This is a genomic window from Lysinibacillus phoenicis (genome assembly GCF_047238325.1).
GTDB classification, from domain to species: Bacteria; Bacillota; Bacilli; order Bacillales_A; family Planococcaceae; genus Lysinibacillus; species Lysinibacillus irui.
Genome location: NZ_JBDFMP010000002.1, coordinates 2,715,172 through 2,772,842, shown reverse-complemented (window position 1 = coordinate 2,772,842; position 57,671 = coordinate 2,715,172). Strand labels below are relative to the sequence as shown.

Below are 57,671 nucleotides of genomic sequence, written 5' to 3'. Positions count from 1 at the left end.
TCTATATGCATTTTTTCATTCACAGACAGTTTCCTACCACAAGATCTGCCGGCTACTTTACCTAAATTCTGTCAGCGTTTTGGACGTCCTCAATAAAGATAAAGTTATCAGTTATTTTATCACGCCTATAACGTTCACTCTACTAAATATTCTAACTACATAAATTTATTCATAAGTTATGTTGCGAAATTTACATACTTTTAGTGAAATACAGTATTTCATATACCCCTATGCGTATATTCCCCTTACTTATTATCGTATGCAAATTCGCTGTACACTACTATTAACAGGACAGACATTTTTCACCACTTGCTTGCATACATTACACTTTCTTCATAACCTTTGCGATTCGTAGTACATGCTGCAAACTCTGTTTCACTTCATGAAAATCCATAGTGGCCGCCGGTTGTCTGGCGATAATAACATAATCCATATTCGGCTTTAAATCATTCTTTAATTCCTGAATACTTTGTCGAATATAGCGTTTTATTTGGTTGCGTGTTACCGCATTCCCAAGCTTTTTACTAACTGATAAACCTACACGAAATTCGGTTTGCCCCTCTTTTGCTAAAAAATAAACGACAAACTGACGATTAGCGAAAGATTTACCTTTTTTAAACACCTTTTGAAAGTCATCATTTTTTTTCACTCTTTGGCGTTTTTTCATTTCTTTCACCTGCTATTAGATAATATCTTTTGATCCTCATTTCTAGGTTTACCAAAAATAAAGAAAAAAAAGACCACTGATGTGGCTCAGTGGACTTATTTTATGCTGATAAAACTTTTCTTCCTTTACGACGACGAGCAGCAAGAACTTTGCGTCCGTTTTTCGTGCTCATACGTGCGCGGAAACCGTGAACTTTGCTGTGCTTACGTTTTTTTGGTTGGTAAGTACGTTTCATTTATATAGACACCTCCTGAATGAGTTGAATTTTTCAACATACAGACTCGAATATTATATAAAGTATCTAGTTATTTTGTCAATGTATTTCATAAATTTCTTTTAGTCATCCACTCTACTTATTTTTTTATTCATCTCAATTTCTATTTAGTTAACATTTGTATTCTCATAAATAACGATTAATTATTTCCCATGAACATAAAATATTTATCCACAGAGTACTTGTTTTTTTTACACAGAGTTGTGTATAGTATTTTTTGCATTATTTTTTATCCACAACAATTATCTACAGCTTTTTCACATAAGCAGTGCTTGTGGACAACTCTGAAGTGCATAACTACAAGCTATGTGGATAAGTTTCATAAACTATTGAAATAGCTTTGTTTTTCTGATACGATTACTGTGCTTCACTTTGTTGAAAACTGAAACGAACATTTTAATTATCCACAACTGTTAATATGCTGTGGATAATTTTTATCACAGCCTTTGGTTAACTTTTATCCACAACTTGTGATTATGTGGACGAGTTGTAAAATGAACGTATTTACCATTTCTATAAATGCGATTTTTTTATGTATTGAACACTGTAAAGGAGATTAGCAGCTTGGAACATTTAGAAGAACTATGGAATAATGTCCTGGCTCAAGTTGAACAAAAAATTTCTAAACCAAGCTTCGAAACGTGGCTTAAGTCTACAAAACTACTATCTTACAATGGTAGTGGCTCTACTGTAACGATTGCTGCGCCAAATTCGTTTGCTCGAGACTGGCTTGAGAATCATTATATTCATTTGATTACAGGTATATTAACGGAGCTTACAGGCGAAGACTTGCTTATTAAATTTGTTGTTCAAAAAAACCAGGATTCGGACGATTTCGATTTGCCGGCGCCGATTATCCAAGCAAAAAATAACGATCACCATGATATTTCACCAGGTATGTTAAACCCGAAATATACTTTTGATACGTTTGTTATTGGCTCTGGTAACCGCTTTGCACATGCTGCCTCGCTAGCAGTCGCTGAAGCCCCTGCGAAAGCTTATAATCCATTCTTTATTTATGGGGGAGTAGGGCTTGGTAAGACACACTTAATGCATGCAATTGGCCATTATGTTTTAGAGCATAATCCTAATGCGAAGGTAGTCTACCTATCATCTGAGAAATTTACAAATGAATTTATTAACTCAATTCGTGATAATAAAGCACTTGATTTTCGCAATAAATACCGCAACGTGGATGTACTGCTAATTGATGATATTCAATTCCTAGCTGGAAAAGAATCAACTCAAGAAGAATTTTTCCACACTTTTAATACTTTACATGAAGAATCAAAGCAAATTGTTATATCAAGTGATCGACCTCCGAAAGAGATTCCTACATTGGAAGATCGGCTACGTTCACGTTTTGAATGGGGGCTAATAACTGATATTGCGCCACCTGATTTGGAAACTCGTATTGCTATCTTGCGTAAAAAGGCAAAAGCAGATGGTCTAGAGGTTCCAAATGAAGTAATGCTTTATATTGCGAACCAGATTGACTCCAATATTAGGGAGCTTGAAGGTGCGCTTATTCGCGTCGTCGCCTATTCTTCACTGGTAAACAAAGATATTACGGCAACATTGGCAGCCGAGGCTCTAAAGGACATTATCCCTAACTCAAAGCCACGGACTGTGACAATATTAGACATTCAGAATGCTGTAGGAGAGCATTTTAATATACGTTTAGAAGATTTTGCTGCTAAAAAACGTACTAAATTAATTGCCTTTCCACGTCAAATTGCTATGTATTTATCACGCGAATTAACAGATTTTTCGCTGCCGAAAATTGGCGAAGAGTTTGGTGGCCGTGACCATACGACTGTCATCCATGCACACGAAAAAATATCTTCTATGTTGAAAAATGACGTTCAACTTCAACAAGATGTTAAACAAATTCGTAGCATGCTAGGGAAGTAATTGCTGTGGACAATCCAACTATTTAAACACAAACTTATACACAGTCTATCTACATGTGGATAGACTGATTTTATTCATAAAACTATACTTATCCACAAATCCACAGAGCCTATTACTATATCTTTTTTATTTTATATAAATAAATAATATAAATATGTGAGGGAAAACGAATGAAATTTGATATTTTACGTGACCGTTTATTAGAGGGTTTAAATGATGTCATGAAAGCCGTAAGTTCTAAAACAACTATTCCAATTTTAACTGGGATTAAAATTGATGTAACAGAAGAAGGCATCCGCTTAACAGGTAGTGATGCAGATATTACAATCCAAACTTTTATTCCAGTTGAAGAAGATGGACAACAAATTATTCACATTGCAGAAACCGGATCTATTGTTGTACAAGCACGTATGTTTAATGAAATTGTACGTAAATTACCAACAAATGATGTTGAAATTCAAGTAACACCAGGTTTTCAAACACATATTCGCTCAGGAAAATCTGAATTCCATTTAATTGGATCTGATGCTGCAGAATATCCTTTACTACCAGAATTAACGGAAGATCAAAAATTTACTATTCCTGCTGATCTATTAAAAACAATTATTCGTGAAACAGTGTTTGCTGTTGCCACTTCAGAAAGTAGACCAGTGTTGACAGGTGTAAACTGGCAGATTAAAAATGAAACTTTAATCTGTGTTGCAACAGATAGTCATCGTTTAGCAAGACGTAAAGTCCAACTGGAAAATTTACCGAAAGTTGAACATAGCGTAGTGATCCCAGGAAAAAGTTTGAATGAATTAAATAAAGTACTTGAAGATTCTACAAATTTAGTGCAAATCGTTATTACAAGTCAGCAAGTATTATTTAAAACTGGCGATGTATTATTCTTCTCTCGCTTACTGGAAGGGAATTATCCAGATACAACACGTTTAATTCCTGAAGAATATCAAACGAATGTAACAATTAATGGGAAATCCTTGTTGCAAGCTATTGACCGTGCTTCACTTGTGGCAAGAGGTGATCGTAACAATGTTGTTCGTTTTGAAATTTTAGATAATCAAGCAGTTGAAGTTTCTTCTAATTCACCTGAAATTGGTAAGGTGCAAGAAGAAATTCCCGTTGAAGCGTTAGAAGGGGAAAGTTTGAAAATTTCCTTCAGTGCGAAATACATGATGGAAGCATTAAAAGCAATTGATGGTCAAGATGTGGTCATTCAATTTACTGGGGCAATGAGACCATTTATTTTACGTTCTGTTCATGATGATGCTATTTTACAATTAATTTTACCTGTAAGAACTTACTAAGATTATAAGATCCGTTAAGATAGTCGCTAATTGTGACTATCTTTTTTTACTTATGGCGTAATTTTAGGTATGATAGAGAGATAGACAGTCTGTATTCGGAGGGGAACACACTATGCAGGACATTAAAATTGATGAGGAGTTCATCACGTTAGGGCAGCTATTAAAAATTACTGATGCCATTAGTTCAGGTGGAATGGCCAAGTGGTTTTTACAAGAAAACGCTGTATATGTTAATGGAGAAGTAGACGATCGTCGAGGTCGAAAATTACGTGACGGTGACGTGGTAAATATTCCTGGCTGTGGTCGTTTTCAAATCGTAGGACCAACTGGACAGTAAATTATGTATATTGAGCAAATAAAACTTACAAATTACCGTAATTATGATGCCTTAGCTTTAGACTTTTCTCCGAAAATTAATGTTTTCATTGGTGAAAATGCACAAGGAAAAACAAACGTTATGGAGTCCATCTATGTTTTAGCAATGGCTAAATCCCATCGAACTACGAACGATAAAGAATTAATACGTTGGGATTCAGACTATGGTAAAATAGAAGGGGCCGTAAAAAAAAGGCATGGTATTTTACCGATCGAACTTACGATTACAAAGAAAGGTAAAAAGGGCAAGATAAATCATATAGAGCAAAGTCGCCTCAGTCATTATATTGGTCAAATGAACGTCGTTATGTTTGCGCCAGAAGATTTAAACGTGGTAAAGGGGAGTCCGCAAATACGTCGACGTTTTATTGATATGGAGATTGGGCAAATTTCGCCTGTCTACTTACATGATTTATTAACCTTTCAAAAAGTTTTAAAACAACGAAACCATTTCTTAAAGATGAACCAGGGCAAGTCCTTATCAAATGATGTGATGTATGAGGTCTACAATGAACAATATATTCACGCAGCTACCCAAATTATTCGTAAAAGATTTCAATTTATGGATTTGTTGCAGGAGTGGGCGGAACCTATACACGCAGGTATATCGCAAGGTAAGGAAACATTGGTTATAAAATATCGTACGGTAGCTGGTATTGAAAAAGAACACTCTACTAGCGAAATTGAAAATACTTTACATCAAAAATTGATTGAAGCGAGAGAACGTGAATTTGACAGGGGTGTCACATTAGTTGGCCCACATCGTGATGATTTGCAGTTTTTAGTAAATGGCTATGATGTTCAAACTTATGGCTCACAAGGACAACAACGTACTACAGCGTTATCTTTAAAGCTTGCTGAAATTGAATTAATTAAACAAGAAACAAATGAAACACCCATACTACTTTTAGATGATGTTTTGTCGGAACTCGATGATTATCGTCAATCGCATTTATTAAATACCATTCAAGGTGAAGTCCAGACCTTTGTTACAACTACAAGTGTAGATGGAATTCATCATGAAACGATGGAACAAGCTCAACTGTTCCACGTGAAACAAGGAGCGATTGATAAAAGTTAGCCAGGGTAGTTTTTTAGATTACAAAAGAATGGTAATAGTCAGCTCGGTTGACTGTTCATTCATTTACACACAATGATGTTATGAAGGAGTAGATGAAAGCCGTGGCTATAGAGAACGAAGGTTTACAAAACCAAGCTTATGAGGCTGATCAGATCCAGGTATTAGAAGGTTTAGAGGCAGTACGTAAAAGACCAGGGATGTATATCGGTTCTACAAGCTCTAAAGGGCTTCACCATTTAGTATGGGAAATTGTTGATAATAGTATCGATGAAGCTCTTGCAGGATTTTGTACAGATATAAGTGTAACAATTGAAAAAGATAACTGGATTCGCGTAGAAGATAATGGACGTGGGATTCCAGTAAGTATTCAAGAAAAAATGGGTAAGCCAGCTGTCGAAGTTATTATGACAGTTTTACATGCTGGTGGTAAATTCGGCGGTGGAGGCTATAAAGTTTCTGGTGGTCTTCACGGAGTTGGGGCATCAGTGGTGAATGCACTCTCTGTGGAAACAATTGTTCAGGTTCACCGTGAAGGTCATATCCATGAAATTAAATTCGAACGAGGAAAGACAGTTCAAGAATTAACTATTATTGGTGATACAGATCACAATGGTACAACAACACGTTTTAAAGCTGATCCAGAAATCTTTAAAGAAACAACTGTTTATGAATTTGACATTTTAGCTCATCGTATTCGAGAGTTAGCTTATTTAAATCGTGGCATTAAGATTACCATTGCTGATGAACGTGAAGATCAAGAACGTTCAACTACATACCACTATGAAGGTGGTATTCGTTCCTATGTAGAACATTTAAACCAATCAAAAGAGCCTATTCACGATCCAATTGATGTTCTTGGCGAAAAGGATGGAATCACAGTAGAAATTGCTATGCAATATAATGCTGGATTCTCCTCTAATATCTTTTCATTTGCTAATAACATTAATACGTATGAAGGTGGTACCCACGAGTCTGGTTTTAAAACAGCACTTACACGTGTTATTAATGATTATGCACGCAAAAGCGGATTACTAAAAGAATCTGATGCAAATCTTACAGGTGAGGATGTACGTGAAGGATTAACAGCTATTGTCTCTGTAAAACATCCCGATCCTCAATTTGAAGGACAAACGAAAACAAAGTTAGGGAATTCAGAAGTAAGTCAAATTACCAATTCATTATTCTCAGATGGCTTTGAACGTTTTATGTTAGAAAATCCGACAGTAGCTCGTAAAATTGTCGAAAAAGGTTTAATGGCAGCACGTGCACGTGTAGCGGCTAAAAAAGCTCGTGAGTTTACTCGTCGTAAAAATGCACTGGAGGTTTCAAGCTTACCAGGTAAATTAGCTGACTGTTCTTCAACAAATCCAGCTGAATGTGAAATCTATATTGTTGAGGGTGATTCTGCCGGAGGATCTGCTAAATCAGGACGTGATCGTCACTTCCAAGCAATTTTGCCTCTACGTGGTAAAATTCTCAATGTTGAAAAAGCCCGACTAGATAAAATTCTATCGAATGCAGAAATCCGTGCAATGATCACAGCTTTTGGTACAGGTATTGGAGAAGAGTTCAATTTAGAAAAGGCGCGTTATCATAAAATCATTATCATGACTGACGCCGATGTTGACGGAGCACATATCCGTACATTACTTTTAACTTTCTTCTTCCGTTTCCTTCGACCTCTTGTGGAAGCAGGCTATATTTATATTGCGCAGCCACCACTTTATCAAGTTAAACAAGGTAAGCATGTTGAATACTGCTATGATGAGGAAACGTTAAAGGAAATTTTAGAGCGTCTACCTAAAATGCCAAAACCAAATGTACAACGATATAAAGGTCTTGGTGAAATGAATGCTGAACAACTTTGGGAAACAACAATGGATCCAGAGCACCGCACATTATTACAAGTAGAATTAGATGATGCAATTAAAGCAAACCAAGCATTTGAACGTTTAATGGGCGATGAAGTTGAACCTCGTCGTCAATTTATCGAGGAAAATGCCGTATACGCTAATTTAGATATTTAGTTTTTCTTGAAAGGAGGTCTACACTTTGTCAGAACAAGAACGCTCCGGTGTTAAAGGAATTAATATCACAGAAGAAATTGAAACATCCTTTCTTGATTATGCAATGAGTGTAATTGTGTCACGTGCATTACCTGATGTACGTGATGGATTAAAACCAGTTCATCGTCGTATTTTATATGGGATGCAGGAGTTAGGAAATACAGCAGATAAGCCTTACAAAAAATCAGCACGTATTGTTGGGGATGTTATGGGTAAGTATCATCCACATGGTGACTCTTCCATTTATGATGCAATGGTACGTATGGCGCAAGATTTTAGCTATCGTTATATGCTAGTAGATGGTCATGGAAACTTTGGATCTGTTGATGGTGATGGGGCAGCAGCCATGCGTTATACTGAATCACGTATGTCTAAAATAGCCATGGAAATGCTCCGTGATATCAATAAAGATACAATTGACTATACAGACAACTATGATGGATCAGAAAAGGAACCTATCGTTTTACCGAGTCGCTATCCAAACTTATTAGTGAACGGTGCTGCAGGAATTGCTGTTGGTATGGCAACAAATATCCCTCCACACCAATTGGGAGAAACAATAGATGCCGTTATAGCTCTTTCCGAAAATCCAGCTATTACAACAGAAGAATTAATGGAAATTATCCCAGGGCCAGATTTTCCTACTGGGGGATTAATCTTAGGACGTAGCGGTATCCGCAGAGCCTATGAAACGGGTCGTGGTTCCATTATTATTCGTGCAAAGGTTGAAATTGAGCAAAAGTCCAATGGTAAGGAAACTATTCTTATTCATGAATTACCTTATCAAGTAAATAAGGCGAAGCTTATTGAAAAAATTGCAGAGCTAGTACGTGATAAAAAAATAGATGGTATTACAAATTTACGTGATGAATCTGACCGTCGTGGTATGCGAGTAGTCATTGAAATTCGTAAAGATGCCAATGCTAATGTTGTCTTAAATAATTTGTATAAACAAACAGCTATGCAATCAAGCTTCGGTATTAATATGCTGTCATTAGTAAATGGACAGCCAAAAGTACTGGGCTTAAAAGAGATGCTATACCATTATTTAGAGCACCAAAAAGTAATTATTCGTCGTCGTACAGAATTCGACCTTCGTAAAGCAGAGGACCGTGCTCATATTTTAGAAGGTTTACGAATCGCTCTAGATCATATTGATGAAATTATTGCTATTATTCGTGGTTCACGTAGTGGTGAAGAAGCGAAACCACAATTAATGGAGCGTTTTAATTTATCAGAGCGACAGGCTCAAGCTATTTTGGATATGCGTTTAGTTCGCTTAAGTGGATTAGAGCGTGAAAAAATAGAAGCGGAGTATCAAGAGCTTCAGATTCTAATAGCAGAATTAAAGGCCATTCTAGCTGATGAAGCGAAAATTGTTGATATTATTCGCACTGAAATTTTAGAGTTGAAAGAACGTTTTAATGATACACGCCGTACTGAAATTACATCAGGTGGTTTAGAAATGATTGAGGATGAAGACCTAATCCCTGTAGAAAACTCAGTTGTTACTTTAACGCATAATGGCTATATTAAACGTTTAGCTGCGAACACATACCGTAGTCAAAAACGTGGTGGCCGTGGTGTACAAGGAATGGGAACAAATGAAGATGACTTTGTAGAGCATCTAATGAATACCTCTACTCATGACACTATTCTATTCTTTACATCAAAAGGTAAAGTATTTAGAGCTAAAGGTTATGAAATTCCTGAGTTCGGTCGTACGGCTAAAGGGTTACCAATCGTTAACTTACTTAATATAGAAAAAGGCGAAAAAGTAACAGCTATGATTCGTGTGGGATCGTTTGATGAAGATGCATACTTTATCTTTACAACAAAAACAGGGATTACGAAACGTACACCTGTCTCTCAATTTGCTAACATCCGAACAAATGGTTTAATAGCTATTAGCTTACGAGAAGATGATGATCTTATTTCTGTGCGTTTAACAGATGGACATAAACAAGTTATTATTGGTACACGTGATGGTATGCTTGTTCGTTTCCAAGAAGATGATATTCGTTCTATGGGTCGTACAGCTGGTGGGGTTCGAGGTATTAAACTGCGTGACGGTGATGAAGTCGTTGGCATGGAGATTGTTGAACCAGGACAGGAAATTCTCGTTGTTACCCAAAAGGGTTATGGTAAACGTACTTCAGAAGAGGACTACCGTTTACAAAGCCGTGGCGGTGTAGGTCTGAAAACAATCCAGATTACAGATAAAAACGGTCCAATGGTAGCTGTAAAAACAGTTGATGGTTCTGAGGATCTCATGCTTATTACAATTAACGGTATGCTTATCCGCATGGATGTAAATGATATTTCATTAATTGGGCGTAGTACACAGGGAGTTCGTTTAATTCGATTAGGAGATGACGAATTGGTTGCAACTGTGGCTAAAGTTGAAAAAGAAGAAGAGTCTCAAGAAGATGAAGAGGATATAGAGGAATAATTTTAAACCGATGAACGACATTCAATTTGTCGTCATCGGTTTTTTACGTAAATAATGAAAAATAAGTAATTATTTTGAATTCCATGATAAAATGATAGTACCTTATTTAAGCAAGAAACAGTGGAGAGGTGTTTTTTTATGGAAACTATACATGTTCCGATTTCAGAGTTAGGCGTTGGTAAAGTAATTTCTGAAGATATTTTTGCTAATACACAATATCCAATCATCTTTAAAGATACAAAGATTTCCTATGTACATTTGCAAGTTTTTCATGCTTTTAATATTTTCAATGTTCCCGTTTATAAAAATCAACAAGATGCTCAACTTGAAAAGAAAGAAAATGATGTCGAAGTTGTAATAGAAGATATTCCGACTTTTAGAAAAGTTTATAATAATTCCGTTGAACAATTTAAAAGAGAATTTAAAAATTGGGAAGCGGGAGCTAAAGTAGATATTGCTAAGGCAAGAACAATTATTTTACCTTTAGTAGAGATGGTATTAGATGATCGTACTATAATTTTTGATTTAAATGAGTATTCAAACCCTAAAGAATACTTGTATCATCATTGTGTTGCGACAGGTCTGATCTCTGCAGTTATTGCTCAAAAACTTGGATATGATAGAGGAACTACCATTCAAGTTGCAATTGGTGGATTATTAGCGGATTGCGGTATGGCCAAAGTACATCCTCGTATTAGAGATAAGAAGACACCTTTAACAGAACAAGAATATAATGAAATTTATAAACATCCGGTATATAGCTATAATATGGTGAAAGATTTAACCGTTCTAAAGGAGACAATGAAAGAAGCAATCTTCCAACATCATGAACGTTTAAATGGAAGTGGATATCCAAAAGGGGAAAGGATTGCTAACATCTCTATTTTTGCACAAATTATTGCTGTTGCAGATGTATTTCATGCAATGACTTGTGAACGAGTGTATAGATCAAAGCAATCTTCATTTAAAGTTATAGAAATGATAAATGAATCGGAGTTCGGTAAGTTTGATATTAAAGTAGTGCGCGCATTAATTGATATTGTTGCGGATCTTCCTATTGGAACAATTGTAGAGCTTTCTAATCTAGAACGTGGAGAAGTAATGTTTGTGAATAAATTTGCACCAACACGTCCACTTATTAAATTGATTCATTCAGGGGAAATTTTTGATTTAGGCAAAAACCGTAGTTTTTACATTTCACGAATTATAACAAACATATAAAAGTAATAGGCAAGCCATATACCAGACTATGGCTGCCTTTTTATTAAGGCTGATCAATGTATTTCCTACAAACAAAATCATGCTCTTTAGTTTGAACTATCATAGTTTTAAGAGCAAGTATACATATTTTAAAGATTAGCAGACAGAATTATTTAAATAGTAGTTTTTTCAATGGAATGATGTTTTGAAATACCTATATAACATTGTTTTGAAATATTTATGTAGAAAGTGTTGACTTTATTTTAGAATCTTGATATTATAAATGAGTCGCCAAGAGGTGACACTGAAATAAATAACATGAACCTTGAAAACTGAACAAGCAAAACGTAATCAATAAAGTTTTAAGTAACTAGTTTCGACTAGTGAACGAAACAAAATTTTGGACATCAAAATTGATGCCAGCAAAACAATTTGAGCTAATCAAATTTCTTTTATGGAGAGTTTGATCCTGGCTCAGGACGAACGCTGGCGGCGTGCCTAATACATGCAAGTCGAGCGAACAGAGAAGGAGCTTGCTCCTTTGACGTTAGCGGCGGACGGGTGAGTAACACGTGGGCAACCTACCTTATAGTTTGGGATAACTCCGGGAAACCGGGGCTAATACCGAATAATCTGTTCCACCTCATGGTGGAACACTGAAAGACGGTTTCGGCTGTCGCTATAAGATGGGCCCGCGGCGCATTAGCTAGTTGGTGAGGTAACGGCTCACCAAGGCGACGATGCGTAGCCGACCTGAGAGGGTGATCGGCCACACTGGGACTGAGACACGGCCCAGACTCCTACGGGAGGCAGCAGTAGGGAATCTTCCACAATGGGCGAAAGCCTGATGGAGCAACGCCGCGTGAGTGAAGAAGGTTTTCGGATCGTAAAACTCTGTTGTAAGGGAAGAACAAGTACAGTAGTAACTGGCTGTACCTTGACGGTACCTTATTAGAAAGCCACGGCTAACTACGTGCCAGCAGCCGCGGTAATACGTAGGTGGCAAGCGTTGTCCGGAATTATTGGGCGTAAAGCGCGCGCAGGCGGTCCTTTAAGTCTGATGTGAAAGCCCACGGCTCAACCGTGGAGGGTCATTGGAAACTGGGGGACTTGAGTGCAGAAGAGGAAAGTGGAATTCCAAGTGTAGCGGTGAAATGCGTAGAGATTTGGAGGAACACCAGTGGCGAAGGCGACTTTCTGGTCTGTAACTGACGCTGAGGCGCGAAAGCGTGGGGAGCAAACAGGATTAGATACCCTGGTAGTCCACGCCGTAAACGATGAGTGCTAAGTGTTAGGGGGTTTCCGCCCCTTAGTGCTGCAGCTAACGCATTAAGCACTCCGCCTGGGGAGTACGGTCGCAAGACTGAAACTCAAAGGAATTGACGGGGGCCCGCACAAGCGGTGGAGCATGTGGTTTAATTCGAAGCAACGCGAAGAACCTTACCAGGTCTTGACATCCCGTTGACCACTGTAGAGATATAGTTTCCCCTTCGGGGGCAACGGTGACAGGTGGTGCATGGTTGTCGTCAGCTCGTGTCGTGAGATGTTGGGTTAAGTCCCGCAACGAGCGCAACCCTTGATCTTAGTTGCCATCATTTAGTTGGGCACTCTAAGGTGACTGCCGGTGACAAACCGGAGGAAGGTGGGGATGACGTCAAATCATCATGCCCCTTATGACCTGGGCTACACACGTGCTACAATGGACGATACAAACGGTTGCCAACTCGCGAGAGGGAGCTAATCCGATAAAGTCGTTCTCAGTTCGGATTGTAGGCTGCAACTCGCCTACATGAAGCCGGAATCGCTAGTAATCGCGGATCAGCATGCCGCGGTGAATACGTTCCCGGGCCTTGTACACACCGCCCGTCACACCACGAGAGTTTGTAACACCCGAAGTCGGTGAGGTAACCTTTTGGAGCCAGCCGCCGAAGGTGGGATAGATGATTGGGGTGAAGTCGTAACAAGGTAGCCGTATCGGAAGGTGCGGCTGGATCACCTCCTTTCTAAGGATATTTTCGGAATACAAACCTAGGGTTTGTAAGATTACGTTTTGCGTTCAGTTTTGAAGGTTTATGAAATATTATAAAACTTCCAAGAGGGCCTATAGCTCAGCTGGTTAGAGCGCACGCCTGATAAGCGTGAGGTCGATGGTTCGAGTCCATTTAGGCCCACCATATATACCTCTTGGGGCCTTAGCTCAGCTGGGAGAGCGCCTGCCTTGCACGCAGGAGGTCAGCGGTTCGATCCCGCTAGGCTCCACCAATTTTGTTCTTTGAAAACTGGATAAAACGACATTGAAATTGTAACAAACACATTTATTTTTTAAGTTTTTTATAGGCTTAATAACTTGGTTAAGTTATTAAGGGCGCACGGCGAATGCCTTGGCACTAGGAGCCGAAGAAGGACGGCACTAACACCGATATGCTTCGGGGAGCTGTAAGTGAGCTTTGATCCGGAGATTTCCGAATGGGGGAACCCACTACGTTTAATCGCGTAGTATCTTGACGTGAATACATAGCGTCTTGAAGGCAGACCCAGGGAACTGAAACATCTAAGTACCTGGAGGAAGAGAAAGAAAAATCGATTCCCTGAGTAGCGGCGAGCGAAACGGGAAGAGCCCAAACCAAGAGGCTTGCCTCTTGGGGTTGTAGGACACTCTATACGGAGTTACAAAAGAGCGAGTTAGATGAAGCGACTTGGAAAGGTCCGCCAGAGCAGGTAAAAGCCCTGTAGTCGAAAGTTCGTTCTCTCCTGAGTGGATCCTGAGTACGGCGGAACACGTGAAATTCCGTCGGAATCCGGGAGGACCATCTCCCAAGGCTAAATACTACCTAGTGACCGATAGTGAACCAGTACCGTGAGGGAAAGGTGAAAAGCACCCCGGAAGGGGAGTGAAAGAGATCCTGAAACCGTGTGCCTACAAGTAGTTAGAGCCCGTTAATGGGTGATAGCGTGCCTTTTGTAGAATGAACCGGCGAGTTACGATTACGTGCGAGGTTAAGCTTTAGAAGGCGGAGCCGCAGCGAAAGCGAGTCTGAATAGGGCGAAATAGTACGTGGTCGTAGACCCGAAACCAGGTGATCTACCCATGTCCAGGGTGAAGGTAAGGTAACACTTACTGGAGGCCCGAACCCACGCACGTTGAAAAGTGCGGGGATGAGGTGTGGGTAGCGGAGAAATTCCAATCGAACTTGGAGATAGCTGGTTCTCTCCGAAATAGCTTTAGGGCTAGCCTCGTGATGAGAATACTGGAGGTAGAGCACTGTTTGGACTAGGGGGCCATCCCGGTTTACCGAATTCAGACAAACTCCGAATGCCAGATATTTATACACGGGAGTCAGACTGCGAGTGATAAGATCCGTAGTCAAAAGGGAAACAGCCCAGACCACCAGCTAAGGTCCCAAAGTAATCGTTAAGTGGAAAAGGATGTGGCGTTGCACAGACAACCAGGATGTTGGCTTAGAAGCAGCCATCATTTAAAGAGTGCGTAATAGCTCACTGGTCGAGTGACGCTGCGCCGAAAATGTATCGGGGCTAAACGATTCACCGAAGCTGTGGATTGACATCTACGATGTCAGTGGTAGGAGAGCGTTCTAAGTGCGTTGAAGTCAGACCGGAAGGACTGGTGGAGCGCTTAGAAGTGAGAATGCCGGTATGAGTAGCGAAAGACGGGTGAGAATCCCGTCCACCGTATGACTAAGGTTTCCTGAGGAAGGCTCGTCCGCTCAGGGTTAGTCGGGACCTAAGCCGAGGCCGACAGGCGTAGGCGATGGACAACAGGTTGATATTCCTGTACCACCTCCTCACCGTTTGAGAAATGGGGGGACGCAGTAGGATAGGGTAAGCGCGCTGTTGGTTATGCGCGTCCAAGCAGTAAGGCGTGTGTGTAGGCAAATCCGCACACTGTAACGTTGAGCTGTGATGGCGAGTCCGTATGGACGAAGTTCCTGATTTCACACTGCCAAGAAAAGCCTCTATCGAGGTGAGAGGTGCCCGTACCGCAAACCGACACAGGTAGTCGAGGAGAGAATCCTAAGGTGTGCGAGAGAACTCTCGTTAAGGAACTCGGCAAAATGACCCCGTAACTTCGGGAGAAGGGGTGCTCTTGAGCGTGCAAGCGCATGAGAGCCGCAGTGAATAGGCCCAGGCGACTGTTTAGCAAAAACACAGGTCTCTGCAAAACCGTAAGGTGACGTATAGGGGCTGACGCCTGCCCGGTGCTGGAAGGTTAAGAGGAGTGGTTAGCGCAAGCGAAGCTGCGAATTGAAGCCCCAGTAAACGGCGGCCGTAACTATAACGGTCCTAAGGTAGCGAAATTCCTTGTCGGGTAAGTTCCGACCCGCACGAAAGGCGTAACGATCTGGGCACTGTCTCAACGAGAGACTCGGTGAAATTATAGTACCTGTGAAGATGCAGGTTACCCGCGACAGGACGGAAAGACCCCGTGGAGCTTTACTGTAGCCTGATATTGAATTTTGGTACAACTTGTACAGGATAGGTAGGAGCCAGAGATCTCGGAGCGCCAGCTTCGAAGGAGGCGTCGGTGGGATACTACCCTGGTTGTATTGAAATTCTAACCCATGCCCCTTAGCGGGGCAGGAGACAGTGTCAGGCGGACAGTTTGACTGGGGCGGTCGCCTCCTAAAAGGTAACGGAGGCGCCCAAAGGTTCCCTCAGAATGGTTGGAAATCATTCGTAGAGTGTAAAGGCACAAGGGAGCTTGACTGCGAGACCTACAAGTCGAGCAGGGTCGAAAGACGGGCTTAGTGATCCGGTGGTTCCGCATGGAAGGGCCATCGCTCAACGGATAAAAGCTACCCCGGGGATAACAGGCTTATCTCCCCCAAGAGTCCACATCGACGGGGAGGTTTGGCACCTCGATGTCGGCTCATCGCATCCTGGGGCTGTAGTCGGTCCCAAGGGTTGGGCTGTTCGCCCATTAAAGCGGTACGCGAGCTGGGTTCAGAACGTCGTGAGACAGTTCGGTCCCTATCCGTCGTGGGCGTAGGAAATTTGAGAGGAGCTGTCCTTAGTACGAGAGGACCGGGATGGACACACCGCTGGTGTACCAGTTGTCTTGCCAAAGGCATCGCTGGGTAGCTATGTGTGGACGGGATAAGTGCTGAAAGCATCTAAGCATGAAGCCCCCCTCAAGATGAGATTTCCCATTACGCAAGTAAGTAAGATCCCTCAAAGACGATGAGGTAGATAGGTTCGAGGTGGAAGTGTGGTGACACATGGAGCTGACGAATACTAATCGATCGAGGACTTAACCAAATTGTTTGAAGCATTCAATGCGCCGTTTATCCAGTTTTGAAAGAATAATCTTTCAATTAAATAACTGTCTAGTGATGATGGCAAAGAGGTCACACCCGTTCCCATACCGAACACGGAAGTTAAGCTCTTTAGCGCCGATGGTAGTTGGGGGCTTCCCCCTGTGAGAGTAGGACGTCGCTAGGCAATGAAACAGTCAGCTGTGTGCTGGCTGTTTTTTTTTACATATAGCTTTTTGTGTTTATTATGTAGATAGTGAGAGATGTTTTTAAATGTCTTAGATTTTAATTACATAGTTAAACAAAGACATTCTCGTATATAAAGCACACTTTTGTGCTATACTAACGCCTTGCCTCTATGCATCACTCACTCTCCATTTCATCCTTTTATTAATTCCTTAAAACCTTTTTCTTTTAAAAATTGCCTTTATATCGAAGATATTTAAATTGAATCGAATGATAACGACAAGAATATGTAAATTTCAGTTCTATTCAGCATTAACCAATCTTATAATATAAAGATTACAGCAAAAAGGAGAGGGAATTTTGTGGATTGATGGAGTTTTTTCTGGTGGAGGCTTGAAGGGTTTTGCACTGGTTGGGGCTTATCAAGTATTAGAAGCAGAGCATTTCCGATTTAAACGCGTAGCTGGTACAAGTGCAGGTGCTATTTTAGCAGCATTTATCGCAGCAGGATATAGTGGCAAAGAAATTGAAATGATGCTAGAAGAGTTGGATATACCTTCACTACTGGATCCAAGAAGAACATTTTTACCTTTCCCTTTTATGAAATGGATAAATGTTTATCATCATTTGGGTCTTTATAAAGGAAAGGCATTGGAAAAATGGTTTTTTAAAAAACTAGCTGATAAAGGTGTCTTCACTTTTGGAGATTTACCTAAAGACTCTCTTAAGTTAGTTGCCTCAGATTTAACGAACGGTAGAATGATTGTCCTGCCTGATGATTTACACAAATATCAAATTGAAGCAAAGAATTTTTCAGTTGCTTGTGCATTACGTATGAGTTGTGGTATACCTTTCTTCTTTGAACCAGTTACATTAAAGACGGGTAAAGGTGAATCAGTCATAGTAGACGGTGGTGTTTTAAGTAATTTTCCATTATGGATATTTGACGATAAAGAAGGTCGGAAAGTACGACCTATTTTAGGCCTAAAGCTTAGCAGAAGAAGAGAAGAGCAATGTCCTCAAGAAATTAAAAATGGTTTAAATTTATTTGAAGCACTATTTTCGACTATGAAAGATGCTCATGATGAAAGATATATTTCTAGACGACATGAAAGAGATATTATTTTTATTCCTGTAGAAGATTATAGTGCAACTCAATTTGATTTAAACGAGGAGACAAAAGAAACTCTTTTAGAAATAGGAAGAAACCGTACAATTCAATTTTTACGGAATTGGCCAAGATTAAGATTGTAACTAAATAAAAAAATCATATAAAACTATTGACCAAAAATAAATAGGGTGTTATTATATAAAAGTTGCTGTTGAGATAAGCAGTGACTGAAAGAAATTAAAATAAAAAATGAAATAACTGTTTGACATTATATTTAAAACATGTTATTATATAAAAGTTAGCTCTTAACGAAGAGTTAATAACATGAACCTTGAAAACTGAACAAGCAAAACGTAATCAATAAAGTTTTAAGTAACTAGTTTCGGCTAGTGAACGAAACAAAATTTTGGACATCAAAATTGATGCCAGCAAAACAATTTGAGCTAATCAAATTTCTTTTATGGAGAGTTTGATCCTGGCTCAGGACGAACGCTGGCGGCGTGCCTAATACATGCAAGTCGAGCGAACAGAGAAGGAGCTTGCTCCTTTGACGTTAGCGGCGGACGGGTGAGTAACACGTGGGCAACCTACCTTATAGTTTGGGATAACTCCGGGAAACCGGGGCTAATACCGAATAATCTGTTCCACCTCATGGTGGAACACTGAAAGACGGTTTCGGCTGTCGCTATAAGATGGGCCCGCGGCGCATTAGCTAGTTGGTGAGGTAACGGCTCACCAAGGCGACGATGCGTAGCCGACCTGAGAGGGTGATCGGCCACACTGGGACTGAGACACGGCCCAGACTCCTACGGGAGGCAGCAGTAGGGAATCTTCCACAATGGGCGAAAGCCTGATGGAGCAACGCCGCGTGAGTGAAGAAGGTTTTCGGATCGTAAAATTCTGTTGTAAGGGAAGAACAAGTACAGTAGTAACTGGCTGTACCTTGACGGTACCTTATTAGAAAGCCACGGCTAACTACGTGCCAGCAGCCGCGGTAATACGTAGGTGGCAAGCGTTGTCCGGAATTATTGGGCGTAAAGCGCGCGCAGGCGGTCCTTTAAGTCTGATGTGAAAGCCCACGGCTCAACCGTGGAGGGTCATTGGAAACTGGGGGACTTGAGTGCAGAAGAGGAAAGTGGAATTCCAAGTGTAGCGGTGAAATGCGTAGAGATTTGGAGGAACACCAGTGGCGAAGGCGACTTTCTGGTCTGTAACTGACGCTGAGGCGCGAAAGCGTGGGGAGCAAACAGGATTAGATACCCTGGTAGTCCACGCCGTAAACGATGAGTGCTAAGTGTTAGGGGGTTTCCGCCCCTTAGTGCTGCAGCTAACGCATTAAGCACTCCGCCTGGGGAGTACGGTCGCAAGACTGAAACTCAAAGGAATTGACGGGGGCCCGCACAAGCGGTGGAGCATGTGGTTTAATTCGAAGCAACGCGAAGAACCTTACCAGGTCTTGACATCCCGTTGACCACTGTAGAGATATAGTTTCCCCTTCGGGGGCAACGGTGACAGGTGGTGCATGGTTGTCGTCAGCTCGTGTCGTGAGATGTTGGGTTAAGTCCCGCAACGAGCGCAACCCTTGATCTTAGTTGCCATCATTTAGTTGGGCACTCTAAGGTGACTGCCGGTGACAAACCGGAGGAAGGTGGGGATGACGTCAAATCATCATGCCCCTTATGACCTGGGCTACACACGTGCTACAATGGACGATACAAACGGTTGCCAACTCGCGAGAGGGAGCTAATCCGATAAAGTCGTTCTCAGTTCGGATTGTAGGCTGCAACTCGCCTACATGAAGCCGGAATCGCTAGTAATCGCGGATCAGCATGCCGCGGTGAATACGTTCCCGGGCCTTGTACACACCGCCCGTCACACCACGAGAGTTTGTAACACCCGAAGTCGGTGAGGTAACCTTTTGGAGCCAGCCGCCGAAGGTGGGATAGATGATTGGGGTGAAGTCGTAACAAGGTAGCCGTATCGGAAGGTGCGGCTGGATCACCTCCTTTCTAAGGATATTTTCGGAATACAAACCTAGGGTTTGTAAGATTACGTTTTGCGTTCAGTTTTGAAGGTTCATTCTTCCGAATGAAATACTTCAAAACTTGTTCTTTGAAAACTGGATAAAACGACATTGAAATTGTAACAAACACATTTATTTTTTAAGTTTTTTATAGGCTTAATAACTTGGTTAAGTTATTAAGGGCGCACGGCGAATGCCTTGGCACTAGGAGCCGAAGAAGGACGGCACTAACACCGATATGCTTCGGGGAGCTGTAAGTGAGCTTTGATCCGGAGATTTCCGAATGGGGGAACCCACTACGTTTAATCGCGTAGTATCTTGACGTGAATACATAGCGTCTTGAAGGCAGACCCAGGGAACTGAAACATCTAAGTACCTGGAGGAAGAGAAAGAAAAATCGATTCCCTGAGTAGCGGCGAGCGAAACGGGAAGAGCCCAAACCAAGAGGCTTGCCTCTTGGGGTTGTAGGACACTCTATACGGAGTTACAAAAGAGCGAGTTAGATGAAGCGACTTGGAAAGGTCCGCCAGAGCAGGTAAAAGCCCTGTAGTCGAAAGTTCGTTCTCTCCTGAGTGGATCCTGAGTACGGCGGAACACGTGAAATTCCGTCGGAATCCGGGAGGACCATCTCCCAAGGCTAAATACTACCTAGTGACCGATAGTGAACCAGTACCGTGAGGGAAAGGTGAAAAGCACCCCGGGAGGGGAGTGAAAGAGATCCTGAAACCGTGTGCCTACAAGTAGTTAGAGCCCGTTAATGGGTGATAGCGTGCCTTTTGTAGAATGAACCGGCGAGTTACGATTACGTGCGAGGTTAAGCTTTAGAAGGCGGAGCCGCAGCGAAAGCGAGTCTGAATAGGGCGAAATAGTACGTGGTCGTAGACCCGAAACCAGGTGATCTACCCATGTCCAGGGTGAAGGTAAGGTAACACTTACTGGAGGCCCGAACCCACGCACGTTGAAAAGTGCGGGGATGAGGTGTGGGTAGCGGAGAAATTCCAATCGAACTTGGAGATAGCTGGTTCTCTCCGAAATAGCTTTAGGGCTAGCCTCGTGATGAGAATACTGGAGGTAGAGCACTGTTTGGACTAGGGGGCCATCCCGGTTTACCGAATTCAGACAAACTCCGAATGCCAGATATTTATACACGGGAGTCAGACTGCGAGTGATAAGATCCGTAGTCAAAAGGGAAACAGCCCAGACCACCAGCTAAGGTCCCAAAGTAATCGTTAAGTGGAAAAGGATGTGGCGTTGCACAGACAACCAGGATGTTGGCTTAGAAGCAGCCATCATTTAAAGAGTGCGTAATAGCTCACTGGTCGAGTGACGCTGCGCCGAAAATGTATCGGGGCTAAACGATTCACCGAAGCTGTGGATTGACATCTACGATGTCAGTGGTAGGAGAGCGTTCTAAGTGCGTTGAAGTCAGACCGGAAGGACTGGTGGAGCGCTTAGAAGTGAGAATGCCGGTATGAGTAGCGAAAGACGGGTGAGAATCCCGTCCACCGTATGACTAAGGTTTCCTGAGGAAGGCTCGTCCGCTCAGGGTTAGTCGGGACCTAAGCCGAGGCCGACAGGCGTAGGCGATGGACAACAGGTTGATATTCCTGTACCACCTCCTCACCGTTTGAGAAATGGGGGGACGCAGTAGGATAGGGTAAGCGCGCTGTTGGTTATGCGCGTCCAAGCAGTAAGGCGTGTGTGTAGGCAAATCCGCACACTGTAACGTTGAGCTGTGATGGCGAGTCCGTATGGACGAAGTTCCTGATTTCACACTGCCAAGAAAAGCCTCTATCGAGGTGAGAGGTGCCCGTACCGCAAACCGACACAGGTAGTCGAGGAGAGAATCCTAAGGTGTGCGAGAGAACTCTCGTTAAGGAACTCGGCAAAATGACCCCGTAACTTCGGGAGAAGGGGTGCTCTTGAGCGTGCAAGCGCATGAGAGCCGCAGTGAATAGGCCCAGGCGACTGTTTAGCAAAAACACAGGTCTCTGCAAAACCGTAAGGTGACGTATAGGGGCTGACGCCTGCCCGGTGCTGGAAGGTTAAGAGGAGTGGTTAGCGCAAGCGAAGCTGCGAATTGAAGCCCCAGTAAACGGCGGCCGTAACTATAACGGTCCTAAGGTAGCGAAATTCCTTGTCGGGTAAGTTCCGACCCGCACGAAAGGCGTAACGATCTGGGCACTGTCTCAACGAGAGACTCGGTGAAATTATAGTACCTGTGAAGATGCAGGTTACCCGCGACAGGACGGAAAGACCCCGTGGAGCTTTACTGTAGCCTGATATTGAATTTTGGTACAACTTGTACAGGATAGGTAGGAGCCAGAGATCTCGGAGCGCCAGCTTCGAAGGAGGCGTCGGTGGGATACTACCCTGGTTGTATTGAAATTCTAACCCATGCCCCTTAGCGGGGCAGGAGACAGTGTCAGGCGGACAGTTTGACTGGGGCGGTCGCCTCCTAAAAGGTAACGGAGGCGCCCAAAGGTTCCCTCAGAATGGTTGGAAATCATTCGTAGAGTGTAAAGGCACAAGGGAGCTTGACTGCGAGACCTACAAGTCGAGCAGGGTCGAAAGACGGGCTTAGTGATCCGGTGGTTCCGCATGGAAGGGCCATCGCTCAACGGATAAAAGCTACCCCGGGGATAACAGGCTTATCTCCCCCAAGAGTCCACATCGACGGGGAGGTTTGGCACCTCGATGTCGGCTCATCGCATCCTGGGGCTGTAGTCGGTCCCAAGGGTTGGGCTGTTCGCCCATTAAAGCGGTACGCGAGCTGGGTTCAGAACGTCGTGAGACAGTTCGGTCCCTATCCGTCGTGGGCGTAGGAAATTTGAGAGGAGCTGTCCTTAGTACGAGAGGACCGGGATGGACACACCGCTGGTGTACCAGTTGTCTTGCCAAAGGCATCGCTGGGTAGCTATGTGTGGACGGGATAAGTGCTGAAAGCATCTAAGCATGAAGCCCCCCTCAAGATGAGATTTCCCATTACGCAAGTAAGTAAGATCCCTCAAAGACGATGAGGTAGATAGGTTCGAGGTGGAAGTGTGGTGACACATGGAGCTGACGAATACTAATCGATCGAGGACTTAACCAAATTGTTTGAAGCATTCAATGCGCCGTTTATCCAGTTTTGAAAGAATAATCTTTCAATTAAATAACTGTCTAGTGATGATGGCAAAGAGGTCACACCCGTTCCCATACCGAACACGGAAGTTAAGCTCTTTAGCGCCGATGGTAGTTGGGGGCTTCCCCCTGTGAGAGTAGGACGTCGCTAGGCAATGAAACAGTCAGCTGTGTGCTGGCTGTTTTTTTATAAACTAACGAAATTCATTAATAAATTAAAGAATTTCCTACAAAAAACCTTTAATATATCACTCATTTCCTTCATTTATATAATATTAATGGTAATAAATCTCTTTTATTATAGCTTTTTATTTGGGTGTAACTTTAAAATTTGATATAATTAAAAATCTGAATTGTCTTTCTTTTATAAGTTTCTTGACAGTAGCAGTCCACGTTGTTAATCTTACAATTAATATTCTTTTAACTATAGGAGGAAGTTACGAAAATGTGGGAAACTAAATTTGCCAAAGAAGGTTTAACTTTTGATGATGTATTATTAGTACCAGCTCATTCCGAAGTATTACCGAAAGATGTTGATTTATCAGTTCAATTAACACCGAAAATTAAATTAAACATTCCAATGATTAGTGCAGGTATGGATACAGTTACTGAGTCTAAAATGGCAATTGCTATGGCACGACAAGGCGGTATCGGTATTATCCATAAAAACATGGGGATCGATGAGCAAGCTGAACAAGTAGAAAAAGTAAAACGTTCTGAAAATGGTGTTATAACAAACCCATTCTTCTTAACTCCGACTCATCAAGTTTTCGATGCTGAACATTTAATGGGGAAATACAGAATCTCTGGTGTACCTATTGTTGATAGCATGGAAAACCAAAAATTAGTAGGGATTATTACAAACCGTGATTTACGTTTTATCTCTGACTACTCTTTAAAAATTGAAGATGTAATGACAAAAGAAGATTTAATTACGGCTCCTGTTGGAACGACTTTAGAGGATGCTGAAAAAATTCTTCAACAATATAAAATCGAAAAACTTCCGATTGTAGATGAAGAAGGTAGATTAACTGGACTTATCACAATTAAAGATATCGAGAAAGTAATTGAATTCCCGAATGCTGCTAAGGACATACATGGCCGTTTACTTGTAGGTGCAGCAGTTGGTGTATCAAAAGATACAATGGTACGTATTGAAAAACTTGTAGAAGCACAAGTAGACATTGTAGTAATCGATACTGCTCACGGTCATTCAGAAGGCGTATTACAGACAATTCGCTCAATCCGTGAGACTTATCCAGAATTAGAAATTATCGCTGGTAACGTAGCAACTTCAGAAGGTGCACGTGCATTATTTGAAGCTGGTGCAGACGTTGTGAAGGTTGGTATTGGCCCAGGTTCAATTTGTACTACACGTGTAGTAGCTGGTGTAGGTGTACCACAAATTACAGCAGTTTATGATTGTGCTACAGTAGCTCGTGAGCTTGGTAAAACGATTATTGCCGATGGTGGTATTAAGTACTCTGGTGATATCGTAAAAGCTTTAGCAGCTGGTGGAAATGTGGTAATGCTTGGTTCACTTCTAGCAGGTACTTCTGAATCTCCAGGAGAAACAGAAATTTTCCAAGGACGTCGCTTCAAAGTTTATCGTGGTATGGGTTCTATTGGAGCAATGGAAAAAGGCTCAAAAGACCGTTACTTCCAAGAAGACGCGAAAAAATTAGTGCCTGAAGGTATTGAAGGTCGCCTACCATATAAAGGACCACTAGCAGATACAATTTATCAACTTATTGGTGGCATTCGTGCTGGTATGGGTTATTGTGGAGCACCACATCTTGAGCATTTACGAGAAAAAGCTCAATTTGTTAGAATGACTGGTGCTGGTCTTCGTGAATCCCATCCACATGATGTACAAATTACAAAAGAAGCACCAAACTATTCAATGTAATTTATTACTTGCAACTTTTATGCTTTCGCATCGTCTACAAAGATGGCGCGAGAGCATTTTTTTATGGTAGAGAGTCAACACGTATGTTGTTATCTATGATAAAATGTCGAGGACAAGATTATTTTTTGGAGGGCTTTAGAGGTGAAAAAGAAAACGAACACCGTATTACGCTTACTCCTAATTCCTGTTTTACTAATTAGTATTTTTGCAGGTATTCCTGCACAGGCACATGCGGAAACAGATTTAGGATTAACAGTGGATGCTGCGATTTTAATTGACGCAGACTCAGGGAAAATTTTATATGAACAAAATGCAGATACTTCACTAGGTATTGCAAGTATGACAAAGATGATGACTGAATTCCTGTTATTGGACGCAATTGATGCAGGAACAGTTAAATGGGATCAGGAATATCACGTAACAGATTATACGTATCGTATGTCTCAAAATCGTGCATTAAGTAATGTACCTTTACGTAGAGATGGCACTTATACCATTCGTGAATTATACGAGGCAATGGCAATTTATTCTGCAAATGCGGCAACAGTAGCTATTGCTGAAACGATTGCAGGTTCTGAGACTGAGTTTTTAAAGTTAATGAATAAAAAAGCAGAGGAACTTGGTTTAGAAGGCTATAAATTTGTCAATGCAACGGGCCTTAATAATGCTGATTTATTTGGTATGCACCCATCAGGTACAGGCCCAGAGGATGAAAATGTGATGCCTGCTAAATCTGTAGCAAAATTGGCTTATCATTTATTAAAAGATCATCCAAAGGTTTTAGAGACATCTAAAATTGCAAAAAAGAAGTTCCGTGAAGGTACTGAAGATGAAATTCAAATGTCTAACTGGAACTTTATGTTGCCTGGATTAGTGTATGAATACGAAGGTGTAGATGGATTAAAAACAGGTACAACAAACTTTGCAGGTCATTGTTTCACAGGTACTGCAGAGCGCAATGGTACTCGTTTGATTGCTGTTGTTATGAAGGCTGTTGATGCAAAAGGACAAGGATCTTATGAAGCTCGTTTTGATGCAACAGCAAAATTATTTAACTATGGCTTTTCTCAATTCTCAAAGCAAGAAATTTTACCAGCGAACTATACGTTCAAAGGTCAAAAAACAGTAAAAGTGACAAAAGGTAAAGAAGACAAAGTAGCGATTGCGGTAAAAGAACCCATTTCATTTATGATTAAGTCTTCTGATAAAGATTTATATAAACCGACATTGGTTTTAGATAAAAAAAGTTTAGAGGCAGATGTTAAAAAGGATACTGTTGTAGGTAAGGTTGTTATTGAACGCACAGAAGGCACAGATTACGGCTTTATCGATGGCAAGGATATTTCATCTGATGTTGTCACAACAAAGGCTGTAGAGCGCGCTAGCGGTATCTCATTGTTCTTCCAAGGTGTAGGTAACTTCTTCGGCAATTTATGGGGAGGCATTACTGACTTTGTTGGTGGACTGTTTTAATAATTAAAAATGAGCACATGAATGTACTTAGCATTCATGTGCTTTTTCACATTTTTGAACCGTACAGCATACGCTAATAGGCGAAAGGATGTGGCTAAATGTGTGGCATTACAGGATGGGCTAGCTTTCAAAAGGATTTAAGAACAAGTGATATGATCTTAAAACGAATGACCCAAACATTAAATAAGAGAGGGCCTGATGATGAAAATATTTGGTGTAGTGAGCATATTGCATTTGGCCATCGACGACTAGCTGTTATCGATCTAATTGGTGGTAAACAGCCAATGAAAAAAATACATGATGGGGTAAACTATGTCATTACATATAATGGCGAACTTTATAATACCGAAGAGGTTCGTAAAGAACTTCAAAAAAGAGGGCACAGTTTTACAACACATTCAGATACAGAAGTATTATTAACTGCGTATATTGAATGGAAAGAGCAATGTGTAGATTTTCTAAATGGCATATTTGCCTTTGGTGTATGGGATGAGCAAACACAATCACTGTTTTTATGCAGAGACCGATTAGGTGTGAAGCCATTGTATTATACAGAATTAAAGGATGGTGTTCTTTTCGCATCTGAAGTGAAAGCATTGTTGGCACACCCAATGGTTCAAGCAAGTGTAAATACTGAAGGATTGGCAAGTATGATGGCTGTGGGGCCCTCAAGAGCACCAGGCAAGACACTTTTTAAAGATATTGAAGAATTAAGACCAGGGTATGCTATGCGTTTTACTAGAGAAGGCTTAAGAAAGTGGCAGTATTGGCAGTTACATAGCCAAAAGCATGAAGAATCATTAGGCGAGACTATTGAGCGCATTCGCTTTTTGTTAACTGATGCAATTGAACGACAGTTGGTTTCGGATGTCCCTATCTGTACATTTCTTTCAGGTGGATTGGATTCTAGTATTATAACCGGTATTGCAGCAAATAGGTTTCAACAACAAAATAAACAATTGCATACCTATTCTATTGATTATGAGGATAATGAACGCTTTTTTAATCCACATACTTTCCAAACATCAACAGATACGTACTGGATTCAAAAAATGACTGACACATTTCAGACGGCACATCACGCAGAGGAAATTACTCAGCAACAATTAATTGATTTATTAGTTGAATCGGCCATTGTCCGAGATTCACCTGGTATGGCAGATGTAGACTCATCCTTATTATGGTTTTGCCGAGAGATAAAAAGAGATTTTACAGTAGCGTTATCAGGGGAGTGCGCAGATGAGATTTTTGGTGGATACCCTTGGTTTAAAGAAAAGACAACGGGCTTTCCGTGGATTCGATCTTTATCTGAAAGAAATGCATTGCTACAAGAGAAGTGGAATAAAAAATTAAAGATTGAATCCTTTGCACATCAACTATATACGCAAACAATAGCTGAAGTACCGTTGTTGGATGGAGAAAGTTCTGAAGAAGCTAGACATCGCGAAATGTTTTATTTGAATATGACTTGGTTTATGCAGACTTTGCTAGAGCGCAAGGATCGTATGAGTATGGGGGCAAGTTTAGAGGTACGTGTTCCTTTTGCAGATCATCGTCTTGTGGAATATGCTTGGAATATTCCGTGGGAAATGAAGAACTTGGATGGCATAGAAAAGGGTTTACTACGAAAATCGATGGCTCAGTTATTGCCTGATGAGGTGTTGTATCGTAAAAAGAACCCTTATCCTAAAACGTATCACCCAGTTTATACAGCAGGTATTCAAAAGTGGTTAAAAGAAATCCTTCAAAATAAAAATTCGATACTACATGAACTATTTGACAACAAAAAACTTTTAGAATTAATAGACTCTGGAGGAAGCTCATTCAAGATCCCTTGGTATGGGCAACTAATGGCAGGGCCACAGCTTTTAGCGTACCTAGGGCAAATTCATACTTGGTTTGAACATTATCAAATACAATTAATTGAAACGTAATAAAAAATGACTCATCTACTAACTAGATGGGTCATTTTTTTGTATTCCCCAACAATCCATCAATTGTTCAATGGATCGTTCAATTGTATGAACAGGTATCCCACCAAAGCCAAGTAAAAATTGAGCTTGTGAAGATTCACAATGGTCTAGTCTATAATCAGATAAGGGATAAATCCCAATCTCTGATTGAGCAGCAAGCAGTTGCAATTGTTTCTCGGATAATGTGTGTTGAACATCTAATAAAATATGCATTCCAGCTTGCTCACCAGTAATTTTAATCGTTGATGAATACTTTTCTAATATAGAAGTTAGCTTATCATGCTTTTTACGATAAACCTTGCGCATTCGATTGAGATGCTTTGCAAAATGACCGTCACGCATAAAATTTGCCACGATATGTTGGTCGAAACGAGGCACCGTAGAAGAATAATAGTTAAATACATCACTATATGTTGCGAGTAGTTTAGGAGGAAGTACAAAATAAGCTACACGCAAAGAAGGCATTAATGATTTTGTAAAGGTGCTCATGTAAATAACTTTATCATTTCGATCTAAGGCATGTAGTGCAGGAATTGGTTTACCAGCATAACGAAATTCTGAATCATAATCATCTTCAATAATATAGCGAGAGGAACTTTGGGCCGCCCAATTTAAAGCCTGTGCACGTCGTGTCGCAGATAATACCGCGCCAGTAGGGAATTGATGTGACGGCGTAATGTAAACAACATTAGCACTTGTTCTCTCAAGCTCATGAATAATAATTCCCTCTTCATCAACGGCGATGGGTTGAACTTGTCGTTTATACTGTGAAAACATGCGATGCACGGCAGGGTATCCTGGGTTTTCTAAGGCAAAGCAGGTATCATCACTAAAAAGTCTTAAAATCATAGGAAGAAGCTGTTCAGTACCAGAGCCAACAACAATTTGCTCAGGATTACACACTACCCCACGCGATTGATATAAATAATTAGCAATCTCAGTGCGTAAAGAAAGTTCTCCTTGTGGTTCACCTGTTAGTAATAATTCCTTTGAGGTATCGTCAAAAAGCTCTTTCGCATACTTTCTCCACGTTTGGAATGGGAAGGCATCAATATCGATAGAACCAGGATTAAAATCAATTTTGTATGATTTTTTCTTAGGATGCTCTCTGAAAGAGGTTTCAGAGTCCTGCTGAATATAGGGAAGCTCATCAATTTCTTCTACAAAATAGCCAATGCGTGATTTGGACATAATATAACCTTCAGCCAGTAATTGGGCATAGGCAATTTCAATGGTTGTTTGAGAAATATTCAAAAAATCAGCTAATTTCCTTTTTGATGGTAATTTTTCTCCTACAGCTATTTTCTTAGAAATAATGGCCTCCTTTATGCCGTTATAAAGCTGATCATACAGCGGTTTATCACTATTTTTTTCGAGTTGAAATAAAAGCATATCCATGTTTTAAAACCTCCTGACCTTATAATTATTTTGAAAACTGGTTATTTTTATATGGTCAATTTCCATTATACTAAATTTCATCATAAAGGTGGAGGTTAGAAAATGAAACAAATAGGAACAGAGCTAGTAAAACGTGGGATGGCAGAAATGCAGAAGGGTGGCGTCATTATGGATGTCATTAATGCAGAACAGGCCAAAATTGCAGAAGCTGCTGGAGCAGTTGCTGTTATGGCATTAGAGAGAGTACCTTCAGATATTCGCAAAGCAGGTGGTGTTGCACGTATGGCAGATCCTCGCATTGTTGAGGAGGTAATGGAGGCCGTTTCTATTCCTGTTATGGCAAAAGCCCGTATTGGCCATATTGTGGAAGCACGTGTTTTAGAAGCAATGGGTGTAGACTATATTGACGAAAGTGAGGTCCTCACACCAGCCGATGAAGAGTACCATTTATTAAAAAGTGATTATACAGTACCGTTTGTGTGTGGCTGTCGTGATTTAGGAGAAGCAGCACGTCGAATTGGAGAAGGAGCATCCATGTTACGTACAAAGGGCGAACCAGGAACAGGAAATATTGTGGAGGCAGTTCGACATATTCGCAAAGTAAATGGTCAGGTACGTAAAATCGTAGGCATGACAGAGGATGAACTAATGACAGAGGCGAAATTATTAGGAGCTCCTTTCGAATTATTAAGAGACATCAAACGTCTTGGTCGTTTACCAGTAGTAAATTTTGCCGCAGGAGGTGTGGCTACACCAGCCGATGCTGCATTAATGATGGAACTTGGTGCTGATGGCGTTTTCGTTGGTTCTGGTATTTTCAAATCTGAAAACCCGGAAAAATTTGCTCGTGCTATCGTAGAGGCGACTACCCATTATAAAGATTATAAGCTTATTGCAGAAATATCAAAGGAACTTGGCATACCAATGAAAGGTATTGATATTGCACAGCTTGGGCAAAGCGAACGTATGCAGGAGCGAGGTTGGTAGGATGAAACGAATAGGTGTGTTAGCACTACAAGGAGCTATACGTGAGCATGTTAAAATGCTAGAAGCCCTTAACTGTGAAGTCATCCAAGTAAAACATAAGAAAGATTTAATAAACCTCGATGGTCTTGTGTTACCGGGTGGGGAAAGCACAACCATGAGAAAATTGCTTGATCGCTTTGACTTACTAGAGCCGATTCGTGAACTTGCTCAGCAAGGTTTGCCTATGTTTGGGACATGTGCAGGATTAATTTTATTAGCTAGCCATCTAGTGGATGATGAAGCACATTTGGCAGTTATGGATGTCATAGTCGCACGAAACTCATTTGGTCGTCAGGTAGATAGCTTTGAAATACAACTGGATATCCCTAAAATAGGAATAGACATTCCAGCGGTATTTATTCGAGCGCCTCATATTAAAGCAGTTGGTAAAAATGTTGAAATTCTTGCTGAATATGAGGGAAAAATTATCTTAGCGAGAGATAATCATTTATTGGGTTGTTCATTTCATCCAGAATTAACCGGAGATTCAAGAATTCTAGAATATTTTGTATCCTCTATGGTATGACTTGCAAAATTTGTTTTCATATAGTACAGTATGGTTAAAATTTAAATAACTGAACACGATGATGGGAAGTAGTAACAAGCACGTTTTTTTTAGAGAGTCAGCGGTTGGTGGAAGCTGATAAAAGCACTTGTGAATCCGTCCTGGAGTTGCACAGTCGAAGTAATGTAAGTAGGCTGCTGCCGGCTGAAATGCCGTTATGAAATAAGTGGATTAGGCATATGCCTAATCAATTAGGGTGGCAACGCGGGTAGCTCTCGTCCCTTTTTAGGGATGGGGGCTTTTTTGTGTTTATTTTTATTTAAAATCGAACATTTGAATAAACCGCCGGACGAAATTATATCAAGACTTAAAGGATGCAACAATTCCCATCATTAAACTACTGGAGGTATGACTATGTTAGATATTAAACGCGTACGCGATAATTTCGCGGAAATTAAAGAAATGCTATTAACACGTAATGAAGATTTAGGAAACTTAGATGATTTTGAGGATTTAGATGCAAAGCGTCGTGAGTTAATTGCTAAAACAGAAGAATTAAAAGCAGAACGAAATAAAGTATCTGAACAAATTTCAATTATGAAACGCAACAAGGAAAATGCAGATGAAGTGATTGCTCGTATGCGTCAAGTTGGCGATGAAATTAAAGAGCTAGATGTTCAACTAAATGATGTAGAAGAGCGATTTAAAGATATGATGATGCGCTTGCCAAACATTCCACATGAATCTGTACCAGTAGGCACAACAGAGGATGACAATGTAGAAGAATATACTTGGGGCGATATTCCAACATTTGATTTTGACATTAAGGCACACTGGGATCTTGCTACTGATTTGAAGATTGTTGACTTTGAACGAGGTGCAAAAGTAACAGGTAGCCGTTTCTTATTCTACCGTGGGCTTGGGGCTCGCTTAGAACGAGCACTTATGACATTTATGATGGATTTACATGCAGAAGAGCATGGCTATGAGGAAATGCTGCCACCTGTCATTGTTAATCGCGATAGCTTAACGGGTACAGGACAGTTACCTAAGTTTGAGGAAGATGTATTTAAATTAGAGGAAACAGATTATTTCATGATTCCAACAGCAGAGGTACCAGTTACAAACTTCTACCGTGATGAAATTTTACCTGCTGAAGCTTTACCCCAAGGTTTTGCTGCATACAGTGCATGCTTCCGTTCAGAGGCAGGCTCTGCGGGTCGTGATACACGTGGTTTAATCCGTCAGCACCAATTCAACAAAGTAGAATTAGTACGCTTTGTAAAACCAGAGGAGTCATATGAGCAATTAGAGCTGTTAACAGGTCATGCTGAAAAAGTACTGCAATTACTAGGCTTACCGTATCGTAAACTAAAAATGTGTACTGCTGATTTAGGATTTACTGCAGCGAAGAAATATGATTTGGAAGTTTGGATCCCAGCACAAAACATGTACCGTGAAATTTCTTCTTGCTCTAACTTTGAGGATTTCCAAGCACGACGAGCAAATATCCGCTTCCGTCGTGAGCCAAATGCAAAACCAGAATATGTTCACACATTAAACGGTTCAGGTCTTGCGATTGGACGTACAGTTGCAGCTATTTTAGAAAACTACCAACAAGCAGATGGAAGCGTAGTAATTCCTGAAGTTTTAAGACCATACATGGGTGGTAAAGAAGTAATTGCGCCTAATTAAATAACATGTAAAAGCTATTTTAGACGATCCTTTAAACAGGTAATCTAAAATAGCTTTTTTGATGTCCAAAATTGAAATCTCTCATAATTTTTGAAAATTCGTTATACTGGGTAATATTCATGGATTTACACCATTTCGCACATGCCTTAAGTGAATTTGATAATGTTCACAGATGATAAAGGCTGTGCAATTTTTTATGATTTAGCAGATTTAAATATATTATTGGCAATCGGCTTAACACCAGATGAATTTTTTCACAGTACTGTGACTGATAATTATCAAAATTTATCATCTGAAACAAGTACCATATTTAAAGTGATGCAAACAGGACAACCAATTTTAAATTACGAACAACAATTAACGACTCTAAATGGTTTTAGTTATCTATCATTAAGCTCAACCTATCCTATTATAGAGCAAGGCAGAACCTTTGGCGCAATTGAATTTTCAAAGCATTTTTATGAAAGTAAGCAAATAAAATACTTAGATAATTTCCTGGGACATAAGCTATACCGAGATAATTATACAACCTATCGTCTAGACGATTTTATAACGACCAATGCAGATGAAGGCCCAACTAGAAAAGGCTCGTCGTAGTGCTAAGAAAAACGCTCCGATATTGCTGACAGGGGAAACAGGGTCAGGGAAAGATATTGTCGTTCAGGGTATTCATAATGAAAGCGAGCGCTTTACAAAGCCTCGTTTATTACATTGAACTGTTCGACATTAGCAGAGGATAATATTTTTACACAGCTTTATGGCTCAGAAAATGAAGAGATAAGTGGTAAGTTACAGGAGGCAAACGGTGGTACTTTGCTTGCCATTCCCTTAAATATAAAAAAGAAGGTGTCTCATTAGGAGGCACCTTCTTTAGTTTCTGGCTCCATCTTTCTCGGTGATTTCAGCAATTCTTGCCTTTTTCGCAGCTTTTTTACGCTCTCGTAAAGCTTTAAAAAAGTCAGTTAAAATTTTCCCGCACTCTTCAGCTAAAACACCTTCTGTTACATCACATTCATGATTAAAACGTTCATCATTTAATAAACGATAAAGGGAATCGACACAGCCAGCCTTTTGGTCTCTTGCACCATAAACAACACGGGGCACTCGAGATTGTAGAATAGCTCCTGCACACATAGGGCAAGGCTCTAATGTAACATAAAGCGTTGTATCTTCGAGACGCCAACTACCTATTTTTTTGCAGGCTTCTTGAATAACCAACAGCTCAGCATGGGTAGTCGCATTTTGTGTTGTTTCTCTTAAATTATGGGCACGTGCAATAACAATTCCCTTATAAACAAGTACTGCGCCAATCGGAACTTCTCCAAGTGAAGCAGCCAGATGTGCTTCCTCTAATGCTTGCTTCATAAAAAAGCGATCTGTTTCAAAAATATCCACTCATATCTCTCCTTAATAGTAGTGTAGCGTGCTGGATTGGTAATTGCTACTTTTAGCGTTGACATTCCTAATATAACCATATATATTTATATATGAACACATGCTCATATATAAATATTGAAGGGTAGGGTAAACTTTTATGGATGATAAATTAACAAGTTTAGAAGCACAGAAAAACGCTGATCAGCATTTAGATGAAGAAACACTATTTGTAGTATCTCAAACCTTTAAGGCATTAAGTGATCCAACTCGCATTCGAATTTTAAACTTACTATGCAAAGATGAACATTCTGTAAATGATATTGCGGAAATTTTAGATTTAGGGCAATCAACCGTTTCTCATCAATTACGCTTTCTAAAAAATTTACGGTTAGTGAAGTTTAGAAGAGAAGGAACAACACTGTATTATTCCAAGGACGACGATCACATTATGAATTTATTAAAGCAGGCAATTGAGCATGCAGCTCATAACTAAATGATGGGAGGAATAAAAATGGGACATCATCACGATCACGCTCATGATCATACTCATGGCGCAAATAAAAAAGTATTATTACTGTCATTTATTATTATTACAGGGTATATGATAATTGAAGCGATTGGTGGCTTTTTAACAAATAGTTTGGCTCTATTATCAGACGCAGGGCATATGTTAAGTGACTCTATTTCTTTGGGCATTGCCATGTTAGCTTTTGCGTTTGGAGAAAAAGCTGCTAGTTATAGTAAGACCTATGGTTATAAACGATTTGAAATATTAGCTGCAGTGCTGAATGGCATTACACTAATAGGTATAGCATTATTTATTTTTTACGAAGCGATTGAACGCTTTGCTAATCCTCCTGAAGTAGCTACTACAGGAATGCTTGTTATTAGCACAATTGGTTTGTTAATTAACATTTTAGTAGCATGGATTATGATGCGAGGTAGTGATACAAAGGATAATTTAAATATGCGTGGCGCTTTTTTACATGTGCTTAGTGATATGCTAGGGTCTGTAGGGGCTATTGTAGCGGCGCTATTGATTATGTTTTTTGGTTGGGGATGGGCAGATCCACTTGCAAGCGTTATTGTTGCTTTATTGGTAGTAAGAAGTGGCTACTATGTCACTAAAGCTGCCATTCATGTTTTAATGGAGGGAACACCTTCAAATGTAGATGTTCAGGAAATTATTCAGTTAATTGAACAAACTGAAGGAGTAGAGAGTATCCACGATTTACACATCTGGACAATTACTAGTGGAACAAATGCATTGTCCTGTCATGCAGTCGTTAATGATCAATTAAAAATAGCTGATAGTGAGCATATATTACGAAAAATTGAACATAATCTTGAGCATCAGGGCATTAAGCATGTAACGATTCAATTAGAAACAGCATCACATCAACATGAAAGTTCAATTTTATGCCAATTGAAAAATGACCATGAACATCATCATGAATAAAAAAAAAATTTGTAGCTTGCATACCCTTCGTGGGTATAGTATGATTGAAGTGAAATAGGAGGTGTAGTGAATGGAAGACATAGTAAATAAAGATGCTTGTCATACAGAGGAAACTACGTCTTGTCGAAAAAGTCATCATCCTGAGCGTGTAAAAAAGGATTTAACGACTCGATTAAACCGTATTGAAGGTCAAATTCGGGGCATAAAGGGAATGATTGAAAAAGACGTTTACTGTGATGATATTATTACGCAACTGTCTGCCACACAGTCAGCTTTAAATAGTGTAGCGAAAATATTATTAGAAGGGCATTTAAAGGGTTGTGTTGTAGATCGTCTATCAGAGGGCGATGAAGCAGTATTAGATGAATTAGTAGTAACGATTCAAAAGTTAATGAAAAAATAGATGTTTAAACTATTATTTAAAAGGAGAGATTTATTATGCAAAATGTAACGTTAAATGTACAAGGAATGTCATGTGGTCACTGTGTAAATGCAGTGGAAAAAAGTGTTGGTGCTTTAGCTGGTGTAGAACAAGTAAAAGTTAATTTAGCAGAAGGTTTAGTGGATGTTGCTTTTGATGAAGCACAAGTGTCACTTGACCAAATTAAAGAAACAATTGATGATCAAGGCTACGACGTAAAATAGTAGTATCAATAGAGTGCTCCTGTAGCACTCTCTTATTTTCAAATTTATATACCCCTGGTTGGTATAAGGAGAGGTGAAAGGTAAATGAGTTCTGATATAAAAGAGGCGAATTTGCAAATTACAGGTATGACATGTGCAGCCTGTGCCACTCGGATAGAAAAAGGTTTAAATAAAATGGATGGTGTAGAACAAGCAACGGTTAATTTAGCACTTGAAAAATCGTCTATTAAGTACAATCCAGCAAAGTTGAGTGAAGAAGATTTTGAAAAGAAAATAGAAGCACTTGGTTATGGTGTTGTTAAACAAAAAGCTGAACTTGAAATTACAGGGATGACGTGTGCAGCCTGTGCCACTCGCATTGAAAAAGGGTTAAATAAGCTAAGCGGTATCTCTTCTGCCAATGTAAACTTAGCACTTGAAAAGGCAATGATTGAGTTTAATCCATCAGAAGTATCCATCACAGATATCATTGTGAAGGTAGAGAAGCTAGGCTATGGGGCTCATCAAAAAGAAGAAGAGGCAGAAACGGTGGACCATCGAGAAAAAGCCATTAAACAGCAACAACGCAAATTTATTCTGTCGGCTATTCTTTCATTACCACTGCTTTGGACGATGGTTGGACATTTTTCCTTTACATCGTTTTTATATGTACCAGAATTTCTTATGAATCCTTGGGTTCAAATGGTGTTAGCAACACCAGTACAATTTATTATAGGTAAGCAATTTTATGTAGGAGCCTACAAAGCTTTACGTAACGGTAGTGCAAATATGGATGTACTTGTCGTCATGGGGACATCTGCTGCGTATTTCTATAGTGTCTATCAAGCAATCGTAACGATAGGGTCTCACCATGGCCCCCATCTTTATTTTGAAACGAGTGCGGTTTTAATTACATTAATTTTATTAGGGAAATTATTTGAGGCCAAAGCAAAGGGGCGTTCTTCTGAAGCCATAAAAAAACTGATGGGACTTCAAGCTAAAACGGCTGTGGTTGTACGTGACGGTGTAGAAAAAGAGGTTCCTTTAGAAGAAGTTATCATTGGCGATGTTATTCTAGTAAAACCAGGGGAGAAAATTCCTGTCGATGGAGAGGTATTAGAGGGATCAACAGCTGTTGATGAATCAATGCTTACAGGTGAAAGTCTGCCAGTTGATAAAAAACAGGGCGATCAATTATTTGGGTCCACTATTAATAAAAATGGTTTTATTAAAATGACAGCAACTAAGGTTGGTCGTGATACAGCGTTAGCACAAATCATTAAAGTGGTTGAAGATGCTCAAGGATCAAAAGCACCCATTCAACGCTTAGCAGACCAAATATCAGGGGTTTTTGTACCAATCGTTGTCGGTATTGCATTGGTAACATTTTTAGTTTGGATTATTTGGGTCCGCCCAGGAGAATTTACACCCGCTTTAGAGGTTTTAATTGCAGTTCTTGTCATTGCTTGTCCTTGTGCTCTTGGATTAGCAACGCCAACGTCTATCATGGCAGGTTCAGGTCGTGCAGCTGAATTTGGTATTTTATTTAAGGGTGGAGAACATTTAGAGCAAACGCAAAGTATTGATACAGTTGTTGTAGATAAAACAGGTACAGTGACACATGGTAAACCAGAGCTAACGGATGTTCTATTAGCTCCAGCACAAGATGAAGGACGCTTTTTATCATTAATTGGGGCAGCTGAGAAACAGTCAGAGCATCCACTTGCTGAAGCCATAGTACATGGTATAGAGGAACGTGGTATAGCATTAGGTGAAGTCCAATTTTTCGAAGCAATCCCAGGTTATGGTGTGCAGGCGACTGTCGCAGGTCAGGGTGTTGTCATTGGAACACGTAAATTAATGCAGCAATATGGTATTCAAATTGATGATATTTTACCAACAATGGAGCAACTTGAGCGAAACGGTAAAACAGCAATGCTAGCTGCTATCAATGGTCAATATGCAGGTTTAGTAGCTGTCGCTGATACAGTTAAAGATACGTCAAAAGAAGCCATACATCGACTTCAGGATATGGGTATTACGGTCATTATGATGACGGGTGACAATGAACGTACAGCTCAAGCAATAGGCTCAGAGGTAGGAGTAAATCATGTCATTGCTGAAGTCTTACCAGAAGGCAAGGCAGATGAGGTGAAAAAGCTACAAGCTCAAGGGAAAAAAGTAGCAATGGTGGGTGATGGCATTAATGATGCGCCTGCGCTGGCAACTGCCAATATCGGAATGGCCATTGGTACAGGAACTGATGTGGCGATGGAAGCGGCAGACATAACACTTATTCGTGGCGACTTAAATAGTATCGCAGATGCCATTCTGATGAGTCGCAAAACAATGCGTAATATCAAACAAAATCTATTTTGGGCTTTTGCATACAATACGTTAGGTATTCCTATTGCTGCAATTGGTCTACTTGCTCCATGGGTAGCTGGTGCTGCGATGGCTTTCAGCTCGGTATCGGTAGTATTAAATGCATTACGATTACAGCGAGTAAAATTATAAAGTATGAAAGGCATTGAGAAGTATATTCTCGATGTCTTTTTTATTTATTTGGAGGAGAAATTTCACTTTTAAATTTACTAGAATAATAGGTTGATTCTGTTTTTCATTTTCCCACTATGATACAATGAACGGTACTGATTCATTTAATAAATGAGGTGTCAGCGAGCGGGGCACGATGATAGAATCCATAGAATAAAAGGAGGAACTTCTAGTGACGGTTCCATTTGTTACGGTAGAAGGTCCGATTGGTGTTGGTAAAACCTCTTTATCGAAAGAGATAGCAGCAACATTAAATTACCATCTATTAAAAGAAATTGTAGACGAAAACCCTTTTTTAAATAAATTTTATGAAAACATAGAGGAATGGAGTTTCCAAACCGAAATGTTCTTTCTTTGTAATCGTTATAAACAATTAACTGATATAAAAAAGTTTCGATTAGCAGAAGCCAAACCTGTTGTAGCAGACTACCATATTTTTAAAAATTTAATATTTGCCAAGCGAACATTGGCACCAACTGAGTATGAGAAATACGAGGAAATATATGGGATTTTAACAAAAGATATGCCTGTTCCAAATGTAGTGGTTTATTTACAAGCTAGCGTCGAAACATTAATGAAGCGTATCGCAATGCGTGGTCGAGAATTTGAAAAGATGATTTCACGTGATTATATGGAGCAGCTTGTGGCTGATTATCATTCGTTTATCGAGCATTTTGAGGAAATGCATCCTGAAATTCCAGTTATTCGATTTAATGGGGATCAGCTTGATTTTGTCAAAAATCCACATGATTTAAATTACGTTTTAAAGATAATTAAAGACACGTTACAACAAAGGAGTTTGCAATAATGAATTTAAGAGAGAAGTACGATATTCCGCCTCAAACCGTTATCACGATTGCTGGTACAGTGGGTGTAGGAAAATCAACGATGACAAAGGCGCTAGCAGAAGCACTAAATTTTCGTACATCATTTGAAAAAGTAGATACAAATCCATATCTTGATAAATTTTATGAGGACTTTGAAAAATGGAGCTTTCATTTACAAGTTTACTTTTTAGCAGAGCGTTTTAAAGAACAGAAGCGTATTTTTGAATATGGTGGAGGATTTATACAAGATCGATCCATTTATGAGGATACTGGCATTTTTGCTAAGATGCATTTTGATAAAGGGACAATGAGCCCAACTGATTATGAAACGTATACGAATCTGTTTGATGCTATGGTGATGACACCATATTTCCCACATCCCGATTTGCTTGTCTATCTTGAGGGACCAATTAATGCAGTTATTGGACGTATTCAAGAACGTGGACGAGCAATGGAGCAACAAACACCAAATGATTATTGGATAGAAATGCATGAACGCTATGAAAACTGGATTAATAATTTTAACTCCTGTCCAGTTCTACGTTTAGATATTAATGATTATGATTTATTAAAAAATCCTGATGCCATTGAATCAATTGTGAGCCGTATCAGTCATATGCTAAAACAAACAAGCCATTTACGAAAATAGAATTATAATAAATGACCAAAAAACGTGAGACAATATGTAGCTGATTGTTTCACGTTTTTTGAATAGGAGGGATTATTATAAGAATTGCAGTGTATTGTGGATCCGGTTTAGGGAAAAGTCCCATTTTTGCTGAAAAGGCCTCTGAGCTAGGTACTTCACTAGCGAAAAACGGCCATGGTGTTGTCTATGGTGGTTCTAAAACAGGATTAATGGGTAAGGTTGCAGATGCTGTTTTAGCAGCGGGTGGAGAAGTAATTGGTGTGATGCCAACTCACTTACAGAAGCGAGAATTGGCTCATGCCTCATTGACAGAGATTCATTTTGTAGATTCAATGCATATTCGTAAAGCAAAAATGGCAGAGTTGGCTGATGCATTTATCGCTCTTCCTGGGGGTGCAGGTACTTTAGATGAATACTTTGAGGTATTTACCTGGGCACAAATTGGACTTCATGCCAAGCCTGTCATTTTATATAATGTCCATGGATTTTATGATGCCCTCTTACAGCATTTCAAAATCATGTTGGAGGAAGGTTTTATACGTGCTGAACAAAAAGAACTTTTTTGCGTAGCTACTTCTTCGGAAGAGATATTGAGCTTATTAAAAAAACATGGGTGAAACATTACCCATGTTTTTTACCGAATATAAAAGTAAAATAAATTATTATAAGTAAAAAAATAGTAAAAGGGGTATTGTTTATGCACAGTGTAGAAGCTCAAGTAACCGATGATTTAGTAGTTCAAGCCATTGAACGTAATATTGCAATTATCCGTTTTGATATGGATCGAAAAGTAGCCTATGTAAATGAGCTATTCGCTCAAACGCTAGGCTATACAGTACAAGAGATGCTAGGAAAGCATCATAAAGAATTTTGTCTCCCCGATTTCAGTAATAGTATGGAGTATGATAAGTTTTGGCGCAATTTAACAGCAGGAAACAGTTATCAGGATAAAATTGAGAGAATGGATGCGAATGGCAATATCATTTGGCTTGAGGCAACATATATGCCGGTTTTTGCAAACAATACAAGACAAGTAATTGGTGTCTCTAAAATTGCGACCAATATTACTGAGCGTCAAAATGAAATAGTAAATGTAGCAGACAAATTGAAAGGCATGTCTAAAGAGCTTTATCATCGTTCTGAGACAGGTATTCAAAATAGCCAAGACTTACTAAAAACAATTAAAGCGGTTTCACAAGAGTCTAATGAAAATGTTAGTAACCTCGTGAAGCTTCAAAAACAAGCAGATTCTATTAAAGGGATTGTGAAGACTATTCAAGAGATTGCCTCACAAACAAACTTATTAGCTTTAAATGCAGCTATTGAAGCAGCTAGAGCAGGAGAATATGGTAGAGGTTTTGATGTCGTGGCCAAAGAGGTACGAAAGCTTTCAGTTAGGGTTGAGCAGTCCATTTCACAAGTGAAGGAGAATGTTGAGGGGATAGAACGGGAAATCGGACAAGTGACAGATAGTATTACAAGAATTGCTGAAAAAGTAGATAAGACGAATCAACAAATTACCGTCACGACAAATGATTTTAATGAAATTGCATCTGCTGCTGAAGCATTAGATGAGCAATCAAAGCAGTTTATCGAAATCATTTAATAGTATCATTCATAAGAAAATATGGGCTTAACAAAAGTTTCCTTTAGTATCCGAGAAATATTGAAATAGTATATGGTTCTTATTTACAATAATAGGTGTAAGGCTTTCATCAATCATAATAATAGGGGTGTTATGTATGACAAAAGTGGAAGTAAGTTTTCAGCATCTACCAACGACAGCTATATCTGATGCGACAGGCGGGCATACCAATTTGCGAAGTGAAATTAAACCACTAGCCGATCATTTTAAAATAGCTGGACGAGCAGTAACTGTACGTTTACCAGATGGTGAGAATGGTGCAGTATTGGAAGCGATCAGAGCGGCCAATGAAGGGGATATCTTAGTAATTGATGCAAAAGGAAATACTAATCGAGCTGTAGCGGGCGATTTCGTTATTTCCTTAGCAAAGGGACTGGGCGTCCAAGGTTTTGTGGTGGATGGAGTGATCCGTGATATAGCAGCGATTCGAGAGTTGGATTTCCCTATTTTCGCTTTAGGTACAACAGTAGCAGCTGGCAACAAAAATGGTGGTGGCCAAGTAAATATTCCAATTGCCGTTGGAGGAGTAACCGTTCATCCTGGTGATTATATTATTGGGGATGTAGATGGCGTTATTGTCGTACCAATGGAAGATGCAGAAAGAATAGTAGCAGCCGCAGAGTCCAAACTTGAAAAAGATGCGGCACGTGCACAGGAGGCACATGCAAACGGAAAAGAATCGATCATTGCCTATTTAGATAAAGTGCTTGGAAAGTAAAAAAACCCTCACGATGCCATCCAACATCGTGAGAGTTTTTTTAAATTACGCTAAATTTTCATTATCTTTAAAGTAATTTTTCATCTTTTCGCGATCGAAACGGCCTTCCCATTTAGCCATAACTAATGATGCTAATGAGTTACCAATTACGTTCACAACAGTACGTCCCATATCAAGAATACGGTCAATACCAGCAATAAATGCTAGTCCTTCAAGTGGAATGCCGACAGTACCTAAAGTTGCTAGAAGTACTACGAATGATACGCCTGGAACACCTGCAATCCCTTTAGAAGTAACCATCAATACAAGCATTAACGTAATTTGTTCACCAATGCTTAGGTGAATACCGTACATTTGCGCAATAAATAATGCTGCAATCGCTTGGTATAGCGTGGATCCATCTAAGTTAAAGGAGTAACCTGTTGGAATAACAAAGGATACGATATCCTTTGGAGCACCCAATTTCTCCATTTTTAACATAATACGTGGTAATACAGCTTCAGAACTTGCTGTTGAAAAGGCTAAAATTAACTCATCTTTTAATACTTTAATTAAGTAGAAGATGCTGATTCCTGCAAATTTTGCTACAAGTCCAAGAACGACAAAGATAAAGAATAGCATCGTTGCATAAACAAGGATAGCTAATTTAGCAAGTGGTACCAGTGAAGCAAATCCATATTTGGAAACGGTTACACCAATTAAACCAAATACCCCAATTGGAGCAAATTTCATTACGAGGTTAGTTACCCAGAACATAGCGTCTGCTACCCCTTGGAAGAAGTCTAAGACTGGTTTTCCTCGTTCTCCAACTGCAGCAACCCCTAAACCAAAAATAACTGAGAAGAAAATAATCGCAAGCATATTACCTTCAGCCATAGACTGGATAATATTTGTTGGGACAATCCCTACAATAATATCAAATGGTCCCTCATGCTGTACTTCTTCAGTAGTTGTTACATATTTCGAAATATCCCCCTGAGATAGTTCACTCATGTTAATACCTGTACCAGGATGGAATAAGTTTGCGGAAAGTAATCCAACTACGATTGCTACTGTCGTAATAATCTCAAAGTAAATAATGGATTTCCCGCCTAATCGCCCAAGCTGTTTCATGTCTCCAGTACCAGCTACACCAACGATTAATGTAGAAATAATAATCGGTACAACAATCATCTTAATAAGATGTAAAAAGATATCCCCTAATGGTTGTAAATATGTCTCAATCTTGGGGTTCCCGTAAAAGATACCACCAATAATGATCCCTAAAATCAAACCGATTAAAATTTGAGCGGCTAGACTGATTTTAAATTTCTTCTTCAAACCCTTTGTACCCCCTAATATTAAATTTTTAGGACACGCCTTACTTTAATAATACGGAGGACTTATGGAATCCGACAAAATCCGAGAAAATTAATTTACTTTTGTTAAAATGTCTGAATATAACACTTGAATAAACTTCTTAATATTGACTTTTGCTTTACGATTATCATGGTCTTCAATCTGTGTCATGAGTTGACGAATTTCTTTAAAATCGAAGTAGCGCGGGGCATAGTATTCAAATTCGGAGTTAGTGTAATCAACAACACCTAAATTAGCGAGATTAATCATGGCAGCTAGTATTGTTCTACGCACACGCTGTTCTATAGCTTTACTTTCCTTCAAAATTTCATCAGGTGTAGCCTTTGTAACAGCGGCAATTTCCTCATAAAGCTCCTTTAATGGAGGAAGTGGTGCAATCTTATGCTGATGAGCAAGTAATGTTTCAATAATAGCTATAATATCTTCGCTACCAATTTCACCGACAATTCCCATATCGTTTAATATGGATTGAATATGGTCTCGGGATGTTGCTTTATTTGCCTTTTGTTCACTTAATTCAATATTAGTAAGTGATTGGCGTATAACTAACAGAGAATTTTTTAGTCGAAATTGTTCAGTAGTTTTTTTCAAAACATTTTCTACTTCTATTCGGTTAATTGGTTTATGAATGAAGAAATCGATTCCTTGTTCATAAGCCTCACCGACCATTTCCTTATTCACAACTTGTGAAATCATGATAAATTGCCCCTCGAAGCGATTTTGAATAAGGTGTTCGACTGTTGCTATTCCATCAAGTTTTGGCATCAGTAAATCAATCAGCACAAACTCTGGCTGAGTCATTAAAATTTGTGGTATGGCATCCTCACCATTACGAGCCTCACCAATAACTGTACCTAACCCACTATCTTCAATAATTTGTTTTAACATAACACGACTTGCACGATCATCGTCTACAATAAAATACCTCATTTAAGTCTCTCCCGTTTGAATAGTTTGCGTAGGAATTGTGATTTTAAACGTTGTGTATTGATTGTTTGATTCAACGGATATTGAGCCTTTTAATTTTTCTATTAGTTCAGCAACATGTGAAAGCCCAATGCCAGTTGCTGCTACACCATCATCATTATATTTCGTGGTGTATCCAGGTTCAAAGATAATAGATAAATCTTGTTGAGAAATTCCTTTTCCATTATCACATACTGTTATTACAGTATTATCCTCTTGGCGTTGAATAGCAATAGATATGATACCTTGTCCTTCGATAGCTTCAACTGCATTAGCAGATAAATTATTTAAAAGAGCAAGTAATGCAATATGTTCCTTTGTTTGAAAATCAAAGTCTATTGTTGTTTTGAATTGTATACTCTTACCAAGTAATTCAGCATACTTACTATTGCCTTCTTCAATATAATGTAATAATTCAGATAATACAAAAGGGCCGAAGTTCCTTTCGCCAACAATTTTAGAAATACCAGCATAAATACGCTGTGAATCCTTTTTCACTTCATGGATTTCCTGGGCAATATGAAGCGCTTGCAAACTTTCCGCTCGATAACCTTTAATTTTTAACTGTCGGTATAACTCAAATCCACTAGCTGTTATCGTTTCAATATGATTCATGGACTTTTTTAAATACAGGGTCTCTACATAGAGGTCGGATCCAATATTGAGCATTTCTTGTACACGCTTTTTTTGTTCTGCTATCAAAATAGAGCTATACACACCGACTACAAAAAAACTACGTAATAATGCGACCGCTAAAAGAATCAGGAGGTCATGAAGAAATAAAAAAGTATAGGTTTGTACAAAAAAGCGGAAAATTTGCTCTGCTAAATTACTAATGACCTCACTAAAGGCGACGAGTAAACCAAGCTTTAATGGTTTTTCTCTGTATTGTTGGATATCTAAAATTTGTAGGCATACTGCAAACAATACATAAAATAAAGCCGCTGGTAAATGGTTAAATATACTCTCTGAAATAGCAACATCATGTAATGAGGAAGTAAAAACACGGAAAAAGGTTGTCACTATACTTGTAGCAACACCAGCTAAAATAATGGGTGTAGGTTTAATTAATGTACATAAAAAGAATATGATGGTTCCTAAACCAAAACGGAAAGATGTATTAGCAAAAGGCATAATTTTAATCTCACTACCAATTGCAGTCATGACAGCAATAAGGAAAATCCAAGTAAGGGAAGCGCGCGTCATAAATAATTTCGATTGCATTGTAACTACCTCCCATCATTCATATAATAAAAAATACCACAACCGAGGCGGAAGTGGTATCTAACAAGTAATACATACAATTTTGGCAAAAAAAAAACGGCTACATTCGTAGTCGGAAATTTAAAACTGGAGGAGGTAGAGGGATTCGAACCCCCGCGCGGTGTTACCCGCCTGTCGGTTTTCAAGACCGATCCCTTCAGCCAGACTTGGGTATACCTCCATGTTATATTGCTCTGTTGTCTTATCGACAAAAATAAATTTATCACAACTTGAGAAAGCCGTCAATATATTTTTTTAAAAAAATATAGGAAGATTAAAAATGATTTGGAAATAAATAATTTGTGCATTAAGTTGCAATTTATACAAACTGTCAGTATACTAGTTATTGCCGTGCTAGGTGGGAAGGTAGCGGTGTCCTGTAACTCGCAATCCGCTCTAGCGAGACTGAATTCCTTTTTCGAGGCTGTCCGTATTGTTTGGTCTGCCTTTTGCACGTAGTGTTGACGATTGGGTCCTGCGCAATGGATACCCATGAACCATGTCAGGTCCGGAAGGAAGCAGCATTAAGTGGTCTTATCCATGTGCCGCGGGGTTGCCTAATCCGAGCTAACGACAAGAGTAACGCTTATGTGCGGCTGTCAAGGAAAGGTGCACGGCATGAAATTGCCAATTCAAAGCATCCGTCTACTATAGGCGGGTGCTTTTTTATATTTAATCAATAACTTCATTTTCTATATAAGATAGCAAATGCTATAATAAAACTACTCAATTACATGGAAAAGGAGAGAGAAATATAGTGACGTATCAAGCATTTTATCGTGTGTATCGACCACAATCTTTTCGAGAAATGTCAGGTCAAGCTCATGTCAAAAGAACGCTACAGAATGCTCTCCTAGCGAATAAAACCACACATGCTTACTTATTCTCTGGGCCACGTGGTACTGGGAAAACAAGTACAGCTAAAATTTTTGCGAAAGCATTAAATTGTGAACATGCACCATCAAAAGAACCTTGCAATGAATGTGCTACTTGTCTAAGTATTACTGATGGATCTCATCCAGATGTCATTGAATTTGACGCTGCCTCGAATTCACGTGTTGAGGAAATTAGAGATATTATAGAGAAAGTACGTTTTGCTCCTGCTAGCAGTAGATACAAGGTGTACATCATTGATGAAGTACATATGCTTTCTACAAGTGCTTTTAATGCTCTTTTAAAAACTTTAGAAGAACCACCCCCTCACGCTGTATTTATTTTAGCAACGACAGAGCCTCATAAATTGCCTGCAACGATTATTTCTCGTTGTCAGCGCTTTGATTTTAAGCGACTTTCTACAAATGATATTATTGAACGAATGAAGGTTGTCTTAGAGGATATTGATTTACCATATGAAGAACAAGGCTTAAAGGTTATCGCACAATCTGCAGCTGGGGGAATGCGCGATGCTTTAAGTTTATTGGATCAAGTTGTGTCTTTCAGCGGAGAAAAGTTAAAGCTTGAGGATACGTTGTTAGTTACAGGTTCAATTAGTCAGGATGTTTTCTATGATTTAGCTGAGGCACTCAAGATGAAAGATGTTGCACAAATGCTTGCGCTTTTAGAGCAACTTATAGCCGATGGAAAGGACCCTTTGCGTCTTTCGGAGGATTTAATTACCTTTTTCCGTGATTTATTATTACTTCAAACAAGTGATGATTTAGCTGAACTCTTAGAGCTTGTGTCCCCCGAGGAACGTGTATTTACTTTAGCACATGAATTCGCGCCAGATATGCTTTATGGCTATATAGATATTCTTGCAAAAACACAGCAAGAGATGCGCTTCTCTCACCATACGAAAATTTACTTAGAAACAGCATTACTTAAAATGGTACAGTTTTCAGGAGGGGTCGCCCATTCAACGATGGCTACCAATGAAATGACGCAAAGCGCAGAGGTCACTCAAAAAATTGTTGCGCTTGAGCAGATGGTTCAGCAATTATCCTTACAATTGCAAACTGGGGCACCAGCACAAACATCACCAGCCCAAAAAGAGCAGCGGCCTCGTGCTAAAAGTCCGAATGGCTATAAAGCACCGACTGGTCGTATTCAAGAAATACTAAAAGATGCAACAAAACAAGATGTGCAACGTATAAAATCGGTGTGGGCGCAAGCATTAAGTCAAATGCAAAAATCACAATCTGCTCTTTTGGCAGAAGCCGAGCCTGTTGCGGCATCTTCGAGTGCTTTTGTGTTAAAATTCAAGTATGATATTCATTGTCAGATGGTTGCTGATAACCAATCTTTAAAGGCTCACTTTACACAACTAATTGCGGGACAAACTGGCACAATGTACGAGATGCTTTGTATACCGGAAGAATCCTGGTTAAAGATGCGTGAAGAATTTATTCGTGATCATGGTCTGCAGCAAAAGAAAACATTAACGGCTTCAGAACATGGGGAGGAATTATTAGAGCCACCACCGGCAGAAATGCCAGAAGAACCATTTATCGACGATGCTCAACCTCTTGCTTCACAAGACCCACTTGTGACAGAGGCTGAAAAACTCTTTGGTAAAGACTTTGTTGAAATTATTGAAGATTAAATTTTTAGGAGGAAAACATTTATGCGTGGAATGGGAAATATGCAAGGTATGATGAAAAAGATGCAAAAAATGCAAAAGGAAATGATGGAGGCTCAAGAAGCATTAAATGCTGAGCAATTTGAGGGTGTTGCAGGCGGCGGCATGGTAAAAGTAACTGTTTCAGGTCAGCGCGAGGTTGTATCTGTAAATCTTGATGAATCTGTGGTAGATCCTGAAGACATCGAAATGTTACAAGACCTAATTGTTATCGCTACAAATGAAGCGTTGAAAAAAGTAGAAGAAAAAACGAATTCAACAATGGGGAAATTCACTCAAGGCTTAAACCTTCCATTCTAGGAGGTATTCATTATGTACTACCCAGAACCAATATCTAAATTGATCGATAGTTTTATGAAATTGCCAGGTATCGGGCCGAAAACTGCGGCTCGTCTGGCGTTTTTTGTGTTATCAATGAAGGAAGACGATGTATTATCTTTCTCTAAAGCACTCATTGATGCTAAACGAAATCTGAGCTACTGTTCTGTTTGTGGCAATATAACGGATGTAGATCCATGTCATATTTGCTCAGATAAGCAACGAGATCATTCTATTATTTGTGTTGTACAAGATACAAAAGATGTTATTGCAATGGAAAAAATGCGTGACTATAACGGCATGTACCATGTACTTCAGGGAGCAATTTCGCCAATGGATGGCATCGGCCCAGAGGATATTAATGTTGCTTCCTTATTAGTGCGTTTGCAAGATGAAAGTGTTCAAGAGCTTATTCTAGCTACGAATTCAACGATTGAGGGTGAGGCAACAGCTATGTACATTTCGCGCCTTGTCAAGCCATCAGGTATTCGTACAACTCGTATTGCGCATGGATTGCCAGTAGGTGGAGATCTAGAATATGCAGATGAGGTAACGTTATCTAAAGCAATGGAAGGTCGACGCGAGTTATGAGTGAGGGATTAATATGTTCTTCCGTAGTAAAGGGAAATTAAAAAAAGAATTCGATGATAAGCTTGTGAATCTTATAAAGGCAACAAAAGAGGATTTACAGCAGGCAAAAATAATAGAAGAATTAATGGATGACTACGACCTTGGGGTTATTGCTCAACGTAAAACAGCAGAGAGTATCCATTTTTATTTATTTAAGGAAGCTAGAATTCGTAGAGTATTAATAAAATAGTTCTTATTAAATAATCATAGAAGCAAAACAGGAAACATAAACTTTCATAATTATTTTATTGAGGAGGCAAGCATATGTCTTGGTTAGTAATTATGAGTATTTGTGTTCCTGTGGGGCTTCTTTTTCTTTATGTAATAATAAGACATGCTAAGCTAGGCAAAATTTTAGAAGGATTATCAGTGTTTTGGTTTAGATTTGCATTTGCTTTTCTATTATTATTTATGATTCATTTAGGTATAGGTTATATAGGATATAACGTACCGATTAATTTATTTTCAGTCTTAACGATTGCGGTTTTAGGAATTCCGGGTGTATTTGGAATAACAGCGTTGATATTTTTTTTATAAAAAGCTTGCATTATGATAATAATGTAGTATACTTATAAAAGTCGCTAATATAACTGATTGAAACAAAAGTAAATTAAAAATTTATGTTGACACATTATATGAGACGTGATATTATATAAGAGTTGCTGCTGAAACAGCGGCAAACAAATGAACCTTGAAAACTGAACAAGCAAAACGTAATCAATAAAGTTTTAAGTAACTAGTTTCGGCTAGTGAACGAAACAAAATTTTGGACATCAAAATTGATGCCAGCAAAACAATTTGAGCTAATCAAATTTCTTTTATGGAGAGTTTGATCCTGGCTCAGGACGAACGCTGGCGGCGTGCCTAATACATGCAAGTCGAGCGAACAGAGAAGGAGCTTGCTCCTTTGACGTTAGCGGCGGACGGGTGAGTAACACGTGGGCAACCTACCTTATAGTTTGGGATAACTCCGGGAAACCGGGGCTAATACCGAATAATCTGTTCCACCTCATGGTGGAACACTGAAAGACGGTTTCGGCTGTCGCTATAAGATGGGCCCGCGGCGCATTAGCTAGTTGGTGAGGTAACGGCTCACCAAGGCGACGATGCGTAGCCGACCTGAGAGGGTGATCGGCCACACTGGGACTGAGACACGGCCCAGACTCCTACGGGAGGCAGCAGTAGGGAATCTTCCACAATGGGCGAAAGCCTGATGGAGCAACGCCGCGTGAGTGAAGAAGGTTTTCGGATCGTAAAACTCTGTTGTAAGGGAAGAACAAGTACAGTAGTAACTGGCTGTACCTTGACGGTACCTTATTAGAAAGCCACGGCTAACTACGTGCCAGCAGCCGCGGTAATACGTAGGTGGCAAGCGTTGTCCGGAATTATTGGGCGTAAAGCGCGCGCAGGCGGTCCTTTAAGTCTGATGTGAAAGCCCACGGCTCAACCGTGGAGGGTCATTGGAAACTGGGGGACTTGAGTGCAGAAGAGGAAAGTGGAATTCCAAGTGTAGCGGTGAAATGCGTAGAGATTTGGAGGAACACCAGTGGCGAAGGCGACTTTCTGGTCTGTAACTGACGCTGAGGCGCGAAAGCGTGGGGAGCAAACAGGATTAGATACCCTGGTAGTCCACGCCGTAAACGATGAGTGCTAAGTGTTAGGGGGTTTCCGCCCCTTAGTGCTGCAGCTAACGCATTAAGCACTCCGCCTGGGGAGTACGGTCGCAAGACTGAAACTCAAAGGAATTGACGGGGGCCCGCACAAGCGGTGGAGCATGTGGTTTAATTCGAAGCAACGCGAAGAACCTTACCAGGTCTTGACATCCCGTTGACCACTGTAGAGATATAGTTTCCCCTTCGGGGGCAACGGTGACAGGTGGTGCATGGTTGTCGTCAGCTCGTGTCGTGAGATGTTGGGTTAAGTCCCGCAACGAGCGCAACCCTTGATCTTAGTTGCCATCATTTAGTTGGGCACTCTAAGGTGACTGCCGGTGACAAACCGGAGGAAGGTGGGGATGACGTCAAATCATCATGCCCCTTATGACCTGGGCTACACACGTGCTACAATGGACGATACAAACGGTTGCCAACTCGCGAGAGGGAGCTAATCCGATAAAGTCGTTCTCAGTTCGGATTGTAGGCTGCAACTCGCCTACATGAAGCCGGAATCGCTAGTAATCGCGGATCAGCATGCCGCGGTGAATACGTTCCCGGGCCTTGTACACACCGCCCGTCACACCACGAGAGTTTGTAACACCCGAAGTCGGTGAGGTAACCTTTTGGAGCCAGCCGCCGAAGGTGGGATAGATGATTGGGGTGAAGTCGTAACAAGGTAGCCGTATCGGAAGGTGCGGCTGGATCACCTCCTTTCTAAGGATTATTTCGGAATACAAACCTAGGGTTTGTAAGATTACGTTTTGCGTTCAGTTTTGAAGGTTCATTCTTCCGAATGAAATACTTCAAAACTTGTTCTTTGAAAACTGGATAAAACGACATTGAAATTGTAACAAACACATTTATTTTTTAAGTTTTTTATAGGCTTAATAACATTTAGTAAGGTTTCAAGACACGAGCAGTTCTAGGAAGCAATCGAGTGAATGAAGGAGCGTACTTCAGTACGTGACTGATTGAACGAATGAAGCTGACAACGAAATGCGATGTGTATTGAAAGCTGTAGGTTAAGTTATTAAGGGCGCACGGCGAATGCCTTGGCACTAGGAGCCGAAGAAGGACGGCACTAACACCGATATGCTTCGGGGAGCTGTAAGTGAGCTTTGATCCGGAGATTTCCGAATGGGGGAACCCACTACGTTTAATCGCGTAGTATCTTGACGTGAATACATAGCGTCTTGAAGGCAGACCCAGGGAACTGAAACATCTAAGTACCTGGAGGAAGAGAAAGAAAAATCGATTCCCTGAGTAGCGGCGAGCGAAACGGGAAGAGCCCAAACCAAGAGGCTTGCCTCTTGGGGTTGTAGGACACTCTATACGGAGTTACAAAAGAGCGAGTTAGATGAAGCGACTTGGAAAGGTCCGCCAGAGCAGGTAAAAGCCCTGTAGTCGAAAGTTCGTTCTCTCCTGAGTGGATCCTGAGTACGGCGGAACACGTGAAATTCCGTCGGAATCCGGGAGGACCATCTCCCAAGGCTAAATACTACCTAGTGACCGATAGTGAACCAGTACCGTGAGGGAAAGGTGAAAAGCACCCCGGGAGGGGAGTGAAAGAGATCCTGAAACCGTGTGCCTACAAGTAGTTAGAGCCCGTTAATGGGTGATAGCGTGCCTTTTGTAGAATGAACCGGCGAGTTACGATTACGTGCAAGGTTAAGCTTTAGAAGGCGGAGCCGCAGCGAAAGCGAGTCTGAATAGGGCGAAATAGTACGTGGTCGTAGACCCGAAACCAGGTGATCTACCCATGTCCAGGGTGAAGGTAAGGTAACACTTACTGGAGGCCCGAACCCACGCACGTTGAAAAGTGCGGGGATGAGGTGTGGGTAGCGGAGAAATTCCAATCGAACTTGGAGATAGCTGGTTCTCTCCGAAATAGCTTTAGGGCTAGCCTCGTGATGAGAATACTGGAGGTAGAGCACTGTTTGGACTAGGGGGCCATCCCGGTTTACCGAATTCAGACAAACTCCGAATGCCAGATATTTATACACGGGAGTCAGACTGCGAGTGATAAGATCCGTAGTCAAAAGGGAAACAGCCCAGACCACCAGCTAAGGTCCCAAAGTAATCGTTAAGTGGAAAAGGATGTGGCGTTGCACAGACAACCAGGATGTTGGCTTAGAAGCAGCCATCATTTAAAGAGTGCGTAATAGCTCACTGGTCGAGTGACGCTGCGCCGAAAATGTATCGGGGCTAAACGATTCACCGAAGCTGTGGATTGACATCTACGATGTCAGTGGTAGGAGAGCGTTCTAAGTGCGTTGAAGTCAGACCGGAAGGACTGGTGGAGCGCTTAGAAGTGAGAATGCCGGTATGAGTAGCGAAAGACGGGTGAGAATCCCGTCCACCGTATGACTAAGGTTTCCTGAGGAAGGCTCGTCCGCTCAGGGTTAGTCGGGACCTAAGCCGAGGCCGACAGGCGTAGGCGATGGACAACAGGTTGATATTCCTGTACCACCTCCTCACCGTTTGAGAAATGGGGGGACGCAGTAGGATAGGGTAAGCGCGCTGTTGGTTATGCGCGTCCAAGCAGTAAGGCGTGTGTGTAGGCAAATCCGCACACTATAACGTTGAGTTGTGATGGCGAGTCCGTATGGACGAAGTTCCTGATTTCACACTGCCAAGAAAAGCCTCTATCGAGGTGAGAGGTGCCCGTACCGCAAACCGACACAGGTAGTCGAGGAGAGAATCCTAAGGTGTGCGAGAGAACTCTCGTTAAGGAACTCGGCAAAATGACCCCGTAACTTCGGGAGAAGGGGTGCTCTTGAGCGTGCAAGCGCATGAGAGCCGCAGTGAATAGGCCCAGGCGACTGTTTAGCAAAAACACAGGTCTCTGCAAAACCGTAAGGTGACGTATAGGGGCTGACGCCTGCCCGGTGCTGGAAGGTTAAGAGGAGTGGTTAGCGCAAGCGAAGCTGCGAATTGAAGCCCCAGTAAACGGCGGCCGTAACTATAACGGTCCTAAGGTAGCGAAATTCCTTGTCGGGTAAGTTCCGACCCGCACGAAAGGCGTAACGATCTGGGCACTGTCTCAACGAGAGACTCGGTGAAATTATAGTACCTGTGAAGATGCAGGTTACCCGCGACAGGACGGAAAGACCCCGTGGAGCTTTACTGTAGCCTGATATTGAATTTTGGTACAACTTGTACAGGATAGGTAGGAGCCAGAGATCTCGGAGCGCCAGCTTCGAAGGAGGCGTCGGTGGGATACTACCCTGGTTGTATTGAAATTCTAACCCATGCCCCTTAGCGGGGCAGGAGACAGTGTCAGGCGGACAGTTTGACTGGGGCGGTCGCCTCCTAAAAGGTAACGGAGGCGCCCAAAGGTTCCCTCAGAATGGTTGGAAATCATTCGTAGAGTGTAAAGGCACAAGGGAGCTTGACTGCGAGACCTACAAGTCGAGCAGGGTCGAAAGACGGGCTTAGTGATCCGGTGGTTCCGCATGGAAGGGCCATCGCTCAACGGATAAAAGCTACCCCGGGGATAACAGGCTTATCTCCCCCAAGAGTCCACATCGACGGGGAGGTTTGGCACCTCGATGTCGGCTCATCGCATCCTGGGGCTGTAGTCGGTCCCAAGGGTTGGGCTGTTCGCCCATTAAAGCGGTACGCGAGCTGGGTTCAGAACGTCGTGAGACAGTTCGGTCCCTATCCGTCGTGGGCGTAGGAAATTTGAGAGGAGCTGTCCTTAGTACGAGAGGACCGGGATGGACACACCGCTGGTGTACCAGTTGTCTTGCCAAAGGCATCGCTGGGTAGCTATGTGTGGACGGGATAAGTGCTGAAAGCATCTAAGCATGAAGCCCCCCTCAAGATGAGATTTCCCATTACGCAAGTAAGTAAGATCCCTCAAAGACGATGAGGTAGATAGGTTCGAGGTGGAAGTGTGGTGACACATGGAGCTGACGAATACTAATCGATCGAGGACTTAACCAAATTGTTTGAAGCATTCAATGCGCCGTTTATCCAGTTTTGAAAGAACAATACTTTCAACAATAAAAATGAGAGCTTCAAGACACAAGTAGAACAAGGAGCAACCGAGTGATTGAGGGAGCGTACTTCTGTACGTGACTGATTGAGCGAGAGCAGCTGACGCAGTAATACGCCGTGTATTGAAGATCGAACATAGTCTAGTGATGATGGCAAAGAGGTCACACCCGTTCCCATACCGAACACGGAAGTTAAGCTCTTTAGCGCCGATGGTAGTTGGGGGCTTCCCCCTGTGAGAGTAGGACGTCGCTAGGCAAAAAATAAACCGCTGAGAAATCAGTGGTTTTTTTATATTGAGCTTGAGGTTGCCGATTTCCTATTGTTGATTTGACAAGGATATTTTTCAAGTAAGGGTCAAAATAACTGTTACATAAAAAACCTGGTGAAATTGCTTTTTAAACCCATAAAATGCTAAAGTTTAATGGAGTGATTAAAATTCACAAAGGGGTGCAGTGTAATGGCAACAGGGCAATATAGAAAGGATATTGAGGTAGAGAAAGAAAAATTAGAGAGTTTTATTCTAAATAAGGAACGTTGGGCTGTTTTAATACCAGGTTACTTACATCACGAATTACTAAATGAAAATGATATGATTTGGGTCTTCCAAGGTGATTTTGGCGTTATTCAAAAAGCTGTTAAAGTGAAACTTACTCAGACAAAATCAGAGGTTCATCAAGTATTTTTTGATTTAGAGGGGTTATCTGATCCGATTAATGGTGACGGTTCCTTTGAAATAAAACAAAATTCAGATGGATCATTTCTATTGATTGGAAGCTTATCAATGAAGGCTAGCGGTTTTCTAGCAGGGATAATGAATCCCATACTAGATAATTTTGTACCTCGACTCGTAGAACAATTAGTGGAAGAAATGGCGTTTACCGTGGCAAAGGAATAGCTTATGATTTTGATTTAAGAAGAGAACCGATTATTGAAGGTAATGACAATAATCGGTTTTTATATGGAATCAGTACATATTTTTGTTGATTAGAGTAAAGGTTCAACTGCAATAACAATGTAGCGACATTGAGGATAATAAGACATTTTGTTGAAATTTCTATAGGTAACAAATAAATATGGAATGCCTTGTCGAGGGATTGCTTTTTTATCGTGGTATAATCCCGTATAATTAAATGAGAATCTTAACGAAAATGGGTGTGTTTGTTTTGGATAAGAAAAAGCCAATTATAGAGGGATTAGAACGTTTTCGAAAACAACAAAATATTTCCTTTCACGTCCCAGGCCATAAGCATGGCGAGCTGTCCCACCTCCCTCAAGCATTTAAGGATGTTATGCGGTATGATGTAACTGAATTAACGGATCTGGATGATTTACATTATCCAGAGGGAATGATATTAGAAGCAGAAAATTTATTAGCAGATACATATGGAGCCAAAAAAAGCTTTTTTCTAGTAGGTGGCTCTACTGTTGGAAATTTAGCAATGATTTATGCCACTTGTCATAAGGGTGATACTATTATTGTTCAGCGAAATGCACATAAATCTATATTTCATGCCATTGAACTTGTTGGAGCAAAGCCTATATTTGTGTCACCAATATGGGATGACCGGACGTTAACGGCAACACATGTAACTTTTCATGATCTCAAAGAAGCAATAGATAATTATTCAGAAGCGAAAGCAGTAGTTTTAACATATCCTACTTATTATGGGGTCACTTCTAATGAAATACAGCAACAAATTGTTTATTGTCACGAGAAGAGAATCCCTGTATTAGTGGATGAAGCACATGGCGCTCATTTTAGTGCGTGTCATCTATTTCAACCATCTGCTTTGTCGTTTGGGGCAGATGTTGTTGTACAATCAGCGCATAAAACACTACCAGCTATGACAATGGCATCCTTTATGCATGTAAAGTCAGAATTGATAGATGCCGATAAAATACATCACTATTTACGTATGTTACAATCTAGCAGCCCATCTTATGTGCTATTGGCTTCATTAGATGATGCTCGCTACTATGTACAGACATATATGGAGAGTGATGGGGCATATAT

At 40.5% G+C, this 57,671-nt stretch carries 40 protein-coding genes, 3 tRNA genes, 9 rRNA genes, 1 other RNA gene and 1 other annotated feature (1 of these 54 running past the window's edge); of the genes, 45 read left to right on the top strand and 8 right to left on the bottom strand.

Going from position 1 to position 57,671, the window contains the following annotated elements; all coding sequences use genetic code 11:
* Positions 1–322 precede the first annotated feature (322 nt).
* Positions 323–667 carry a ribonuclease P protein component gene (gene rnpA, locus ABC382_RS15255; protein ID WP_274795104.1) on the bottom strand — a complete coding sequence of 115 codons (345 nt, stop codon included), beginning with the start codon at positions 665–667 and terminating at the stop codon, positions 323–325.
* Positions 668–767: 100 nt separating this feature from the next.
* Positions 768–902, bottom strand: coding sequence for a 50S ribosomal protein L34 (rpmH, locus tag ABC382_RS15250; RefSeq protein ID WP_004233310.1), 135 nt, complete (start codon positions 900–902; stop codon positions 768–770).
* A 558-nt stretch (positions 903–1,460) separates the two neighbouring features.
* Here rpmH and dnaA point away from each other — a divergent pair.
* The 19 genes from dnaA to asnB all read left to right on the top strand — a co-directional run bounded on the left by dnaA (position 1,461) and on the right by asnB (position 28,368).
* On the top strand, positions 1,461–2,855 hold the full coding sequence (gene dnaA / locus ABC382_RS15245; RefSeq protein WP_396631744.1) for a chromosomal replication initiator protein DnaA: 1,395 nt from the start codon (positions 1,461–1,463) through the stop codon (positions 2,853–2,855).
* A gap of 170 nt (positions 2,856–3,025) precedes the next feature.
* Positions 3,026–4,162 carry a DNA polymerase III subunit beta gene (gene dnaN, locus ABC382_RS15240; RefSeq protein ID WP_274795106.1) on the top strand — a complete coding sequence of 379 codons (1,137 nt, stop codon included), beginning with the start codon at positions 3,026–3,028 and terminating at the stop codon, positions 4,160–4,162.
* A 112-nt stretch (positions 4,163–4,274) separates the two neighbouring features.
* Positions 4,275–4,499 (top strand): S4 domain-containing protein YaaA, encoded by a 225-nt coding sequence (gene yaaA / locus ABC382_RS15235; protein WP_274795107.1) that lies wholly within the window; start codon positions 4,275–4,277, stop codon positions 4,497–4,499.
* Positions 4,500–4,502: 3 nt separating this feature from the next.
* Positions 4,503–5,618 carry a DNA replication/repair protein RecF gene (gene recF / locus ABC382_RS15230; RefSeq protein WP_274795108.1) on the top strand — a complete coding sequence of 372 codons (1,116 nt, stop codon included), beginning with the start codon at positions 4,503–4,505 and terminating at the stop codon, positions 5,616–5,618.
* A gap of 92 nt (positions 5,619–5,710) precedes the next feature.
* Positions 5,711–7,645: a DNA topoisomerase (ATP-hydrolyzing) subunit B gene (gene gyrB, locus ABC382_RS15225; RefSeq protein ID WP_274795109.1), complete on the top strand. Its 1,935-nt coding sequence runs from the start codon at positions 5,711–5,713 to the stop codon at positions 7,643–7,645.
* A 25-nt stretch (positions 7,646–7,670) separates the two neighbouring features.
* A complete protein-coding gene (gene gyrA / locus ABC382_RS15220) occupies positions 7,671–10,136 on the top strand; it encodes a DNA gyrase subunit A (protein WP_274795110.1) in 2,466 nt (821 codons plus the stop codon).
* Between the two features lie 138 nt (positions 10,137–10,274).
* The gene (locus ABC382_RS15215) at positions 10,275–11,357 is read left to right on the top strand and encodes an HD-GYP domain-containing protein (protein WP_274795112.1); all 1,083 of its coding nucleotides are present in this window, start codon (positions 10,275–10,277) and stop codon (positions 11,355–11,357) included.
* A 430-nt stretch (positions 11,358–11,787) separates the two neighbouring features.
* Positions 11,788–13,339: ribosomal RNA gene (locus tag ABC382_RS15210) — 16S ribosomal RNA — on the top strand.
* Between the two features lie 94 nt (positions 13,340–13,433).
* Positions 13,434–13,510: transfer RNA gene (locus ABC382_RS15205), tRNA-Ile, on the top strand.
* Positions 13,511–13,522: 12 nt separating this feature from the next.
* Positions 13,523–13,598, top strand: a tRNA-Ala gene (locus ABC382_RS15200).
* 87 nt (positions 13,599–13,685) lie between these two features.
* Positions 13,686–16,613: ribosomal RNA gene (locus ABC382_RS15195) — 23S ribosomal RNA — on the top strand.
* Between the two features lie 67 nt (positions 16,614–16,680).
* Positions 16,681–16,796: ribosomal RNA gene (gene rrf, locus ABC382_RS15190) — 5S ribosomal RNA — on the top strand.
* Between the two features lie 359 nt (positions 16,797–17,155).
* The gene (locus ABC382_RS15185; RefSeq protein ID WP_322612179.1) at positions 17,156–18,049 is read left to right on the top strand and encodes a patatin-like phospholipase family protein; all 894 of its coding nucleotides are present in this window, start codon (positions 17,156–17,158) and stop codon (positions 18,047–18,049) included.
* Between the two features lie 314 nt (positions 18,050–18,363).
* Positions 18,364–19,915 (top strand): 16S ribosomal RNA (locus tag ABC382_RS15180).
* A 180-nt stretch (positions 19,916–20,095) separates the two neighbouring features.
* Positions 20,096–23,023 (top strand): 23S ribosomal RNA (locus ABC382_RS15175).
* A gap of 67 nt (positions 23,024–23,090) precedes the next feature.
* Positions 23,091–23,206, top strand: a 5S ribosomal RNA gene (rrf, locus tag ABC382_RS15170).
* The 16S, 23S and 5S rRNA genes sit together here with 2 tRNA genes alongside, the layout of an rRNA operon.
* Before the next feature lie 291 nt (positions 23,207–23,497).
* Positions 23,498–24,961, top strand: coding sequence for an IMP dehydrogenase (gene guaB / locus ABC382_RS15165; RefSeq protein ID WP_274795114.1), 1,464 nt, complete (start codon positions 23,498–23,500; stop codon positions 24,959–24,961).
* Between the two features lie 141 nt (positions 24,962–25,102).
* Positions 25,103–26,434, top strand: coding sequence for a D-alanyl-D-alanine carboxypeptidase family protein (locus tag ABC382_RS15160; protein ID WP_274795115.1), 1,332 nt, complete (start codon positions 25,103–25,105; stop codon positions 26,432–26,434).
* A gap of 98 nt (positions 26,435–26,532) precedes the next feature.
* Positions 26,533–28,368, top strand: coding sequence for an asparagine synthase (glutamine-hydrolyzing) (asnB, locus tag ABC382_RS15155; RefSeq protein ID WP_274795116.1), 1,836 nt, complete (start codon positions 26,533–26,535; stop codon positions 28,366–28,368).
* Positions 28,369–28,386: 18 nt separating this feature from the next.
* Here the strand turns inward: asnB and pdxR are convergent, their stop codons facing one another.
* Complete coding sequence (pdxR, locus tag ABC382_RS15150; RefSeq protein WP_312507634.1) at positions 28,387–29,805, bottom strand: MocR-like pyridoxine biosynthesis transcription factor PdxR; 1,419 nt, start codon at positions 29,803–29,805, stop codon at positions 28,387–28,389.
* Between the two features lie 102 nt (positions 29,806–29,907).
* Here pdxR and pdxS point away from each other — a divergent pair, with 102 nt between their 5' ends.
* The 5 genes from pdxS to ABC382_RS15125 all read left to right on the top strand — a co-directional run bounded on the left by pdxS (position 29,908) and on the right by ABC382_RS15125 (position 33,746).
* Positions 29,908–30,792 (top strand): pyridoxal 5'-phosphate synthase lyase subunit PdxS, encoded by an 885-nt coding sequence (pdxS, locus tag ABC382_RS15145; RefSeq protein WP_274795118.1) that lies wholly within the window; start codon positions 29,908–29,910, stop codon positions 30,790–30,792.
* A gap of 1 nt (position 30,793) precedes the next feature.
* On the top strand, positions 30,794–31,357 hold the full coding sequence (gene pdxT / locus ABC382_RS15140) for a pyridoxal 5'-phosphate synthase glutaminase subunit PdxT (protein WP_322612070.1): 564 nt from the start codon (positions 30,794–30,796) through the stop codon (positions 31,355–31,357).
* A gap of 49 nt (positions 31,358–31,406) precedes the next feature.
* Positions 31,407–31,622, top strand: a binding site (T-box leader).
* 128 nt (positions 31,623–31,750) lie between these two features.
* On the top strand, positions 31,751–33,031 hold the full coding sequence (gene serS / locus ABC382_RS15135) for a serine--tRNA ligase (RefSeq protein ID WP_322612069.1): 1,281 nt from the start codon (positions 31,751–31,753) through the stop codon (positions 33,029–33,031).
* 162 nt (positions 33,032–33,193) lie between these two features.
* The gene (locus ABC382_RS15130) at positions 33,194–33,628 is read left to right on the top strand and encodes a transcriptional regulator (RefSeq protein ID WP_322605807.1); all 435 of its coding nucleotides are present in this window, start codon (positions 33,194–33,196) and stop codon (positions 33,626–33,628) included.
* A complete protein-coding gene (locus ABC382_RS15125; RefSeq protein WP_322605806.1) occupies positions 33,591–33,746 on the top strand; it encodes a sigma 54-interacting transcriptional regulator in 156 nt (51 codons plus the stop codon). Before ABC382_RS15130 ends, ABC382_RS15125 begins: the two co-directional genes overlap by 38 nt.
* 155 nt (positions 33,747–33,901) lie before the next feature.
* On the opposite strand, the gene tadA is transcribed toward ABC382_RS15125, so the two are convergent.
* On the bottom strand, positions 33,902–34,426 hold the full coding sequence (tadA, locus tag ABC382_RS15120) for a tRNA adenosine(34) deaminase TadA (RefSeq protein WP_322605804.1): 525 nt from the start codon (positions 34,424–34,426) through the stop codon (positions 33,902–33,904).
* 139 nt (positions 34,427–34,565) lie between these two features.
* Between tadA and ABC382_RS15115 the strand changes: the two genes are divergently transcribed.
* From ABC382_RS15115 to ABC382_RS15070, 10 genes are all read left to right on the top strand, one after another.
* On the top strand, positions 34,566–34,901 hold the full coding sequence (locus ABC382_RS15115) for an ArsR/SmtB family transcription factor (RefSeq protein WP_312507633.1): 336 nt from the start codon (positions 34,566–34,568) through the stop codon (positions 34,899–34,901).
* Between the two features lie 18 nt (positions 34,902–34,919).
* Positions 34,920–35,867, top strand: a complete 948-nt coding sequence (locus tag ABC382_RS15110) for a cation diffusion facilitator family transporter (protein ID WP_322612068.1) — start codon at positions 34,920–34,922, stop codon at positions 35,865–35,867.
* A gap of 70 nt (positions 35,868–35,937) precedes the next feature.
* The gene (locus tag ABC382_RS15105; RefSeq protein ID WP_312507631.1) at positions 35,938–36,270 is read left to right on the top strand and encodes a metal-sensitive transcriptional regulator; all 333 of its coding nucleotides are present in this window, start codon (positions 35,938–35,940) and stop codon (positions 36,268–36,270) included.
* A gap of 35 nt (positions 36,271–36,305) precedes the next feature.
* A complete protein-coding gene (gene copZ, locus ABC382_RS15100; protein WP_312507630.1) occupies positions 36,306–36,512 on the top strand; it encodes a copper chaperone CopZ in 207 nt (68 codons plus the stop codon).
* 84 nt (positions 36,513–36,596) lie between these two features.
* Complete coding sequence (locus ABC382_RS15095; protein WP_412926955.1) at positions 36,597–39,008, top strand: heavy metal translocating P-type ATPase; 2,412 nt, start codon at positions 36,597–36,599, stop codon at positions 39,006–39,008.
* Between the two features lie 211 nt (positions 39,009–39,219).
* On the top strand, positions 39,220–39,855 hold the full coding sequence (locus ABC382_RS15090; RefSeq protein WP_274795129.1) for a deoxynucleoside kinase: 636 nt from the start codon (positions 39,220–39,222) through the stop codon (positions 39,853–39,855).
* Positions 39,855–40,523: a deoxynucleoside kinase gene (locus ABC382_RS15085; protein ID WP_322612067.1), complete on the top strand. Its 669-nt coding sequence runs from the start codon at positions 39,855–39,857 to the stop codon at positions 40,521–40,523. Before ABC382_RS15090 ends, ABC382_RS15085 begins: the two co-directional genes overlap by 1 nt.
* An 89-nt stretch (positions 40,524–40,612) precedes the next feature.
* The gene (locus ABC382_RS15080; RefSeq protein WP_274795131.1) at positions 40,613–41,140 is read left to right on the top strand and encodes an LOG family protein; all 528 of its coding nucleotides are present in this window, start codon (positions 40,613–40,615) and stop codon (positions 41,138–41,140) included.
* 80 nt (positions 41,141–41,220) lie between these two features.
* Positions 41,221–42,129 carry a methyl-accepting chemotaxis protein gene (locus ABC382_RS15075; protein WP_322605800.1) on the top strand — a complete coding sequence of 303 codons (909 nt, stop codon included), beginning with the start codon at positions 41,221–41,223 and terminating at the stop codon, positions 42,127–42,129.
* Positions 42,130–42,265: 136 nt separating this feature from the next.
* Positions 42,266–42,886 (top strand): RraA family protein, encoded by a 621-nt coding sequence (locus ABC382_RS15070; protein WP_274795133.1) that lies wholly within the window; start codon positions 42,266–42,268, stop codon positions 42,884–42,886.
* Positions 42,887–42,931: 45 nt separating this feature from the next.
* On the opposite strand, the gene ABC382_RS15065 is transcribed toward ABC382_RS15070, so the two are convergent.
* From ABC382_RS15065 to ABC382_RS15050, 4 genes are all read right to left on the bottom strand, one after another.
* Complete coding sequence (locus ABC382_RS15065) at positions 42,932–44,206, bottom strand: cation:dicarboxylate symporter family transporter (RefSeq protein ID WP_312507626.1); 1,275 nt, start codon at positions 44,204–44,206, stop codon at positions 42,932–42,934.
* 90 nt (positions 44,207–44,296) lie between these two features.
* A complete protein-coding gene (locus ABC382_RS15060) occupies positions 44,297–45,175 on the bottom strand; it encodes a response regulator (RefSeq protein ID WP_274795135.1) in 879 nt (292 codons plus the stop codon).
* On the bottom strand, positions 45,176–46,435 hold the full coding sequence (locus ABC382_RS15055; RefSeq protein WP_274795136.1) for a sensor histidine kinase: 1,260 nt from the start codon (positions 46,433–46,435) through the stop codon (positions 45,176–45,178). It lies immediately after the preceding gene.
* A gap of 127 nt (positions 46,436–46,562) precedes the next feature.
* Positions 46,563–46,655, bottom strand: a tRNA-Ser gene (locus ABC382_RS15050).
* A 168-nt stretch (positions 46,656–46,823) separates the two neighbouring features.
* Between ABC382_RS15050 and ffs the strand changes: the two genes are divergently transcribed.
* The 11 genes from ffs to ABC382_RS14995 form a co-directional block, all read left to right on the top strand.
* Positions 46,824–47,091, top strand: an RNA gene (ffs, locus tag ABC382_RS15045) — signal recognition particle sRNA large type.
* 140 nt (positions 47,092–47,231) lie between these two features.
* Positions 47,232–49,016, top strand: a complete 1,785-nt coding sequence (dnaX, locus tag ABC382_RS15040) for a DNA polymerase III subunit gamma/tau (protein ID WP_312507625.1) — start codon at positions 47,232–47,234, stop codon at positions 49,014–49,016.
* A gap of 21 nt (positions 49,017–49,037) precedes the next feature.
* Positions 49,038–49,352 carry a YbaB/EbfC family nucleoid-associated protein gene (locus tag ABC382_RS15035; RefSeq protein ID WP_004233957.1) on the top strand — a complete coding sequence of 105 codons (315 nt, stop codon included), beginning with the start codon at positions 49,038–49,040 and terminating at the stop codon, positions 49,350–49,352.
* 12 nt (positions 49,353–49,364) lie between these two features.
* Positions 49,365–49,961 carry a recombination mediator RecR gene (recR, locus tag ABC382_RS15030; RefSeq protein ID WP_274795138.1) on the top strand — a complete coding sequence of 199 codons (597 nt, stop codon included), beginning with the start codon at positions 49,365–49,367 and terminating at the stop codon, positions 49,959–49,961.
* A 13-nt stretch (positions 49,962–49,974) separates the two neighbouring features.
* Positions 49,975–50,190, top strand: a complete 216-nt coding sequence (locus ABC382_RS15025) for a YaaL family protein (protein ID WP_274795139.1) — start codon at positions 49,975–49,977, stop codon at positions 50,188–50,190.
* Between the two features lie 74 nt (positions 50,191–50,264).
* Positions 50,265–50,537: a pro-sigmaK processing inhibitor BofA family protein gene (locus tag ABC382_RS15020; RefSeq protein ID WP_274795140.1), complete on the top strand. Its 273-nt coding sequence runs from the start codon at positions 50,265–50,267 to the stop codon at positions 50,535–50,537.
* Between the two features lie 280 nt (positions 50,538–50,817).
* A 16S ribosomal RNA gene (locus ABC382_RS15015) occupies positions 50,818–52,369 on the top strand.
* Positions 52,370–52,675: 306 nt separating this feature from the next.
* Positions 52,676–55,603: ribosomal RNA gene (locus ABC382_RS15010) — 23S ribosomal RNA — on the top strand.
* A gap of 193 nt (positions 55,604–55,796) precedes the next feature.
* Positions 55,797–55,912, top strand: a 5S ribosomal RNA gene (gene rrf, locus ABC382_RS15005).
* A 202-nt stretch (positions 55,913–56,114) separates the two neighbouring features.
* A complete protein-coding gene (locus ABC382_RS15000; RefSeq protein ID WP_322605670.1) occupies positions 56,115–56,552 on the top strand; it encodes an SRPBCC family protein in 438 nt (145 codons plus the stop codon).
* A gap of 268 nt (positions 56,553–56,820) precedes the next feature.
* Positions 56,821–57,671 carry the 5' portion of an aminotransferase class I/II-fold pyridoxal phosphate-dependent enzyme gene (locus tag ABC382_RS14995; RefSeq protein ID WP_445928398.1) on the top strand. 574 nt of this gene lie beyond the right edge of the window, so 851 of the gene's 1,425 nt are visible here — the first part of the coding sequence; the start codon lies at positions 56,821–56,823; its stop codon lies beyond the right edge, outside the window.

Coding starts and splice junctions, on each gene's coding strand:
- rnpA (WP_274795104.1), bottom strand. CDS start 667: ATGAAAAAACGCCAAAGAGTGAAAAAAAATGATGACTTTCAAAAGGTG.
- rpmH (WP_004233310.1), bottom strand. CDS start 902: ATGAAACGTACTTACCAACCAAAAAAACGTAAGCACAGCAAAGTTCAC.
- dnaA (WP_396631744.1), top strand. CDS start 1,461: ATGCGATTTTTTTATGTATTGAACACTGTAAAGGAGATTAGCAGCTTG.
- dnaN (WP_274795106.1), top strand. CDS start 3,026: ATGAAATTTGATATTTTACGTGACCGTTTATTAGAGGGTTTAAATGAT.
- yaaA (WP_274795107.1), top strand. CDS start 4,275: ATGCAGGACATTAAAATTGATGAGGAGTTCATCACGTTAGGGCAGCTA.
- recF (WP_274795108.1), top strand. CDS start 4,503: ATGTATATTGAGCAAATAAAACTTACAAATTACCGTAATTATGATGCC.
- gyrB (WP_274795109.1), top strand. CDS start 5,711: ATGAAAGCCGTGGCTATAGAGAACGAAGGTTTACAAAACCAAGCTTAT.
- ABC382_RS15215 (WP_274795112.1), top strand. CDS start 10,275: ATGGAAACTATACATGTTCCGATTTCAGAGTTAGGCGTTGGTAAAGTA.
- guaB (WP_274795114.1), top strand. CDS start 23,498: ATGTGGGAAACTAAATTTGCCAAAGAAGGTTTAACTTTTGATGATGTA.
- asnB (WP_274795116.1), top strand. CDS start 26,533: ATGTGTGGCATTACAGGATGGGCTAGCTTTCAAAAGGATTTAAGAACA.
- pdxR (WP_312507634.1), bottom strand. CDS start 29,805: ATGGATATGCTTTTATTTCAACTCGAAAAAAATAGTGATAAACCGCTG.
- pdxS (WP_274795118.1), top strand. CDS start 29,908: ATGAAACAAATAGGAACAGAGCTAGTAAAACGTGGGATGGCAGAAATG.
- pdxT (WP_322612070.1), top strand. CDS start 30,794: ATGAAACGAATAGGTGTGTTAGCACTACAAGGAGCTATACGTGAGCAT.
- serS (WP_322612069.1), top strand. CDS start 31,751: ATGTTAGATATTAAACGCGTACGCGATAATTTCGCGGAAATTAAAGAA.
- ABC382_RS15130 (WP_322605807.1), top strand. CDS start 33,194: ATGTTCACAGATGATAAAGGCTGTGCAATTTTTTATGATTTAGCAGAT.
- ABC382_RS15125 (WP_322605806.1), top strand. CDS start 33,591: ATGCAGATGAAGGCCCAACTAGAAAAGGCTCGTCGTAGTGCTAAGAAA.
- ABC382_RS15115 (WP_312507633.1), top strand. CDS start 34,566: ATGGATGATAAATTAACAAGTTTAGAAGCACAGAAAAACGCTGATCAG.
- ABC382_RS15110 (WP_322612068.1), top strand. CDS start 34,920: ATGGGACATCATCACGATCACGCTCATGATCATACTCATGGCGCAAAT.
- ABC382_RS15105 (WP_312507631.1), top strand. CDS start 35,938: ATGGAAGACATAGTAAATAAAGATGCTTGTCATACAGAGGAAACTACG.
- copZ (WP_312507630.1), top strand. CDS start 36,306: ATGCAAAATGTAACGTTAAATGTACAAGGAATGTCATGTGGTCACTGT.
- ABC382_RS15095 (WP_412926955.1), top strand. CDS start 36,597: ATGAGTTCTGATATAAAAGAGGCGAATTTGCAAATTACAGGTATGACA.
- ABC382_RS15085 (WP_322612067.1), top strand. CDS start 39,855: ATGAATTTAAGAGAGAAGTACGATATTCCGCCTCAAACCGTTATCACG.
- ABC382_RS15075 (WP_322605800.1), top strand. CDS start 41,221: ATGCACAGTGTAGAAGCTCAAGTAACCGATGATTTAGTAGTTCAAGCC.
- ABC382_RS15070 (WP_274795133.1), top strand. CDS start 42,266: ATGACAAAAGTGGAAGTAAGTTTTCAGCATCTACCAACGACAGCTATA.
- ABC382_RS15060 (WP_274795135.1), bottom strand. CDS start 45,175: ATGAGGTATTTTATTGTAGACGATGATCGTGCAAGTCGTGTTATGTTA.
- ABC382_RS15055 (WP_274795136.1), bottom strand. CDS start 46,435: ATGCAATCGAAATTATTTATGACGCGCGCTTCCCTTACTTGGATTTTC.
- ABC382_RS15035 (WP_004233957.1), top strand. CDS start 49,038: ATGCGTGGAATGGGAAATATGCAAGGTATGATGAAAAAGATGCAAAAA.
- recR (WP_274795138.1), top strand. CDS start 49,365: ATGTACTACCCAGAACCAATATCTAAATTGATCGATAGTTTTATGAAA.
- ABC382_RS15025 (WP_274795139.1), top strand. CDS start 49,975: ATGTTCTTCCGTAGTAAAGGGAAATTAAAAAAAGAATTCGATGATAAG.
- ABC382_RS15020 (WP_274795140.1), top strand. CDS start 50,265: ATGTCTTGGTTAGTAATTATGAGTATTTGTGTTCCTGTGGGGCTTCTT.
- ABC382_RS15000 (WP_322605670.1), top strand. CDS start 56,115: ATGGCAACAGGGCAATATAGAAAGGATATTGAGGTAGAGAAAGAAAAA.